This is a genomic window from Motilimonas sp. E26 (assembly GCF_021278025.1).
Lineage (GTDB): Bacteria > Pseudomonadota > Gammaproteobacteria > Enterobacterales > CBDFNC01 > Motilimonas.
Map to the genome: position 1 here is coordinate 1 of NZ_JAIBHJ010000030.1, position 43,816 is coordinate 43,816.

Below are 43,816 nucleotides of genomic sequence, written 5' to 3' on the forward strand. Positions count from 1 at the left end.
CACTGGCGTTTGCTATAATGTGGCTGCCTATGTACTGCTGAACAAAATCTATACAGCAAAGATCAACAGACCCTAGAGCTTTTGGATCCGTAGTTAATAATAAGTATCGAAAATGCTCACGCTCTCGAGAATTGACATTGATAACCGCTCGGTATCGGCGATTCGAGTAGCCAAATTGCTCTGTTCCCACCTGCGCCACAGGCTGATGCTGCTCGTTAAGGAAAAGGGCCATAGGGCTTAAGATACTGTCTATCCCAACAAAAGAATCAATCACTAATTGATAGTCTTGCCCTGACGCCGGTAGCACGATAGGTAAAACAAACGTAGCTCCCCAACTAAATACGCCACACTGACTTTCTTGACTGCCTAGCATAGCCTTCACCTGACCATCTTCATCAAAGTTGATGTAAGAATATTGATCAAATTCATCGACACAGTTAGTCCGCGCAGCTAGCAGCTGACTAAAATTAGGCTGGGTGTTGGCACAACCCGATAAAAGCAGCGTAGCCAATAACAAGCAGCAGGCTAAATTTGTCTTAGTCATATTACTCAACTATCTGCTCGACTTGTGCGTTAGGTTGCTTAGCCAGTTTTTGCGCCACTTTTTCAGCAAACTTTTGAACGCCTTCCTCTAATCCATCAATCGCTTGTTCAGGGCTAGCGGCTAATAGCTCTATGGTGTTATAGGCATATTGCTTGTCGCTTAAGATATGGTCTGCTTCGATATCATATTCTGAAGGCGGGAAACCAAAAAAGAAGCGATTTTGGAATACAACCGCCTTGTTTTGGGTATCAATTAAGCGCACCTGACCGATAAGGTTAGGGATAAAGTCGCTCTCCATCCCAGCGGCCAAGTAAGCTAGGTAGTAATTTAAATCAAGTATTGCGTCGGTATTCTGATCGACTAAATCCTTATAAGAAACTAAATAGCCATTTTCACGCTTTCTATCAGTGATGATCGAACTTACCTGATAGCCTTCTTTCTCTAGGCTAGCCTTAAGAGCGGTTACAATAGCTTGTTGCCAATCCGGCATTGTTTCACCAACTGCTTCATTAAAAGTGCTGGTATCAGATGCCATATCCGCTTCCGCAATTAACGCCCCTAAAAGACCAAAACTTTGACCAGCATGGGTTTGAATTCGCACAGGCACCTCTTCCTGTTGCGCTGGCTCGATAATGGTAATGTGCTTCAAGTGCTGGTTTTTTTCCGGATTAAAATGTTGCGGTTTAGGCATGCCTGCACAACCACCTAGAAACACCACTGCCAATAATACAAATAACTTGCCCACAACAAACACTCCAGCTCAAAAGATATAATTGCGCGGATTTTAGTGAGAACCCAGCTCGGCGCAATCGATAGGTTTCGACCAAACCAGTCGAGCTCACTAATCAGCACCACAAAGACCAAGTAGTGAGCCTTTACATCAATACCACTATCAAAAATCGACCGACAATAAAGATAAAAACATCAATAACTTCAACAACTAATACAAGACTTTTCGCGCATAGCACTCGCTATATTTGATCGTAAAGTTAAGTACGACTAATTGGCGAGCGAGCTGATGAAAAAATGGTTGTAACCAACAGAGACTAGATAGCGGAGTAGTAACATAATTTACCGTAACAGCGGTGCAAAGCCAGCCATGTCAAAACAAAGAAATAATTAGAAGGGTCATCGCTGCATTGATTGGAATGTGTCATATTGACCGATGTTGGGTCGAGAAGCGCGTTTTTGAAACCAAGAAACAGCGTAATAAATCAACAAAAGCATAATACTCCCGACAGCAAGGGCCAAGATGTCGATGAATCAGCGCAACGCTTGGGTGAGTTCTTAGCGGTTCCAATCTGGAAGGCACAATTTTAACATGATGAAAAATACAATTTCAGTTACCTATTTCAAACATCCCTACGCCGAGTTTGTCATCGGCACCTATCAAAACCAGCTGTGTTTATGCGATTTTCGCTACCGTAAAATGCGTACAACGGTCGACAATCGACTGAAAAAGCAGTTAAAGGCTGAATTTATTGAGCAGAGTAATCCACTTATTGAAACAACCATAGTGCAATTAGAAGAATACTTCCTCGGTCAACGCAGTGAGTTTGATTTGCCTTTATTACTGGTCGGCACTGAGTTTCAGCAAGCGGTTTGGCAAGCTCTCACTCAAGTTAATTACGGTGAAACCGCCAGCTATTTAGACTTAGCACAAGCGATTAATAATGAAGGCGCGGTCAGGGCCGTAGGCACAGCCAATGGTGCTAACGCCTTAGCGATCATTATTCCTTGCCATCGCATTATTGGCCGCAATGGTGAATTAGTCGGCTACGGCGGCGGCCTGCCCTTGAAAAAACGTTTGTTAGAGTTAGAGCAAAATCTATTTTTATAATGAGTACAACTTAACAAACCATGTTACACGCCACTTAGGTACGCAAAACCTAGGTGGCTGAAAGCACGGCGATCACATGTCATATCTATACAAATAGCTATAACCTACTGAACAAAAAGACATTTAGTGTCACCAAAAAATAATAATTCGTCACCTTGCTGTCATCCTCCAAATCTAGTCTAGGCAATGTATTAAGTTACATTCCCTATGAATCTAACTATTTCAGTTAAGTTCTTGTCGGTATTCCCTTTTTAACAATGAGCAACGATCACTATGATGACGAGTAAACACTTGTTTATGTGTCTTATACCGAGCTTAGCCCTTACGGCCTGTGGCTCTGACTCTAAGACAGATGAAAAAACCGCACAACCGCCTGTAACAGTGGCGCTAAGAGTGCTTGAAACCACTGATCTTCATACCAACATTATGGATTTCAATTACTACGCTGGTGCCACTGACCCCAAAATCGGTCTGGCGCGTACCGCAAGCCTGATTAAACAAGCCCGCGCGGAAGCAACTAACTCGGTGCTGGTTGATAATGGTGACTTGCTACAAGGTAGCCCGATGGGCGACTACGTGGCAAAAATTGGCTTAAATGAAGGGGATGTTCATCCTGCTTTTAAAGCAATGAATCTGCTCGATTACGATGTTGCCAACATAGGTAACCATGAATTTAACTATGGTTTAGATTTCTTACACACCGCTATCGCTGGCGCTGATTTCCCTTACATTAATGCCAATGTTTATTGTGCCGAAGAAACCTGCTGGAACGGTATTAAAAAAGGTGAGAACTTATTTACCCCCTACTTAATCAAAACCACCCCGGTAATAGACAATAAAGGCAATAAGCATGATCTAAAAATTGGCTATATCGGTTTTGTCCCACCGCAAATAATGCAATGGGACAAACAAAACCTAACGGGCAAAGTTGAAGCCAGAGATATTGTTGCCTCAGCCAAAAAATTTGTACCTGAAATGAAGCAAAAAGGTGCCGATATTATTATTGCTATTCCCCATTCGGGCATTGGTTCTAGTGAAAATCCGGGTAATATGATGGCAGAAAATGCCACTTACGCGCTCACTCGAGTCGATGGCATTAATGCGATTATGTTTGGCCATAGTCACTCTGTATTCCCTCACGAAAATTACGCCGATGTTGCCGAAGTAGATGTTGAAAAAGGGCTGATTAATGGCATCCCTGCCGTCATGCCGGGTCGCTGGGGCGATAACCTTGGCATGGTAGACCTAACCCTTGAATGGAAAAATGATACTTGGCAAGTCGCCAACGGCCAATCAAGTGTGAAGCCTATTTATGATGGCGCTAATAAAACACCAATGGTTGACGCCGACAAAGATATTCAAGATGCAGTTGAAAATGAACATTTAGCGACGATCTCATTTGTCGACCAACCTATTGGGGTTGCGTCTGAGAATATGTATAGCTTTCTTACCTTGGTACAAGATGATCCTACGGTGCAGATCGTGTCAGATGCACAAATTGCTCATGTTAAAGCAAGTTTGACTGATGACCTCAAAGGCCTGCCTGTATTGTCAGCATCCGCTCCTTTTAAAGCCGGTGGTCGCCACAGTACCGAAAGCGATGCGGACCAATACGTACAAGTGGATGCAGGCGAGCTTACCTATAAAAATGCAGCAGATTTATATCTTTACCCTAATACTATGGTGGCGTTAAAAGTGTCAGGTAAGGAGCTTAAAGACTGGCTGGAATGCAGTGCCAACCAATTTAACCAGATCAAGCCGGATGTTACGACGCCACAGTACCTGATTAATTGGCAAGGCCACCCAACTTATAACTTCGACGTTATTGATGGCGTGACTTATCTGATTGATGTTACTCAACCGAGTAAGTTCGACCGCGACTGTAAGGTTATCAATGCAGGGGCCGAGCGTATTGTTGATTTGAAATACACCGACGACAAAGGCCAAGTTTACTCAGGTGAAGAGCTAAACAACATGACGTTTATTGTTGCTTCAAATAACTACCGTGCTTTTGGTGGCAAATTTGCGGGGACAGGTAGCGACTATGTTGCACTGGAGCTTCCTGACACCAATCGCGAAGCGCTGGCTAGCTATATTAAGGCTGAATCGGGTTATGAGGCTGCTACTAACCGTTTTAACTCACAAGTGAATCCATCGGCCGACTATAACTGGGACTTTAAAAGTATCCCTGCAACGGTTGCGCTAGACATCCGCTTTGAGACGCAAAATTCAGCGAAGGCAGATGCCTTTATTACTCAATATGCCCGTCGTAACATGACAAAACTAGCAGACACTGATGCGCTAGGCTTTGCGGTTTATCAGATAGATCTATCTGCCAACCCTTAGTGGTAAATCATTTCTGAGCAAAGTAATGGCTTAGACTGTAGCTCCAGGATGAAAAAAAGGATGCTGAAAAGCATCCTTTTTGTTGCTGTCTCTCATTCGCACCAACAGTATGTTTTCACCGCAAAATTTTGTCTTCAGAGATGAAAGCGCAAAGCTTATAGCGACACATTGACAACGTTGGTTCGGTGAAAAATATACTTTCTGCTTATTGCAGCGTGCGAATTACTATTCCTTTTCGCTTAACTGTGTATCACTTGAGTCAGCTAATTTTGCTTCAAGTGCAGCCAGTTTTTGCTCCATGTCCATTAATTTTTCACGAGTGCGCAGCAATACCTGGGTTTGCACTTCAAATTCTTCACGATTAACCAGATCAAGTTTGTTGAGTTGTGACTGCAATACCTGCTTCACTTTGCGCTCAACTTCTTCACCTATGGTTTTTACACCCGGTGGCAAAGCTTCGGACACTTGCTTGGCAATTTCTTCTAATTTCTTTGGGTTGATCATATTAACTCCTTAAATTCTGCCTTCATTCTAGCCCCTTTACCCGACAAAAACAGCCCCTAAACCTTGCGACTACGTTATGTAATTCAGCCAGCACTGGCGATGGCATCTTGGCAGCGAATACAATTTCGATCGGGGCAGTGAGTGATACTTTGCTGAGCGCTAATGGCGCGTTTACAACGTTTCACTAAAGGCTCAAGGGGATACAAGGTCCACAGGCTAGCGCCAACAGTGTATTCGCGTGCAATAGGTGCAAGTACAGGCGCTAAGTTGTTAAAGCCGTTAGAGCAACTGCCAATGGCAGCAAGTACGGTTTCGACTTGCCCCGTGTGCGGATTAATTTGCTGCGCCCAACGCTGAAAGAGCTCACGGCCACTGAGTTGCTCGCCATAATGGATCGGGGTTACGGATGTTAAATCAACGCCCAACGTTAATACCCAAGCCTGTGGCTGGTTTTCGTATAGGCCATAAACGTTTTGTAAGGTCTGGCGCTGTAATATTTCTGCGGCGTGAGGACCCACACCAACAAAAGAATTAATTGGATGCTGACTACGCTCACGATTGGGATAGTGTAACAACGCCTTCGGCAACGCGCCCATGCTCGGCTCAATATCATTACCTTGCACATCAAAAGGCTCTGGAGTAAAAAAATCCCATTCGCCTCGGTGTCCATTGCCTGCAAACTGCCAACTGGATGGCGGATTAGCCAAAGGTGAATAAGTAAAGCTAGGCATGATCAAGGTGCAGTCAGCGGCAATAAGAGGATCAAATAAACTTGCAGCGCCCCCTTCTAAATGACCAAATGACTTGATTGAACCGTGAATAAATAAGGTTTTTCCTGCGAGCGCCAGATCCGCTATCGCTTGTTGAATATCTTCTATTGTTGTCATTGGCAGGCTCCTATTAAGCATTTACACCATAAGGGTTTTCTGCCTGATACACCATGATTTAGGCCAACTAGAATGGCGATTCTGTGAACTAATTCAACGCCGTTAAAAAAGCACTAATCAGCGGATCGGGTGCGCGCTTTTTCAAACACACCACACCAAGATCAAAGGGCTCTAATAACTTATCGGTTTTGACCACTTGCACTCGGTCGCGCACAGGGCTGTTCTCAACAACCACTTCGGGCACTATACCCACCCCACACCCCAAGGCAACCATGCTGACCAAGGCTTCGTGGCCTGTCACGCTAGCGTAAATATGGGGTTTGCGAATGTGCATTTGCCGAAACCAAGAATTAATACGCCGGCGCGCGGGGCCATGTTCAGGCAAAATATAAGGCAGTTGCTGCCAAGGAATCGGCTTTTGACTCATTTGCTGCTGCACAGAGCAAGCGATCATTGGCGCGATAACCGACAAAGGAATTTCCGCCAAGCTGTAAAACTTTAGCTGGCTCGACAAATTATCTGGGCAAGCAGCGATGGCAACATCCGCTTGCTCATACTGCACTCTCTCTACTGCTTGTGCAGCATCCCCCGTTGCCAGCACGATTTCAACCTGTGGATGAGCAAAGCGAAAACAATCCAAAATAGCCGGTAGGTGACTGTAGGCTGCGGTAACCGAACAATAAATACTCAGCTTTCCTTCTAATTGCGTGTCATGCTCTTGTAAATCAAGCTTTAACATTTGCCAGCTATCTAATTGCTGCTGCGCAAAACCAAGAAATTTTTGCCCTGCGGGTGTCAATGCCACACTTCGGTTATCGCGCTGTAACAAACTGCTGCCAACCTCTTGCTCTAAGCGCTGAATAATACGGCTTAAAGTAGATGGGCTAAGATGCAACGCTTCAGCGGATTTGCCGAAATGATGGCTATTAGCAAGGTGGATAAATGCCTGTAGTGATTTTAAATCCATAAATACCTCCGCTGCGTTAAACTGACGTTGCAATATTTGCAATATAAGTTTGCAAATATATCATTTTAAGCAACGTAGTTCTTGTTATATAGTGCTCTACGTCGAGTGGCATACAGATTAATTATCTGCGCTACCAAAAATTCTAAAAATTTATGCAAAGGGAACATCTCATGGCTAATAACTACTTTAATACGCTTAACTTGCGTCAACAATTAGAGCAACTAGGCAAATGTCGCTTCATGGATCGTAGCGAGTTCGCGAACGGCTGTGAATTCATCAAAGGTTGGAAAATTGTAGTTATCGGTTGTGGTGCTCAAGGCCTAAACCAAGGTCTAAACATGCGTGATTCAGGCCTAGACATTTCTTATGCATTACGTGAAGCGGCGATCAAAGAGCAACGCCAGTCTTACAAAAACGCAAAAGAAAATGGCTTTAACGTAGACACTTACGAAAACCTAATCCCAACTGCAGATCTAGTATTAAACCTAACGCCAGACAAACAGCACACTAGCGTAGTAAACGCAGTAATGCCGTTAATGAAAGAAGGCGCAACACTGGCTTACTCACACGGTTTCAACATCGTAGAAGAAGGCATGCAAATCCGTAAAGACATCACGGTAATCATGGTTGCACCTAAGTGTCCTGGCTCTGAAGTACGTGAAGAATACAAGCGTGGCTTTGGTGTACCAACCCTAATGGCGGTTCACCCTGAGAACGACCCTAAAGGCCAAGGCTTTGAAATTGCTAAAGCATACGCTAGTGCAACGGGTGGCGATCGCGCCGGTGTACTTGAGTCTTCTTTTGTTGCTGAAGTTAAATCTGACCTAATGGGTGAGCAAACTATCCTATGTGGTATGTTGCAAACAGGCGCTATCTTGGCATACGACAAGATGGTTGCTGACGGTATCGATGCGGGCTACGCGGCGAAACTAATCCAATACGGTTGGGAAACAGTAACAGAAGGCCTAAAATACGGCGGCATCACTAACATGATGGATCGTCTATCTAACCCAGCTAAAATCAAAGCATTCGACATGGCTGAAGAATTGAAAGTGACCATGCGTCCACTATTCAACAAGCACATGGACGACATCATCACAGGTCATTTCTCTAAGACCATGATGGAAGACTGGGCTAACGATGACAAAAACCTACTAACATGGCGTGAAGAAACGGCTGAAACTGGCTTTGAAAAAGAAGGTCCTTCAGACGTAGTTATCGATGAGCAAGAGTTCTACGACAACGGCATCCTATTAGTGGCGATGGTTAAAGCCGGTGTTGAGCTAGCGTTTGAAGCAATGACTGCATCAGGTATCATCGAAGAGTCTGCTTACTACGAGTCATTACATGAAACTCCGCTAATCGCGAACACGATTGCACGTAAGAAACTTTACGAAATGAACGTGGTAATTTCTGATACTGCAGAATACGGCTGTTACTTGTTTGCTCACGCAGCTGTACCTATGCTGAAAGATTACGTTAACGGTCTAAGCACTGAAGTGATTGGTAAAGGTCTAAACCTGAAAACTAACTCAGTAGACAACGCTCGCCTAATCGAAGTAAACGAAGCAATTCGTACTCACCCTGTAGAAATCGTAGGTAAGAAGCTACGTGGCTACATGAGCGACATGAAAGCAATCGTTGAAGCGGCTAAATAAGCTAGCAAACAACTTGTTTTAAACAAAAAAACCAAGGCTAATGCCTTGGTTTTTTATTTAATCCGGACCAAGGATAAATAAAATAGTATCTTTTTCTGCAAAAACGCGGTGAATATGTCCCTATAGCTTTGCGTTTTCACCCCTGAAAACGAAGTTTTGCAGTAAACATAGTTTATCTTGCTGCACTAGGTTTAAACAGAGTTAAGGCTATTTAAACTCTTGAATTAAAAACTAATCTTCGTTCATTAAATCTTGCAAACTCGCGCCGTAATAATCCTTATATAGCGTATTAGTAAAGCCATCTTCTTCAAGCGCAAGTAACGCCATGTGAAATTTATAAGCAATACTTTCTTCGTCTAATTTAATCGGGTAGTTATCAACACCTAGGGGTAAAGCAGGATCATAACTAAGATTGCTCACCGCTTTAAAATGAGGTGAATTTTTAGAAAAACCAAGCTTCAACCTAGTGATACCGCCACAGCAATTCATATGTAACATTAAATCAGATTGCCGTGGATGCTGGATCAGGTAGTAATATAAGGTACCAAAGTCATCCATGTAGAAGTCGGCTTGTTTGGCTAAAATCAGATCAATAACACGATCGAATGTGAGTTCAGGTGGACGCTTGAACTGCAGCTTATACATAGTGCTTTGCGGACCTGGTGAACCCAATGCGGCCAAAATGATTTTTTCTTGCAAATCATCGTAGCTCTTTATTTTGGGCTCCCCTTTACGAGTTAGACCAACATCTGCGGCAGGAATGCCATTATCATAGAAAAAGATATCTTTTGAACGTTCTTTGGTAAAAGTAAGACCGGGATAAAAATCAATGCTGCCGTCAGCAATGCCACGTAAAATACGGTTTTTCGGGGAGCGAACCACCTTTAACTCACAACCGATTTTATTTGCCGCAGCAGTATACAAGTCGAAATACAGCCCAGCATTATTTGGCTTAGCATTAATATTTGGCATCCGCGCCGTCGTCCGGTAGCCCATGGTAATTTCACATGCTTGTGCTTGTGTCTGCACTTGCCATAGCAATAAGCTTACTAAAATCAAAAACCATTTCATGAATAAACCACCCTAGTTGAGTTTCTATCAGTATAGATGGTGTCGATTTATTACTCCTCAAATTTCTATCAACGAAAAACCACTATGCTAAGTAACGAGTTAATTTTTATAACAATAGGGGCCTAGCTCTTGTCTGCGTATCATCAGTTTTTCGCTTTATGTTCGACAAGAACTGAAAAGGTCAAGCTGAGCGTCATACACACGGGTTTGGACGTCCATGATGCCCAATAATGAATGGAAAATATAATCGTGTGAAAATAGATCCGTTTGTCGTGCGGATGCCTTTAAGCAATCTTGATTGATATTTTTAGCTTGCGCAAAGCTTGGTGACATCCAAAGCATCAAGGGTACTTTGGTTTGATATTCTGGCGCCAAGCGGTAAGGCATACCATGGAGAAATAAGCCGCCCTCGCCCAGCGATTCACCGTGATCTGAGACATAAATTAATGCCGTGTTATAGCGCGCCTCTAGCACTTTGAGTTTTTTTATTGTTTCGTTCAGTACATGATCTGTGTAGAGAATAGTGTTGTCATAAGTGTTGACAATTTGTGCAACGGAGCAGTTTTCGATATCAGCCCTCTGACAGTCTGGCTTAAATTCACGCTGTTCTTCAGGGTAACGCTGAAAGTAAGTAGGCCCGTGGCTGCCAATTAAATGCATATTAATTAGCATGTTCCCTTTTAATTTAGCGACGTTTTTCTCAAAGTCTTGCAATAGTGCCATGTCATAGCAGGTACTGCCGTTACAAAGGCGATTTTGACGAGCGCGATCAACGGTTAATAGTTCAATATTTTTAGCGACTCCTTTATCGCCCCCATTATTTTCTAGCCAAAGCTGAGATATTTCAGCTCTCTTAAGGATATCCAGTACATTATCTTGGTTATTAGCGACTTGGCGATCGAAGTTAGAGCGAGGCAGATAAGAAAACATACAAGGTAGGGATATGGCTGTCGATGTGCCACAAGCGCTGACATCTTGATATGAAATGACATTGAGGTTTCGGGTGTATTTATTGGTTGGGCGGTCGTACCCATTGAGTTCATAATTTTGCGAGCGCGCTGTTTCACCGACAACCAATACTAACAAGGTGGGTTTTTGTTTGGCCATTTGTAAGGCTTGCTCTGACTGCTTGGCATCTAGGCCAAGTTGGCGATAAGGCTGTGGCGTGGTTAAGTATCTTGTGTTGACTAATTTACTCGCACTGTGAACAAAATAAGTCGGGATCAGCATCTTTTTAAGGTAAGAATTATTACGACCTACAGAGCTATAATCCTGATAGTAGAGTGCGGCAATCAATACAATAACCACTATCGATAACGCCATGCTCAGTAACTTGTTCAACAACATCCGAGTCAGTGCACCCTCTGTTATCGGATTAAGAGCAAAGAGCAAAATAGCGGGAATAATCCCCATCATCAATGTCCAACTTACCGAGTATAAACTTAGATAAGAACTGGCTTCGCTAGGATCGGTTTCAACTATGTTGACCATCATGTCATAGTCAAATAGAGTGCCATAATGAAAGCTTGCATAACTCACCATCGATGACAGAACCAGCAGTAGCGCGAAGAAGGGTTTCCCTAACCAAGGCCAAGTAAACAGGTTAAATAGTAAATTTAACGCAGCGATAAAAAAAATCGGTAGCGAAATAACAAAACCAACTTTGAATTCGCCCTGTTGTATTAAGATACTGTGCAGCTCTTTATAAACAGGAACATTGACGATTAAAGCAAAGTAAAGCGCCAACAAAAAAGTGAAGTAGCTAAAGGAAAGCCTGAATGCAGGTAACTTTATTGGCATCATAGTAAGTCCAGCAAAACAGAAGCCCAAACAAATAGTGCGAGCACCAAAGCAATAAACACCGCAGCAGAAGCTATATCCTTCGCTCTGCCACTCAGTTCATGCCACTCATCACCTATTCGATCCACGACAGCTTCAACTGCGGAGTTCATTAGTTCAACAATAACAATAAGCAGCAGACTCGAAATAAGCAAAATGCGCGCTAAGCTAGACACCGGTAACAGGGTTGCTACCACAGAAAAAATCACCAAGAGGACCACTTCTTGACGGAATGCAGCTTCATTTAACCATGCCGCTTTTAGCCCTTTAATTGAATAGCCTGTCGCATCAATAATGCGCTCAATACCCACCTTCTTCGGTTTCAAGTTAAACTCCATTTTTTCTACAATTGCTCATGTTTTTAATAGGCTATGGATGATAGCCATGATGTGATGATGGCAAGGTACGCGATCCTATTACGTGGTTCTGTAGCAATTTTGTCATGGAGTGTGAGCTTGTGTGAGATTTGGTTTTTTGTGCCTAAAAAAGGGTCATTAACGCCAATAAAACTAAAAAATCGATGCCTAGCGTGTTTGCGCTAGGCCCAAGCAACCTCAAGATGCTTATTCAGCGGGAAGTTATTTGGGTATATAATGCGCCGCGAGTATATAAAGGGGGTTAGATGTCGTCATTTGAGAATCGGTTTGGTGGAATTGCGCGGCTTTATGGCGCGCCAGCTTTGCAAACATTTCAGCAAGCGCACGTGTGTGTAATTGGCATTGGCGGCGTGGGCAGCTGGGTAGCCGAGGCGCTAGCCCGCTCTGGCATCGGCCAGATTAGCTTGATTGATATGGACGATATTTGTACAACTAATACCAATCGTCAGATCCACGCCTTAACCAGCACCATCGGCCAGCAAAAAATTGCGGCGATGGCAGCACGTATTCTCGAAATAAACCCAGAGTGCCAAGTACACTGCATCGACGATTTTATTAGCAAAGAGAATTTGTTTGAGCATATCTCCACCGAGTTTGATTATGTGGTGGATGCCATTGATAGTGTGCGCGCCAAAGCGGCACTCATTGCCCACTGCAAACGTAACAAGGTGCCGATTATTACTATTGGCGGCGCCGGTGGTCAGATTGACCCAACACAAATTCAACTGGGTGATTTAGCCAAAACCATTCAAGACCCGCTAGCCGCTAAAGTGCGCTCGGATTTGCGTCGCTTTTATAACTTCACTAAAAACACCAAGCGCAAGTTTGGCGTCGATTGTGTTTACTCTACCGAGCAATTGATTTACCCCGATTTAGACGGCGGCGTGTGTCATGCTAAAGCGCAAAGTGATGGCAATATGAAGATGGATTGCAGCTCAGGATTTGGTGCCGCCACTCATGTCACCGCCAGCTTTGCTTTTGTTGCGGTGTCACGGGTGCTAAAAAAATTGGCGGATAAAACCTAAACGACCAATCCTTCGCTTGCCGAGACTAATTGGCCTGTATTTAATAAACAAAGCGATGAACTAGTGAGCCTTAAAGCCAGCCTTGATGCACTTAAGATGGCAAAAAAGAACAATAAAATAAAATATGCGGTGGTGCACCAAAGTATCAGTGGCAGCACTGGGCAGGTAAGCGGCGCACCCAAGGTCAACATTTATAGAGAGGCAAGTTAATGACGCTACAACTTCATCATTACATAACAGTACATAATCGGCTTGGTTATGTCATAGATAGCGAAACCAAGAAACGCAATTTCAACGAGAAGATTCAAGATTGGCAAGTAACTTATCAAAGCTATTCCGCCACCGGTAGCTGGTCGACTTACTTTGGAAGAGTGCAATACCTATTGGGCATCGGTCAGCTACTGGATGCGCCGCAGGCCATGCGCCAGCGCACGTTAATCAATCTAGAGCAAATGGCGTATAACCCCATTTACATGGTGGCCCATGTTGGCCAGCCCGTTACCGTGACCCTTGAGCACAGTCAGTTTACCGGCGTAGCGGAAACCGACGATACCTTAATGTTTAATAATTGGTTGAATGCATTTTCACTGGCGCTGATTTTACGTAACACCGAGCATATGCAAGTATTACATGGCCTAGACAAAGGCGTGTTTGCTAAAAATACCGCTGTATTAGGGCCTCTGGATTTTTATTGTGCGTTTATGCGGTTACTCAAAGGGTTGTTTACCCCGGGGGCTGATTTGGCCCGCCTGTTCGGCGATATGATCACCTATTCCGCGCCGAATTACTTTTATGATGAAGACTGTGCCAACGCGGCTTATCACCTTTATTTACCTGTGGTGGAGTTAGTTGGCGTGGTGCTAAGCAGTGAACGTGAAACACGGTATCAAGACGCTTATACCAAGGCGCTGGAAACCCACAGGGCGTGGTTCACGCGCACTGATATGGATCACTTTCGTCCCGAGAGCTTGATCTCACTACCCATTACCGCCATTGCTTCTTATTGTTACCACCAATATGGCCTCTTGCCGGAATTTGAAACTGACTACACCCCACTGTGGATGATCAAAGGGGAATTTATACCCGAGTCGGAGTTACCGCCACTGACGAGTTATCAGTTTTAATCAGGCATAAGACCTGTAGTAGGCGAGCTCGGCGAATACCTCACCGATTCCCTGAGCAAGCTCAGGTCCTACCAAAGCCTAAACCGCGACCCCTTTAATAGCCTGTACCACGGCGTGTAATCCGTTCGCGCGTGACGGGCTAAGTTGCTTGGATAAACCCAGTTGGTCGAAGTAACTTTCAATATCAAAGTCATCAATTTGCTCGGTGGTTTTACCATTATAAGCCGCCAATACTATCGCTAATAAACCATTAACGATGCGGGTGTCACTGGCAACATAAAACTGCCAAACGCCCCCTTGTTCACGACTGACCAGCCAAGCCGCACTTTCACAGCCATCCACTTGATGTTCTTCATTTTTAAAGACTTGTGGTAACTCACTGAGCTGCTTACCGAGTAGGATGATTTGCCGATAGCGCGCTTCCCAACCCGATTGCTGCGCGAATAAATCCAGCACGTCATCACTGCTGATTTCATTACCAAACAGATTAGGCACTAATTGATTGGGCATTATAAAAACTCCAAGGTTTTGTTCAGGGCGATAATGAAACTATCTATATCTTGTTGCTCATTATAACAAGCAATAGACAAGCGCAAAGTGCCGCCCAGCCCTAACGACTCCATTAATGGCATGGCACAGTGATGGCCAGCGCGAATAGCGATGCCTTGTTGATCGAGTAAGGTGGCAATATCACTATGGTGCTCTCCTTTCACCACAAAGCTAATCACCCCTGCTTGTTGTACGGCATTACCGACAAGGGTGATGTCGGGTAATGATAAGAGCTGCGTTTTGGCATACTCAAACAGCTGTTGTTCATATTGTAATAATGCCGCGCGATCTTGCTGTTGCAAAAATTCTACCGCCGCGCCAAGGCCTATCACACCTGAAATATTAGGGGTGCCGGGCTCAAATTTAAACGGCAAGGCATTAAAGGTAGTGCCTGAGAAGCTCACTTTTTTGATCATCTCACCACCGGTTTGCCACACCGGCATGGCATTGAGTAAGTCAGCCTTACCATAAAGTACACCGATCCCTGTAGGGCCATACATTTTATGACCCGAGAACACATAAAAGTCACAATCTAAGGCTTGCACATCAATCGGTAAATGCGCCACCGCTTGTGAGCCGTCCACCAGCACTTTCGCGCCTACTTGATGGCTTAGCGCAACAATCTCAGCGATGGGATTTACCGTGCCCAACACATTAGAGATATGCGTCACCGCTACTAAACGGGTTTTCTCTGTCAGTAATTGCGCAAACGCGGCTAAATCTAATTCACCGATGTCGGTCAGCGGGATCACTTTTAACACTAACTTCAACTGCTGTGCTAATAACTGCCAAGGCACAATGTTAGCGTGATGCTCCATGGTGGAAATGATGATTTCATCTCCCGCCTGTAACAAGGCACCATAACTTTGCGCCACGAGGTTAATGGCCTCGGTTGCCCCCTTAGTCCAAATTACCTCTTCACGCTTAGGGGCATTAATAAAGCTGCGCACTTCATCTCTTACCTGCTCAAAAGCTTGAGTTGCCTTAGCACTTAGACAATGTGCCGCACGATGCACGTTGGCATTGTTGTATTGGTAGTAATTACTCATTGCGTCAATCACTGACTGCGGCTTTTGTGTCGTGGCAGCACTATCGAGATAGACCAGCGCATGACCATTACAGCTTTGTTGCAACACAGGAAACTGCGCCCGTAGCGCGGATACAGAAAATGACTGACTCAAACTAACCACCTTATTAACCAAGAGCCTCTATGATCCACTTTTACAAGGAAGCTGACAAGGTAGGGGTTTATATTGATTGCAGGCTTTGCTATCGGGGCTTATGCTTAAAACCGTTTTTATAATAAAATTTCGATTCACCTTAAGGAGTTACAATATGTTTAATGCGTTAGTGTTACGACAAGAACAAGATAAAACCTTAGCCAAAGTAGAACAAATAGCAGAAACTGAGCTACCAGACGGTGAAGTATTAGTACAAGTTGCGTATTCGACCCTTAATTATAAAGACGGCCTCGCCATCACAGGTAAAGGTAAAATCATCCGCCACTTCCCTATGGTACCGGGTATCGATTTTACCGGTAAGGTGATTTCATCTAATGATTTACGCTACCAAGAAGGCCAGCAAGTGGTATTAACAGGCTGGGGCGTAGGCGAAACCCATTGGGGTGGCTTAGCTGAAAAAGCCCAAGTGAAAGCAGATTGGTTGGTCCCTTTAACTGAAGATTTGACGCCCGAACAATCAATGCAGCTAGGCACTGCAGGACTTACTGCCAGCTTATGTGTACAAGCATTGCAACAGACGAGTATTACACCCGAGCAAGGGGAAATTCTGGTAACGGGTGCCAGCGGCGGGGTTGGCAGCGTTGCGGTAAAACTATTAAGCACCTTAGGCTATCAAGTGGTTGCCGTGACAGGCCGAGCTGAAAACACTCAGTGGTTAACCGAACTCGGTGCCACTCGCGTGATTTCTCGTGAAGAAATGCTAACGCCAAACCGACCATTGGATAAACAACTTTGGGCCGGTGCCATCGATACTGTCGGTAGCCATGTGTTAGCGAAAGTATTAAGCCAAGTAAACTACAATGGCGCAGTCGCCGCTTGTGGCCTCGCCGGTGGCTTTGATTTACCGACCACTGTAATGCCGTTTATTCTACGCGGTGTAAAACTACTTGGGGTCGATTCAGTAAGTTGTCCATTTGAGAAGCGCCAGCAAGCATGGCATTTATTGGCAACCACGCTACCTAAATCTTATTTTTCTGCTGCTTGTAATACTATTTCATTGGCACAAGTGCCAGAATATGCCGAGCAACTTATTGCAGGGCAAGTGACCGGTCGCTTATTGGTTGACCTAACGCGCAAAAATTAATATCGCAGAGTCGCTGGCAGTATAATGATGACTGCCAGCGACTGCCTAACCACAAAAACCAAGTGAGATGGATTTGACTCGACTCCTCCCCTTATTCCTCATGATATTTAGCTTTAGCGCAGTCAGCCTGGCAAAAACCGAGCTATCGACTTACCAACGAACCGACATTAAATTTAACCAAGCAAACATTACTTCTGAATTTGAGTTTGACAATGGCTTACCCATAGTAAACCTTAGCATTCAAGGTAAGCCCTATCGTTTTCTGTTTGATACGGGAGCGGTTTCCACTATTGATTTAAAGCTAGCTCAGCAGCTTAACTTACCCGTTCAAGCCTTACCTCATCTTAAAGCGATGGACGCCAACGGAGCAACAAGCAACATACAAGGTGCTGTGATCCCGTCATTAGATTGGCACGGTTTAACCATAAACAACCTTGGTGTAGCGGTATTTGACCTCAATCCGGCCAATGGCTTATTTTCTTGTATTAAGCTAGATGGCATTCTAGGTTACAACCTGATCTCATTGCTTCCTGGAATAAAGATAGATTATCAACAGCGCCAACTGACACTCAGCTCTCGTCCCCAAACCTTTGCCAAAGATGCAGCTGTAATACCCATAGAGTTAAAAGCGGGTAGTGGCCCCATCTTACGTTTGCATTTTAATCAAGCCGTAAAGAATGTTCCGGTTATTTTAGACACAGGTAAAAATGCAGGCTTAAGCTTACCAATAAGAGTAGGCCAAGAACTTCAGAAGGCGGAACAACTGGTCTACCCCGTTTACCCGGTTTTTAGCCAAGAAAACTCTGCCCTATTTACGCAACAGGCTAATCAAAGCTTTTTGACCCGAATTGACAATGTTTATCTTAGCCACTTCAAAATCGACAATATGGTGGTCGACTTTAACCAAGGTATGCCTTTACTCGGTAATGACTTCTTTCGCCAATATACCGTTTCTATAAATTGGCAGCAGCGCCGCATTGGTTTAATACCGAATGGCGAAGTTCGCCATGCTGAGGATTGGTCTACGTTTGGCCTTTACCCTACTTTTGACGCGGCGCAAGGCGTTGTGGTAGGCCGACTGCTACCCACAGTGAGCAAAGCGATGAAGCAAATTAGGGTGGGCGACAAAATAGTGCAGGTAGAAAATAATGATACCAGCACCAACCCACTGGAAAGCGTGTGTTTTATGTCGCAAAACAAATACAAGGCCAAACAAAATCCAACGATAAATTTAACTTTAGAGAGAAACCATCAACAATATCAGCTAACGTTAGAAAGAAAGTACTTATTCCGTCATCAGGACTAAATTATCTTTACAGTATTTTGCAAAAGCATTTAGTTTGACTTTAGGCACAGGCAGCAATGAGCAAAAAATTATTTCAAAAATCGACCGAGAATTTACGTAAAGCTGTGCCCTTGATGATCAAAAACCAAGTGCCCACCACGCCGACTAACTATGCCTTGTGGTACACCTATGTCGATAATAGCCTGCCACAAATGAACAAAGAGTTAGATCAAGCGATTACCGATTATGGTATGTGTCCACCAGCCACCGGCGAAACCCTCTATCGCACCTATGTCGCCAGTAAAACCGAAACCGACATTCGCCAACTGAGATCAAGCCTTGAACTACTATTAAACGAAGTGTCTCATTCAATGACCGACACTTTATCGGACACACAAGATTTTCAGCAAATGATAGATAAAAACTTTGATTGCCTATCACGGGTTGAAGACGAGGGGCTGTCATTTGAAGAAGTGATGGAGTTGGTTCGAGGGCTCATTTCTGAATCAAAAGAAATCCGCCATTCTACACGTTTTTTGAACAATCAACTCAATACCGCTAGCGCTGAGGTTGCCCGTCTCAAACTACAGCTAGAGCAGGTGCAAAAAGACGCTCTGTATGACGGTTTATCCGGCCTGCTCAATCGCCGCGCATTAGATAATGACTTAGTTAGCCTTTGTGCTCACGAGCAACCATTTAGCTTTATTTTGGTTGATATAGACCATTTCAAAAAATTCAATGATGAATATGGTCATTTGTTTGGTGATTCGGTGATTAAAGCCATTGCCCGCCGTTTACAACTAAGCTGTAGAGATGGCATTACCGCCTATCGCTTTGGCGGTGAAGAGTTTGCCTTAGTCGTCCCCGGAAAAAACCTCAGGGTTGCGCGCCAACTCGCAGAATCAATACGCCGTGCGATTGAAAAAGTATCGGTAAAAGACAAGCGCAGTAGTCGCCAAGTTGACCACATTACTGCCTCTTTTGGTGTAGCCGAATACACCCCTAAAGAAAGTGCCAGTAGCTTGATCGATAAAGCAGACAAACAGCTTTATGAAGCAAAACGCTTAGGTCGTAATCGCGTTTTACCTATGTCGGTTTAGCCAGCGGCTATTCACAAGTCACCCAAATCTTGGATAAATGAAATAGTTTGCTTTCCTGCAAAAACGCGGTGAATACCTCCTCATGCGCTTCGCATTTTCATTCCCGAAAATGAAATTTTGCCGTTAAAGTATTCATTTTCTGGCTGCGATAGGCTTAAACAGCGCAGAGGTTACATGGTAAAAGATTAAGCGATCACTTGACTAAAAACAGGTTGCAACGCTTGCATTAGCCGCATTCTAGCAGGGCGCTTATCTTGCGCTAAATCATGCTGCAACCGCAATAAGTCAGACGCCTTGCTAATGGCATAGGCAGCTTGGGTATCACTAACTTGAAAGCTTGATTGGATGCACCTTAGCTGTAGCTGCTCAGCCACCGCAGCACTGCGCCAATCAATACCGGAAAAACTGGGCCAAGGACGAGTATTTGCTAACAGGCTCAGTCCAGATATCGCGTCATGATTCAATACCACATCGTAGTTTTGTAAAATAAGAATGGCTTTACGGTAGTGATCACCAGACAGGGCTGGTGCATCAGAAAAAATATATATAAATTGCTGCAAGCCCTGTTCGCGTAAGCTCAGATCAAGGTAAGTAAGCGTTTCACTCATAAGGCCTTGCGAATCATGACACTCCACCAGCCAAGGTTGCTTTTGTTGGTGTGTATCAGCGAGATATTCGGCCCATGCCCGATCTTGCTCCGGCACCGCCAATGCAACTCTACCGGGCCAAATACGGGCATCTTCAAGGGCACATTCAATAAACAGCTGGCTCAGTTGCATCGCCCGCTTAGCGCCGAGTGTTTCCGCTAGCCCTAAGTGACATACACCCAAGCGAGGACGAGCCAGCAGTACTACTAATGTAGGAATAAATCGCTTCATCTAATCCTCGCTTCAGCCATCTTTTTGATAACATCAATATATCAAAACAACAGCGCCAATCTAGGACATCATTCGCGATCTGAAACTAGGGTCACTTATTTTTAGATGTTTTCCCTAAAGTAAGTAGCTCAGTAAAAAAATCGCGCTCAAATTGACGAATGGGGTTCAGTCTATTTTTGTATAACCGTGCTTGCTTCGGCGGTAAGTTATATCCCGATACCATATAGGCGAATAACCTTGGCCCTTGCTGCGTGTCAACCACGCCAACCATGTTAACAACACTTTTTAACGAGCCCGTTTTACCTCGAACCTTGCCTTTAAGCTCATCCACTCGCAGCGATGTGCGCCATTTTAGTGTGCCATCGACCCCTGAGACAGCAAGAGAATCTAATAACTTAAGCTTATTATCATTGTTATAAACAAATTGCATCACTTGCAACAGCTGATCAACCGTCACTAAATTATGCCGCGACAAGCCCGAACCATCGGCCATGATGGCATCAGATAAATCTAACTTGGCCTGACTTTTCAATATCGCTTTTACAGCCGCCTCACCACTGCGGAAACTGCCTGCTTGGTTATAGTATTCTGCGCCCAATGTTTTAAACACCACATCAGCAATGAGGTTGTCGGATTTTTTCAGCATTTTTTTCAATAAACTATCTAACGTTGCTGAACGCTGGCGAACCAACACCACACCTTCGGGCTCAAGTGTCGATTCACGGCGAATGACTCCCGTATGAGTAATACCAGCTCCGTTTAAATCAGCCGCTAAAATACTGGCAAAATATGTAACGGGATCATTAACCGAAAATTTCATTGGAATAGGATCTTTGGTCGCGACAAAACAGCCCATTAATTCATAATGATTAGTATCACCTCGATTTAGCTCTAAAGCGCAGTGCGACTGTCGCATTTCCTTCCATGCTTTTAACGCATAAGTGCTGTTATCAACCCGTATCGGTTCATGGGCAGGAATAAACACACGCGTAGCCCCTTCTTTTGTGACCGACAAATTACCTTGCACGCAATTACGGTTGATAATCACCGCACTAGCTGGCGAGGTATAACAAACCCCTAAATCATTCCAAGATTGGCCATTACTCCAGTGATAACCATTAAAACGGCCATCATTAATTAAAATGTCACCGGTTATTTTCTTAACGCCACTTTGCTTTAAGGTTTTCAGCATCTCGCGCAACTGCTTGCGGGTAAAGTCAGGCGCTCCCGATAACCTAAAACGTAAATCTTGGGCTATCGTTCCTTGCTTTAAACTCGCCTCAGTTAAGGTTTCAATTTGAGTATTGAAACGGTAGCTACCACCAAGGTGCAAACGCGCAGCAGTAGCCGTAATCAGCTTTTGAGTACTCGCGGGAGCCAAGTTTAGATGGCGATTTTGCTGATTAATAATCGTGCCATCAGGCTTAGCAACCACATAAGCCAATACCGGCTTAGATGGCATGTCATCAAACTGCGCCCCTGCGAAAGCCATGCTAGAAAAACAGATAAAAGAAAGAAAAAAAACACCGCGTAACATATGTCAAACCCCGAACCAATAAGAACTAATAGCTTAGGACTTCTACCTAAAAAAAGCATCAAATAATCACAATGTTAACCCAATTAACATTAAACGTGGTTTATACCCCTGAATGCTCAATTTATATGCAGAAATATGTCGCAAAACTTGAGCGCAATGCAGGCCTAAGGTATGTTGACCGCATCTAGATTTTGTTGCGCGGAGCACGCTTGACTAAGACCGAATTATTAACCGATGAACAGCTAATGCTGAACTACGGTAAAGGAGATGCTGCGGCATTTGAGCAGCTATATCAAAAACATAAAGGCGGCGTTTATCGTTATTTTTTACGCCATTGTAGCCGCGCGGATGTGGCGGAAGAATTACATCATGATATTTGGATGAAATTAATCAATGCACGAGAAAGCTATCAACCTACAGCGAAGTTTACAACATGGTTATATACCTTAGCGCACAACCACTTAGTCAATTATTACCGTAAAAACAGCAAAGCTCAGACTCTTGATTTTGATGATATTGTGGAACCAGAAGACGAGCTACCGGATCTGTCTGAACAGCTAACCCATAGTCGTCAAGCAGATGAGTTGATCAGTCAGGTAGAGCTGTTACCTGCACAACAAAAAGAAGTGTTTTTATTGCGCCACGAAGCTGGGTTTAGTTTAGAAGAAATAGCAAACCTAACAAAATCAAGTTTTGAAGCAACAAAAAGTCGCTTGCGCTATGCCATGGCCAAGCTTAAACAGGGGGTTTCATATGAGCCATAAATCACCGCTTAATGATGATGCGATTAGCAAAGCGTATCAACAACAAAGCAACGACATGCCTAGCAGTGCGCTCGATGATAAAATTCTAGCCGCCTCACGACGTGCTGTTGCAGCCAAACCTACATCGATTGCGCCGAAACGCTCATGGCGGAATATGCCGTTTTTGCCGGCGATTGCAGCTTCCTTCTTTGTTGCTGCAGTGTTCGTGGCGCAACAAGAAGAGCCTGAGCACATTATACCGCAGGCTGAAGTTGCTCCTATGTCAATCTCAGCCCCTGCGCTAATGAAGAGCGCAGCGCCAGAAATGATGGCAGAAGCGGATGTCACTGAGCCATTACAGTTCCAAGGCAAAATAGAACAACGTGATCAGCAATGGTGGTTAATTACCTCTGAACAAGATGTGTTAATTGAAAGCCCACCTCGCAATATTGCCGATTTTGAGCATCAGCAAGCCTTGGTTCAAGGCCATGCTGGCACCTCAGAGGGTGAGGTTATCAGCATTGTTATTCAAGAAATTAAATTAAACTAGGAGATAATATGGCTTCTCAAGGTTCTACCGGCAATGTGATTGCCGCGGTATGTAGTTTTTTCATTTGCGGTTTAGGCCAATTGGTACAAGGGCGCATTTTGGCTGCCTTGATGTTTTGTCTATTCACCTATGCAGCATACGGCATTGCGGGGTTTACCTTTGGCATCTTTCTAATTATTGCCGTGCCGCTACATATTTGGTGCATTGTTGACGCGGCGCTGTATCGCGGGGACTAATACCGAGCATCAACAATAAAGGCGCTACTCATGCCTTTACCAATTCTAAATAAATGCTGCTGGTATGCTCAATATTAAGCAGCATCACCTGACAAGGGGTGCTATAATCTTGCTCCGGTTGTTCCACGCGCCCGGCAGGATTAAAAATGACGAACCCCTTATTTAAGAAAGACATAGTCTCAATCGCTGATCTCTCTCGTAGCGAACTTGAGCTCATCGTAGCAACAGCAAAGAAACTCAAGCACCAACCCCAACCCGAATTGCTGAAAAACAAAATAGTCGCTAGTTGCTTTTTTGAAGCATCCACTCGTACTCGCCTTTCATTTGAAACAGCGGTACAACGTTTAGGCGGCTCGGTCATCGGCTTTGACAGTGGCGGCAATACCTCGCTAGCCCAAAAAGGGGAAACCCTTACCGACTCAGTGAAAGTGATATCTTCTTATGCCGACGCTTTCTTTATGCGTCATCCACAAGAAGGCGCAGCACGCTTAGCGGCTGAATCTGCTTCTATTCCAGTCATTAATGGTGGCGATGGTTCAAACCAACACCCGACACAAACCTTACTGGATCTGTTCACTATTTATGAAACACAAAGCAGCTTAGAGAACCTCAATATTGCCTTTGTTGGTGATTTGAAATATGGCCGCACCGTGCACTCATTAGCGCAAGCCTTATCATTGTTTAACTGTAACTTTTTCTTTATTGCTCCCCCAGCTTTAGCGATGCCAGACTACATTTTGGAAGAGTTAGACGACGCTGGCATTAACTACTCGATCCATGGCAGCATTGAAGAGGTAATAGGCTCTCTCGATATCTTGTATATGACACGAGTTCAAAAAGAGCGCTTTGACGAAACCGAATACCAACACCTGAAATCAGCCTTTGTACTGACAGGTAGCATGCTAGAAAACGTACGAGAAAACCTAAAAATCCTACATCCGTTACCTCGCATTGACGAAATTACTATCGATGTCGATAACACACCGTACGCTTACTACTTTGAACAAGCCGAAAATGGCGTGTATGCCAGACAAGCCCTGCTAGCCTTGGTGCTGTCCAACTTTTTTCAGGAGCAAGCATGAAGAAGAAGTTAGAAGTTCAAGCCATTGAAAATGGCTCGGTGATTGATCATATTGCGGCTGGTAAAGGGGTTAAAATCCTTAAGTTTTTTCAGCTGACCGATACCAACCAAAAAATCACTATTGGCTTAAACTTACCCACGGGTGGCAACACAACCAAAGACTTAATCAAGATTGAGAACACCCAAATTACCGGTGTGCAAGCCAATCAACTCGCTTTGTTTGCACCAGATGCCACCATCAACTTGATTGACGATTACGATGTAGTAAAGAAGTTTAAGGTTGCCTTGCCGGAAGCCATTAGTGGCGTGTTGGCCTGCCCGAACTCAAACTGCATTAGCCACAATGAGCCGGTTGATAGCTTGTTTTACATTAAACAAAAACAACAAATTAAGCTTAAGTGCCATTATTGTGAAAAAAGTTTTGCGACCTCTTTCTTTAAAGAACTAGACTAACGTCCAAGCAAGCAAACATAAAAAAAGCGATTCATCTGAATCGCTTTTTTTAATCTCTTCATTTTGAACTTGGGTCTCATTCAACTTTGCCGGTAGGCTTGGGTGCGTGGTGATATTACGCCTAAGCGGCTACTCACTTGCGGTAACAAGGTTTTTGCCAGAATACAGGGTAAATATTCTATCTGCTTAGCTGTGCCCTTCACTAAGAAAAATAATAGCTAACAAACCACGCAATAACTTACCTTTTTTATCTACATTTATGATTAGTTGCGCAATACTATTCCAATATATTTAATTTATGCGCAATCAACATGGAAGCCGAATAATGACTAAGCTAGATCGCACCGACAGACACATTTTAACCTTGATGCAAGAGAATGGCCGAATCAGTAATCTGGAACTGGCAGAACAAATTGGCTTGTCTGCATCACCTTGCTCTCGTCGTGTTAAAAGCCTAGAAGAAGCAGGTTATGTCGATAAACACGTTACCTTACTTAACCCACAAAAGCTGGGTTTAAAACTAACCGCGTATATCCACATTAGCATGGATCGACACACACCTGATCGCTTTGAAAACTTTGAAAAAGAAGTAGCGCAATATCCAGAAATTGTTGAATGCTGTTTAATTACAGGAATGGATGCCGATTACCAACTGAAGGTAATGGTGCCAGACATGGAAGCTTACCAAGAATTTTTACTGGGTAAATTAACGCGTATTTCAGGCGTCACCGGCGTACGCTCTAGCTTTATGCTACGCAGTATTTTCCAAAATACTGCGCTGCCGTTAAACCATATTAAGTAACCTGAGTTCTGCCTAAGGCGAACTCAGCTAGATAAAGTATGTTTGACGGCAACATTTCGCTTTCAGGGATAGAAGCGCAATGCGTATGAACTCAAGCCAGCACCAGCTGCAATGCGTCAATCAAGCGTTGGTTATCTTGCTGGCTTTTTACCGCTAAGCGAATGTAGCGCTGATCCAAACCATAAAAATTGCTGGCATCACGAATCACAATACCTTGCTTTAGTAAGCGCTGACGCAAATTAGAGGCGGTTAAACCAGTTGGCAGACGACACAAGACAAAGTTAACTCGGGATGGATAAACATGCCATCCCGCTAACTGATGTAGTTCTGTTAATAAGTATTCGCGCTGTTGTTGTAACCAACGAAGTGAGCCCTGTATATAGGCCTGATCTTGCAACGCACTGATAGCGGCCACTTCGGCAAGGGCATTAACACTCCAAGGCTCACGTTCATGATTGACCTGCTGGGTTAATTCTTGATCGGCATTGATAGCGAAACCCAAACGAATGCCCGGCAACGCAAAAAACTTAGTTAAGGCGCGCACCACAAACACATGAGACAAGCCTAGATCTGCAATACTTGGCGCATGACCATCATCAACAAACTCAATAAACGCTTCATCCACCAGCATGCGGCATTGATGCGCCAAAGCCAACTCAGCTAACCGCTTCATCTGTTCTTGCGCAATAAAGCCACCCGTTGGGTTATTAGGGTTACAAACAACCAATACATCATAATTGTGCTGCGCCAGCGCTAAAGCAATTTGCTCAGTGGATAGTTGAAAATTCAATTCACTGTCTAACACACAATAATCAACTTGCGCACCTGCGCTAGTCGCCGCTCGTTCATATTCAGCAAAAGTTGGCGCAACAATAAGAATTCGGCGAGGCTTAATAGCCCTAAAATACAAATAAATCAGTTCGGTCGCACCATTACCATGAAGAATATGCGAAATGGGCTGATCGCAATAATTCGCCAAAGCTTGCCGTAATTTCACATATTCAGGATCAGGGTAAACCGTTAAACAACTCAGTTGTTCAACCAAGGCCGTCTTTACACTTTCAGGCAAACCAAGCGGATTAATATTAGCGCTAAAATCCCACCACTCTTCAGTGTCAGTATCACGCGCTAGCTTATGTATATTTCCACCATGTAATTCCATTTACATCCCACCTGCTATCATTAACACCAACATTACGCCCCCAAGGCAAAGTAAAGAACAAACGAACATTAAGTTCAGGTTCTTATTGATTAACTCTGTGGTGAACGGTTTATTATTATCTCCGATGGTCGGCTTGTTATAGCGTTGGCCAAAATACGACGTTACACCACCAAACTGCACCCCCAAGGCACCCGCAACGGCGGCTTCAGGATGAGCAGAATTAGGGCTGGCATGGTTTAAACGATCACGCCAAAATATGCGCCAAGCACTGCGCCAATCATAACGAAGCAAACATGCAGATAAGGGTAACAACACCGCCCCCGTTAGACGAGCAGGCAACCAGTTAGCCCAATCATCCAAACGTGCCGAGAACCAACCCAGTTCAAGGTAACGCTCATTTTTATAACCCCACATCGAATCAAAGGTATTAATCGCTTTATAAGTCATGGCAAAAGCCAAACTAGCGCCGGGTAACCAAGGTGACACTAACGCACCTAGACACATGTAGAACAGCGGCGCAGTGATACCATCAACGGTATTTTCTGAGATAGTCTCCATCGCACTGCGGGTAATTTGGGCTTGTTCCATATCTGCCGTGTCTCGACTGACTAAGTAACTAAGTTCTTTGCGTGCCAGCGCCATGTCTCCTTGATCTAAGATACGACAGACCTTTGCCCCTTCGTTATAAAGACTTCTTGTCGCTAGGCAAGTGTATAAAAAATAAAGCTCCACCAACCAATGAAGGTTGGCTAGCAGTAAACTCAGGCAAAAAACAAACACTAAAACAGTCAGATTAGCGCAAACCCCAAACACTTTCTTAGTCAGTGTTACTTTAGCCTGTAAACGTTCAGCGGCATTGATCAGTGCACCAATACCTTGCACAGGATGAGGAATGCGATACGGATCGCCAATAATAAGATCACAAAGATAAGCTAAAGCTATAACAATAGAAGGAAGCATTAAAGGGTCGCTAGTAACAGAAAGCGCTTAAGCTAACAAAACTTAAGCGCAATAGGAAACTCCTATATATCAGAAACTAAGATAACGACATGAGTAAAGCCTTACTCTCGGTTAAGGCTGGGTAATCTTGATGATTACTAATGAGCTTTTCTAACACCACTTTCGCCGCTTCTTTTTTGCCGTTTTTAATCATCGCTTGCGCTAAATGGTATTGGATATCAGGATCGTCAGGCGCAAATTGCGCCGCGCGAGTAAGTAGCCGCTCTGCGGTGATGCCATCTCCTTTTTGCAATAAAATCACCGCTAAGGTGTCCATTACCCCTGCATTATCGGGCGCTAAATCATGGGCCGTTTCGGCATGACCAAGGGCTAAATCTGTTTTCCCTTGCTTTTGATAAAGCCAAGCTAGGTTGTTTTCAACATGCACATCAGGCTTAACTTGGGCACCTAACTTAACTAAATTCTCAATGGCCTCTTGGTCACGACCCGCAACCATCAAATAATCAGCCAATACCCTGCGAGACAAAATATCGCTTTCATATTTATTAAGCCAATCCGTTAATACTTTAATCGCTTGATCCACTTGCCCAGCCGACCAGTGAACATTTGCCAATTGCAGGACCAGATAATTAGTCTCTGATACAGCTAACGCTTGTTGGTATAAATTTATCGACTCTGTGAAATTACCTTGAGCCAATTCAAGGCGAGCCTGCATTTCATCAACCACCACAGTGTTTGGGAATTTCTCACGATAGCCTTGTATGGCACGCCGCGCTGCCACGAACTCTCGCTGGCTTAACAATAAACGAATATCAAGCATAGCAATCGGCGGGTAAAAAGCATTAGCCTGAATCGCCTTATCTAACTCACTTCGTGCGGCAGGTAGCTCATTGCTCATGGCATATACAGTGGCTAAATGGAAATGCCCTAAATAACTGGCTGGATAGCGATCTACAAATGATTCTAAACGAGATTTAGCCTCTTCCCACTGCTTATAGTATTGCAGCACCACACCACTATAGAACAAGATTTTGGCTTGCTCAGGTGTTGGTTGCGGGTGTTTTTCTAACATATTATTGGCCAACACTAAGGCTTGTTGTGGTTGGTTGTTAAAGTAAAAATACTCGATCATGGGAAGATTAGCAGCCATGCTATCGGGGTGATATTGCAGCGCTTGCCTTAAGTAAGCCAGACCTTGCTCTATCTCATTTTTACGCCGTGCGAGTAAATACAGCTGCAATAAACTACTCAAGTCTGTTTTATCTATCGTGAGTGCATCTAAATAATATTGCTTCGCCTGATCATAGTCTTTTTGCTGTAATGCTATTGCCGCTAGGTTCTGTAATGTTCCCAAGTTGGTGGGCTCTATTTCTCGGGCCGCTAAAAATGCCTGTTCAGCCAAATCAAGCTGTTGATTAAGGGCATAGGCTATCCCTTGTAATACCAGCCCCACTCCTTGTTCAGGCAAACGCGTTTGTAGCGCCTTAGCTCGTTGTAATACTTCGTTAAAGTCACCTTTTTTCAAATGACTAACAATCAGCGCAACTTCAATTTCTTCTTGATCTGGGAGCTTTTTCTTTATCTCTTCTAGCAGCTCAATCCCTTTATCAACATTAGGCTGTAAAAAGGCAGTCTGCGCCATCAGTAAATCAATCGACTTATCATCTTGCGCAAGCTGTGCAGCTTGTTCAAATAACTGCTGCGACATTAAGAAATCATCATTTTGTAGTCGTGTTTGTCCTGCCGCTTTCAGTAAGCCGATGTCTTGCTGATTAAAATCAGAGGCGTTTAAAGCACTTAAGGTTTCGGTCGCCGCTAACTCATCGCCTAATTTGAACTGAATCGCCGCCTTTAATTTTAGCCCTTCGGCATAACTAGGATAAGCGTAAGTCACCTTCGAAACATGGGAAAACGCTTTCTCATATTGTTTAAGCGAGTAAGCACTTGCAGCTGAAATAAAATGAGCTGCAATATGGTCATTGTCGATTTTAAGCACTTTATCAGCTGAAGCGAGTGCTTGCTCATAGTCCTTAGCTTGTAATTGTAGGTATGCTCTAAAGTAATTAGCTTCTATATGGTTAGGGATAATTTTAATTAACTTATCTAACTGCTGGTGTGCCAATTCGACTTGATTGGTCTGCACATAGAGACGCACAGGGTAGATTAATAATTCAGGGTTAGCATATTGCAGGGTTGCAGCATGATTAAACAAGGCTAGAGCAGCTTCAAACTCTTGTTTATCCATTAATAACTGCCCTTTCAATATTTGGGCTTTAACTAATTCGGGCTCTTTTCCCAAAGCCAAGTTGACGTTTGCTAGCGCTTCTTCTTGATCATCGAATGAGAGTGCTTGTAGCGCACTCGCAAATAATAACTCAGCCGTTACCACATCAAGGTCTTTAGCTTGTTTCAGTGTTGCTAAAGCAAGCTCAGGCCGATTAGCAAGTAGGTCTGCCTGAGCGGTCACTGCCAAAGCGTCAACCTCAAGTTCAACGGGCCAATCTTCTCGTTCGGCCAATACCTTCTTTAAGCGCGGCTCATTATTAAGCATTAATAAAACCTTGGCCAATTTGAGTTTAACTTCAGGCGAATCTTGTTGCGCAAGCGCTTTAGTTAGCTCTTTTTCGGCAAAAGGGTACATACCGATATAGATGTAGGAATCAGCCAGTTGTCTTTTGGCGTCGTTTCGCTCTGGGTTCACTTTAATGACATTTTTAAATTCGATAATCGCACTGCTATGCTCATTAGCTTGCTGAAACGCTATCGCCTTTTCATAAGCCTCTTGTTCATTGATGCTGCTTTCTCCACAACCGACTAACAGTGTCAAACTAAGATATAAAATACTGACAATATAAGGTTTTACTCTCAAGCTAATCATATTAGTGTCCTTTAAAATTTAGTCCTTTTCTTGATAGCGGCCAGGTGACAGTATCAAGTTAGGGTCTAAGACGCGTTTAATATCATTAACAACCTTGATATACGCAGGCGCTGCAGCAGGTAGCATTTCCATTGCGCGCGTTGATAAGCGGTAAGGGAAGTAGCCTTCGCTGGTTAATGCGCTAAACAAAGCATCGTGACAAGCCAAAGCTTGTTGCTCTTCCTCTGGATTGTCTCTGTCATAAGTAATGCAAATAACGCAATCAATGCATCGTTCGGTTAATAAGGTCATTGAAATGGCAGGTTCAAAACCATATTCCAAAAGATATTTATAAACGAGATGCTCCAAGCGCGTTGCATGCTTTCCTGTCATCGGGGCAACAGGGGCCAGCCAGAGTAAGCCACATTTATCTCGATCGGGATGTGCTTGATCCATCTCTGGCGGCGGCGTTTTTTTCCGCCAATAGGTACTTGGGATAAAGGCGTTAGTCGGAACGCCCTGTTTTAGTAAATAAACAGGTATGCTTTTATCAAGGGCGCCTTTTAAGTCAAAGCCTGTGATCATCTGATAAGGTTTTTGCACAAAACGCGCTAGCTTTAACAGATTGTCATCAAGAAACTTGATCTTGCGAGAAGGAATATTGGCCAACGCTTTTTTTATCTTGCGACGAGCAATAGCGACTTCAAGCCAAGTGCCATATAACGCCCCCGAAGCATTCCACTCCTTCGCATCAAGTTGCTTTAAACGTTGCGCCAGCCACTCTCTGGAAAGAGGCGACTCTCCTTTCATTTCTTGCCAAGGGTATTGATCAAAAGCAGAAACAACCTTGTCGCCATTCACTAAATGCATGGCACTTTTTAGCGTGCCATCAAGTCGTAATGGTCGCAAAGCATCGACCATAGGGCCAAAGTCTTCTTTATCCACACTACAAAAAAAAGCCTGAAAATAAGCTGGTTTAGGCATTAACCACACCGTCATTTGCGTTACAACTGCAAATGACGATTGGCTAAACAAACCATCTAAGTATGGGCCGACGCCCCAGTGATAGACCTCCGCCGCTTGCGCTTGTGGAAACCGACCAAAGCCGGTTTTAAAACGCTCACCACTGGCTAACACTACCTCAAGACCACTAACGCTACCAAAATGATCACCATACGGGGTATGACCAAAACCGCGCTCCATGGTGTTGCCAATAATGCTGCAATCTTGTGAGGAACCGGTGGCATCCATCCACAAATGACCACCTTGCTGTTGTAGAAAATCGTATAGCTGTTTTTGCGTCACACCAGGCTCTAAGGTGACATAAGCCAAATCAGGGTCAAATTTAACTATTTTTGTCATCCGGCTTAAATCGAGAATAGTGCAACCATCGGCGGTAGGGACCGCAGAGCCATAACCCCAGTTTTTACCCGAGCTGATCGGATATAGTGGCTCTAGATGCTCGTTAGCCAACTTAACTAATGCTTGTACTTGTTCGGTTGAATTGGGTAGCAACACCGCCTTCACCTTGTTCGATGTTTCGTAAGTTGCGGTCTCGTAAGGGAGTAGCTGCTCGGGCGAGGCTAACACATGAGTTTCTCCGACAATCGCGGCATACTTATCTAGCAGTGTGTCTTCCATATTACTCCCCCAATCCAGAATCGGTATTGTTGAGTGTAGTTAAGTTCTCCAATTAACGCCCCGTTAAAGACATGAAAAGCCATGGGCTGAATTACTCTAAATGGCGAACATCTTTCGCCAACCCTTTTTCCAAGTTCAGATGCAACACTTTGAAGCCAGGTGACAAATTACGCAAAAATAAAATAGGGTTAATGTAATAAGGCGCTCGCTTACCATGGTACTCAACGGTAGGGCCAATTTGTTTAAATTTAATCCCAACAAAGCGCATACTCCGTGCCAATCTAGGCTCCATCATCACAAAGCAATGCTCGATATCGCGATTAATCACAATTGAAGCCGCGCTTAAATAAAGGCCAATGGCAATAAAAGGAAAGCAACGAAGTTCTTTTTCTGAATAGGTTTCTTCATTCACCGCGCCAGTTTCAGCCCCAGCAAATTTATCAGCATTACGCCGACGAAACTCAGCAGGCACAGCCAGACGAGATATTTCACAAATTTTGTTGCGATCAAAGTTAGCAGGGTTTAAGTGAGGATCAGTGATGGCACCTTGACAATATTTTTCTAAAGGTAGCTGCTGATCCGGCGTTTGTGGCGTTACGACACGGACACACCCGGCATAGTGATGGCTTGCCTTGTGCTCTATCACACAGAAGATAGAAAAAGGATCAAAATCATCCTGCTCCATACCATCTGGTCGAGATGGTTCAAAAGCAAGCTCTTCACAATAGACATGATGGCGGATTTTGTGTACTTCATCGCGAAGATGCTGTTCATGGGCAATAAGTGGTTTTAAGTATTCGTCAAAGTGATGAGCGATTTCGTTAGCTTCACGGCTTGCTTTGTATGATACAACCTTACGTATCAAATAATTGATACCGGGTAAGTGAATAATTTTTCGCTTAAGTTTGCCCATATACCACTTCCATGACTGCATAATACGGAACCACTCAACCAGCCTAAAAGCTAACACAAATAAATAATCCACTATTTAATATGATACGACTGTCAGTATTTTTTACACTAGGCTAATTAATTGAATAGAAATAAGAAAGCACCTAGACAACTAGGTGCTTGTGATTTTCTTAAGCTTGTTTCTTACGACGAATTTGCGAAAGTCCCAAAAGACCTAACCCAAACAATGCAATGGATGCTGGCTCAGGAACTTTAAGGGAGGCAGTTACCGTAGTCCCTGTTGTTGCTTGAAAGCTATACTCTCTACCATTAACAAGCAAGTCAGTTGAAGTTAATGTTAATGGGCCCGCGAAGCTGGCTGTACGCGAACCTGGAGCACCGTCCGTTCTAGAGCGAGAACGATTCAAATCTAAGCTAGCCCACTCTAGAATAATATCCCCCGTTAATTCATCAACTAACTCAAATGTTTGACTGTATTCTGCTACTGCATTCGCACTTTCTGGGGCTGAAGGAAGCTCATCAACAAACGCTTCGGCAAATGCAGAAGCGTCGAATGAGATATTGAAGTGTGTGTCACCGCCAGTCCAAACAAAGGACACTGAAGAAGTTAACTGAGTATCCACGTCAGCAAACCCTAAGCCATCCGCCATCAATTCCACAGTGCTCTCAGCACCGACATGCGTACCTGTAGAAAGGTAGTCAAACACTTCTACATCAGGTGTAAGAGGATCTAAGTCATGATCAATAAATACCCCTGCACCATTAATAACACCATCCTGATTTAGGTCATAATCAATAGCGGTGCCACGTAGTAAGGAATCGGAGTACGAACGGTTGACCAAGTCCAGTGAACTGCTACTCATGATATTAGTGTTAAAGTCATTATTAATTAAGGTACAACCTGCACCAACACAATAGTCATTTGAATCAAGATCAATTTCCAATGATGCTATAGACCCCCCAGAAGCAATGACATCAAATGGCAATACGGCGATGCCACCCTCTTCTTTAGTGACGCCATCTAAGGTCGCAGATAGACCCGTGCTGTTAGTACCAGAGGGCAAAGCACCTGAGGTTGAAGTTGGTCCAAAATTAAGATTCGAAAAATTCGTTCCACCATCATCATGAAAGCGGAGATTTTTCAATTCAATCGTGGCTGTAGCCAACACCCCAGTCGCCTGTGCGGGAAGTGCAAAACCTGCTAATACTGCTCCCGCTAGGGCAATATTAAGTGCTGTTTTCTTAAACTTATCCATGGTGTACACCTCGTATGTTAGATGATTCTAAGGCGGTACAGCTGCCTCTGAAATCAGTATTTGCATACTTGGTGCCAGTTATTTTTAGGCTTATATTTTCAATGTGTTGGAGCTATTTCTATTACTAAGCAAGGGTCGATCTATAACACAGTGTAAAAGATCCTGACAGCGTGATGTTTATGAAGTGGTTCGCAGATTAGCATCTATCATTGCTCGTAAAGCTTGAACTTCTATCCGCATAGAAGCTTCCATTTCGGTTAACGACAATTCATCTAGCACTCGCTTAGCCTTACCATAATCATTGTTACCATAATATGCTTGGGCCAAATGTAATAACATGCTTTTCTCCCTTGATGCCTCAGGAATACTTTCTAATAACACAATCGCTTCAGGGTAACGGGATTGCGCGACCAGCAGTGCGCTATAAGTATCCAGCACTTTGTGATGATTTGGGTGATGCTGATAAGCAGTTTCAATCAAGCTTAAGCCTTCAGCTATCTTGCCATTTTGATAGCTCAGCCAAGCAAGATTATTCAACGCGATGACATCGTTTGGTTGTAAAGTAATAATATAACGCCAAGTTGACTGTGCTTGTTTAATCTTGCCTAAATGCCACAGTAACTGGGCCTGTGTTTGTAGTAACACCAAGTCTTTCGGAAATTGCTTTAAACCCAACTCTAGTGTTAACAAGGCTTTGTCCGGTTGGCGATTGCGATAAATATGCACTAAGTCGAGCACTTCTTGCCGCTCAAACTGTTGCTGCATTCGCTGCTCTAGTAGCTGCTCCGCTGTTTGACTTTCTCCCCTCGCTAATGTGAGCTGTAGCAGTAAATGATTAAACGTGGCGGCTTGATTTGGAAAGTTCATTTTAGCGTGTCTTAACGCAATCTTAGCCTGAGACCAACGCTGTTGCTGAATCAACAATCGAACATATAGAGCCTGATAGGCGGAGCTGTCCAGCAAAGGGTATTGCTCTAAAACAGCTAATAGCTCGGCATATTGATTTTGCATTAACATGACTTGTGCCAAAGGAAGTAATGTTGCCTCTGTTAGCCCTTGCGCGCTTAGCAAATTCATTAAGCTTTGCTCGGCCTGCGACCAATGCTGCAAATGCTGATGGCTCATGGCGACCAAAAATTGCCATGTTTGACTTAGTTTCTCTTGGTTTGGCATCTCCATTAATAAAGTTAATGCAGCATCAGGTTGCTGATGGAGAAGATATAAACGCGCTAACAATAACCGATTAGCAACTGACAGCGACACTGGTGATTGTTGTGACAGCCGCTCTATCGCAAGGTCGATTTGATGATTTTTTAGATCGATTAACGTCGCCAACTTTAGCCCTTGCTGAGAATCAGGCTGCAGCTGGAGTAATTGCTCGATGGTGGCTCGAGCGGCCATGATATTGCCTTGAAAAAACTGCGTGCGAGCCGAAAGGTATAATAAGCCTGTGGCGTTAGGCCGCTCTGATAAGGCACGCTGTAGCAATTGTAATGCGGAATCCCATTGCTGCTGCTTAAGTAATAGGACAGTTTGCATTTGATAGCTTAACTCTCTAGTTTCTGGGGTATTAAATAGGCTCAAAGCAAGCCGTTCTGCTTGAAGCCATTTTTCCGCTGTGAGGTAAGCATTAAATAGCAACACTTGGCCGCTGCTAGCCTCGCTGTCATTAGCATCATTTAGCGCCACTTCAAGAGAAGCAATACCAGCCTCAAGATCACCGGACAATAACTGAATAATACCGGTATTTAATTCACCTGAGCCACCAGCCTCAACCATACGTTGCGCTTTGTGTAATAGACGCTGACTCATTTCAACTTGCCCATGCTGCTGTAGGCCAGAAGAGAGCGAAAGGAGTAAAGGCAATTGATTAACATCATGCCAGTTAGCAGCATTAGCAACCTCAGCGGATTGCTCAACTTGCCCTAATTTTAATAAAACATCAGCCATCAATTGTTGCACTATATGCTCGCTCGGTAGCTGCGCCGCCGTGCGAGCAAACTGGCTGTACGCTTGCTCCCAATTAGACAAATAATAATGACTAATGCCACTAATCAATCTTGCACCATAATGTTCCTGAATTAGAAGCAGCTTATCTGTTAGCGCAATCGCTTGAGTAAAGTTTTTATGCTGCAAGGCTAAATATGCCTGATTAAAGATATGCTGTGGTTGCTTGTTATCTAAGTCTTCAACTTGATTAATATAGTGCTCAGCTAACTCGAGATCCCCCATAGCAAAGGCAACATCAACGGCTAGCAGATAGTAACTAACACGAGTTGGAGAAAGAGCTAGCAAGCTCACTAGAGTCTTAGCGCTGTCATCATATTGCTTTAATGAATAGAGGGTTTTAGCCTGCAACCATAAACTTCGTTGATCGATTGGGTTTAACGCTAACGCTTTTTCTAGCCAGGGTTGTGCCTGCTCTAATTTGCGCTGGGCCAACCAATAATAAGCTTGCGCTAAGCAAAATTCACGCGAGCTAGGCGCGATCTGAGATAAGGTTTCAAGATACCTTTCAACATCAGCTAGTGGGTCTAACACCAAAGCCGCTTCTATTTTTAACATAAGCAGCTCTGCTTGCTCCTTATAAGGCGCTTGGGCGTTAACTGGAAGATGTAAAATATCGGCGTACTTTCCTTGCCAGCTATATGCTTGTGCGAGCGGGGGGAGTGCTGCAGTGAGGCCCAGGGCTTTCGCCATACGCAGCTCTTTTATTGCATTATCAAGTTGAAATTGCCGTAAGTATAATTTTCCCAATTGCAGCCGAACAGATCCTTGCTTACCATCTTGCTGAATACTTTGCTTTAAATGATAAGCCGCAGCAGTCCAATCTTGTTGTTGCAAATACTGTTCAGCGAGAGCCTTATGTTCCGCTGTGGATGGCCCGCCGCAAGCACTAAGCAATAGCGCGCCGAGGCACAGGGAACAATGAAAAAAGACAATGCTTGCTACTTTTAATAAATAGCGCACGCTCTTTACCTTATCGGCTGCATATCAAAGCTGGCCTTATCTGCACCACAATCAGGGCAGGTCCAGTCTTCAGGAACGTCAGACCACAAAGTTTCTGCAGGGATCCCTTCTTCTGGTAATCCCTTTAGTTCGTCATAAATAAATCCACAAATCTGACAACGCCATCGCCGCATTCTTTTCTCCATAATGACTGGTATCGTCTCTACCGTTTTAGAAAGGATACGCTAAGCATAGCTGGCAAATTTACAGATATAAAAAAAGCCGCATAATGCGGCTTAAAAAATGATATCAACTTGATTTAGTCATACTTATGCATCAGGGTTATAGCCCAAATTAGGCCCTAACCAGCGCTCAGCTTCAACCAGTGTCATGCCTTTGCGCTTGGCATAGTCTTCAACTTGATCTTGCTGAATTTGCGCCACCGCAAAATACTTACTCTCTGGGTGCGAGAAATACCAACCCGACACGGCAGCCCCCGGCCACATAGCATAGCTTTCTGTCAGCTTCATACCGATCTCTGCTTCAACATTAAGCAGCTTCCAAATCTCGCCCTTTTCGGTATGCTCAGGGCAAGCAGGATAGCCCGGCGCAGGACGGATACCTTGATATTTTTCACGAATTAAATCGTCGTTATCTAAGTTTTCATCCGGAGCATAAGCCCAAATTTCTTTACGCACCTTTTTATGCAGTAGCTCAGCAAAGCCTTCAGCTAAACGATCGCATACCGCCGACATCATAATGGCGTTGTAGTCGTCGTGATTGGCTTTATATGCCTCGATTAAGTCAGATTCACCAATACCACCGGTTACTGCAAAGGCGCCAATGTAATCGGCTTTACCTGAAGTTTTCGGCGCAACAAAATCGGACAAACAGTTGTTGGCGTAACCTTTGCCTTTCTGTGTTTGCTGACGTAAGCCGCGTAAATGCGTTAGCACTTCTGAACGCGATTCATCGGTGTACACTTCTAAATCATCGCCAACGCGGTTAGCTGGGAAGATGCCAATAATCCCCGCAGCTTGCACTTTGCCTGAGGCTTCAAGCTCATCAAGCATGTCATTAGCGTCTTTGAACAGACGTTTAGCCTCTTCACCAACAATTTCGTCGTTGAGAATACGTGGATATTTCCCCGCAAGAGACCAAGTCAGGAAGAACGGCGTCCAGTCGATATATTCGCGAATCTCTTTAATTGAGTAATTCTCAAACTTATGTACGCCCGGCTTTAATGGCGCTGGGGGTGTGTAATTTTCCCAATCGAGTTGTAAGCCATTGGCGCGTGCAGCTTCTAACGTCACTGGTGGTGTACGCGGCTTTTTACGGGCGTGTTGTTCACGCACTGTTTCATAGTCTTTATTCAAACGCTCAATAAAGGCAGGTTTGCCATCTTCACTAAGTAAGGTTTGACACACACCGACAGCACGTGAAGCGTTTGACACATAAACTACTGGCTGGTCGTAATTTTGTTCAATTTTTACTGCAGTATGCGCCTTTGATGTAGTGGCACCGCCGATCAACAATGGAATAGTAAAGCCTTGACGTTGCATTTCTTTAGCCACGTAGACCATTTCATCAAGCGATGGCGTGATCAGGCCAGATAGGCCTATTAAGTCGGCGTTTTCTTCTTTGGCCACCTTTAAGATTTTATCGCACGACACCATCACACCCAGATCGATAATTTCGTAGTTGTTACATTGCAGTACCACACCAACGATATTTTTACCTATGTCGTGAACGTCACCTTTTACCGTCGCCATGACCACTTTACCAGCGGTTTGCGTCCCTTCGCCTTTTTCGGCTTCAATGTAAGGCTGTAAATAAGCTACAGCGCGTTTCATTACCCGCGCCGATTTAACCACTTGTGGTAAGAACATTTTACCGGCGCCAAACAAGTCACCCACCACGTTCATGCCATCCATTAATGGCCCTTCAATCACGTGAAGTGGACGTGCTGCTGCCGCACGCGCCTCTTCGGTGTCGTCTTCAATAAATTCCGTGATACCTTTGACTAACGCATGTTCTAAACGTTTATTTACCGGCCAGCTGCGCCACTCGGCAACTTTTGGGTCTTCTGCTTCGGCATCGGTACCGGCATATTTTGCCGCAATATCCAATAGCTCTTCCGTAGCACCTGGGTGAGTGTTCAGTACTACGGCTTCTACTTTCTCTTTTAGCTCTGCAGGGATGTCATCGTAAATAGCCAGTTGGCCCGCATTAACGATCCCCATGTCCATGCCATTTTTAATACAGTAGTATAAAAACACGGCATGAATAGCTTCACGCACCGGGTTGTTGCCACGGAACGAGAAAGATACGTTAGACACGCCACCCGAAATCATCGCATGGGGTAGGTTTTCTTTAATGTCTTTAACCGCGTTAATAAAATCAACGGCGTAGTTATTATGTTCTTCAATACCGGTGGCAACAGCAAAAATGTTGGGGTCGAAAATAATGTCTTCAGGTGGAAAGCCGACTTCATCAACCAAAATTCGATATGATTTTTCACAAATTTCAAATTTACGCTCACGAGTATCAGCTTGGCCTAATTCATCAAATGCCATTACGATCACGGCGGCACCATAACGGCGGATCAACTTAGCTTGGTTGATAAAGTTTTCTTTACCTTCCTTCATGCTGATGGAGTTAACGATACCTTTACCTTGCACACATTTCAGGCCTGCTTCTAAGATCTCCCATTTCGATGAGTCAATCATGATTGGTACTTTAGAAATGTCTGGCTCGGTAGCACAAAGGTGGAGGAATTTTTCCATGCAGTGCAGCGAATCCAACATGCCTTCATCCATGTTGATATCGATGATCTGTGCGCCAGCCTCTACCTGTTGCTGTGCAACCTCTAATGCAACGTCGTATTGTTCTTCTTTAATTAGACGCTTAAAACGGGCGGAGCCGGTCACGTTGGTACGCTCACCAACGTTCTGAAATAAAGTATCTGCGTTGATGTTAAGTGGCTCAAGACCACTTAAGCGACATGCCACTTCAATAGTAGGCAGTACGCGCGGCTTGACACCTTCCACAGCATCAGCCATGGCTTTAATATGCGCCGGAGTAGTACCACAACAGCCACCTACTAAGTTTAAGAAACCTTGTTCCGCCCATTCTTTAATGTGCTCTGCCATTTCCTGAGCATCTAGGTCATATTCACCAAAGGCATTGGGCAAGCCTGCATTCGGATGAGCAGAAACATAGGTTTCACAAATGCGTGATAGCTCTTGTACATAGGTGCGCAGTTCATCTGGGCCCAGTGCACAGTTCAAGCCAAAGGAAAGTGGTTTTACATGACGCATGGAGTTGTAGAACGCTTCGGTGGTTTGACCCGATAAGGTACGGCCAGAGGCGTCGGTGATAGTGCCCGAAATCATCACGGGTAAAATGATGCCCATTTCTTCAAATACTGTTTCTACAGCAAAAGAAGCGGCTTTAGCATTCAAGGTATCGAAGATGGTTTCAATCAAGATGATGTCAGCACCACCCTCAATTAACGCCTTGGTTGATTCTCTATAGGCTTCAACTAGCTGGTCAAATGTGACGTTGCGGAAACTGGGATCATTTACATCGGGTGAAATAGAAGCGGTACGGTTAGTTGGACCTAATACACCAGCAACAAAGCGTGGGTTAGTCGGATCTTCTGCCGTTTTTTCATCTGCGACACGACGCGCAATTTTCGCTGCTTCGAAGTTGATTTCAGCAGACAAAGATTCCATTTCGTAATCCGCCATCGCAATCGTAGTGGCGTTGAATGTATTCGTTTCAAGAATGTGCGCACCGGCATCCAAATAAGCCTTGTGAATATCAGCAATCATTTGTGGCTGGCTTAGTACAAGTAAATCATTGTTACCTTTGACATCACAATGCCAATCGGCAAAGCGCTCACCACGATAATCGGCTTCTTCCAGCTTATATGACTGGATTTCCGTGCCCATACCGCCATCAATTAACAAGATGCGTTTTGCTAATTGAGCTTCCAATAACTGCTTTTTGTTTTCCATTGCTTCTACTGCCTGTAACGCGCACAAAATTTACGCGAGTTTATCATATTTTGGACTGAGATAGACGTTACGATAACCTTAGTTATAACGATTAAATCAGTAGCTTTATTCTATTTGCTACGCTGGCAACTATTATTCTGTACGGCCAAGCTGATCTAAATCATACGGCGTTTGTTGATAGACGCAGTAATTTAACCAGTTGCTGTACAAAAGGTTGCCGTGGCTACGCCAACTGGCTCTGGGCACTTGGGTTTGATCATTATTCGGGTAATAGTTAATCGGGATTTGCGGCGCTAATCCTTCATTCTGATCACGAATGTATTCTTGGTGCAAAGTGTCATAGTCATACTCGGGATGGCCGGTAATATAGACTTGTCGACAATCAGTGGTGGCGGCCAGATAAACGCCCGCTTCTGCGGAGTTGGCAAAAACATTCAAATCAGTTTGCGCCATTATTTCTTCTGGACAGAACTTGGCATAGCGCGATAAAGGCGCCTGAAAGAAGTCATCAAAACCTCGCACCAGTGGATGCTGCTGATTAAAAGTTTGGTGCTCAAAAACACCGGAATGCTTTTGCTCATGACTTTGTTTTTTCAGCCCATATATCACATTTAGCGCAGCTTGTGCTGCCCAACATAGGAATAGTGTAGAAGTGACGTTATGCTTAGACCACTCCACTATTTCTACAAATTTATCCCAGTAATAGACATCTTCAAACGGTACCGTACCTAACGGCGCCCCCGTAATGATAAAGCCATCCCATTTTTGCGATTTAACTCGATCAAAGTCTTGGTAGAACTCATCTAAATGCTCTTTAGGGGTATTTTTTGAAGCTCGCGCATCGACTCGGACTAATTCGATATCTACCTGCAATGGTGTATTTGACAGCAACCGCATTAGTTGTGTTTCGGTCTCAATCTTTTTCGGCATCAAGTTTAAGATCAATACCTTAAGGGGCCTTATATCTTGATGCATCGCTTTTGATTCAGGCATCACAAAGATATTTTCAGATCTTAACACGTCAACAGCTGGCAAGGCGTCAGGAATACGGATGGGCATGATTATCTCCAAAAATGTCTAGACTTCCAGAAGTCTACATAAAAGAAGTTAGCTTGTCAGCTAGGACTTGCGATATGCTAAAGTTATAAGACTCTCTTTAATGCCAAGGATGATATGGCCGAACTAAAAATATCGGTGAATCGATTACAACTCGGTAATTATGTGAAGTTACCTGTTAACTGGGGTAATCACCCATTTTTATTCAGTAGTTTTAAGATTAAGTCGCAAGATCAAATTGATGTGATCCGCAACTTAGGGCTTAAGCATGTCACTATCGTGCCCGAAAAATCAGATAACCTACCCTTAGCAGCCAACACACCTATTGTGACCCTGTCTCATGAAGAAGAAGATGCGGTACTCGCGTTGCAAAAGCAACTGTGGCAAGACAAGCAAGAACGCATTGAAGAACTGAAAAACTATCGTCGGCAATTACAAAAATGCGAAAAAGAGTTTACTCAGAGTATGTCTCAAGTCAGATCTGTGATGGGGAAGATACTTAGCCGACCACTCAATGCAATTAGTGATGCGGTAGAATTAATTGATACAATGGCAGAATCCTTGATGAAAGCGGAAAATACCGTATTACATTTAATGGGAGAATCCAAAGAAACAGAGGCGCTCTATTACCATTCTTTAAATGTGAGTGTGCTTAGCATGATGCTCGGCAAAGCCTCAGGTTGCACCTTAGAAGAAATAAAAATGCTTGGCTTAGGCTCTTTGTTTCATGATATCGGCACCATTAAACTACCATCGAAAATCGTTCGCAGAGCGTCGCCACTAAGTAACGCGGAAGAAAACCTTTATAAAATGCATTGTAAATACGCAATTGATTTACTGCAGCTCATTGAGGAGTTTCCCGAACAGGCTAAAACTATCATATTACAGCATCATGAATGTGCCGACGGCAGTGGCTATCCTGCAGGACTAAAGCTTAATGAAATTGATCAGTTGGCTCAAATTGTAGCAGTAGTAAATCGCTATGATAATATCTGCCACCCTACCAATATTAAACATGCCAAAATCCCCTACCAAGCGCTCTCTATTCTCTTTAAGCAACAAGCAAAACAGTTTAACAAAGACTATTTGGGTCGATTAATTAAACTATTAGGTATTTATCCGCCAGGCAGTGTAGTACAACTATCTAGCGAGCAAATAGGCATGGTGATGTCAGTTGCATCTGACCGTTTATTATTTCCTAAAGTGTTGGTATTTGATCCCGCAGTGCCAAGAACAGAAGCACCAATTATCGACCTCGAAGAAGCAGGGCTGACCATCGA

37 protein-coding genes are annotated in these 43,816 nt (G+C 44.0%); 15 read left to right on the plus strand and 22 right to left on the minus strand.

Annotated elements, in window-relative coordinates:
• Both K1M91_RS18225 and K1M91_RS18230 read right to left on the minus strand, forming a co-directional pair.
• A partial coding sequence (locus tag K1M91_RS18225) for a MalM family protein (protein WP_232803692.1) occupies nt 1–544 on the minus strand: 544 nt, incomplete at its 3' end.
• Nucleotide 545: 1 nt separating this feature from the next.
• Entirely contained in the window at nt 546–1,289 is a 744-nt protein-coding gene (locus tag K1M91_RS18230; protein WP_232803693.1) for a hypothetical protein, read from the minus strand.
• Nucleotides 1,290–1,865: 576 nt separating this feature from the next.
• Between K1M91_RS18230 and K1M91_RS18235 the strand changes: the two genes are divergently transcribed.
• On the plus strand, nt 1,866–2,384 hold the full coding sequence (locus K1M91_RS18235; protein WP_232803694.1) for a methylated-DNA--[protein]-cysteine S-methyltransferase: 519 nt from the start codon (nt 1,866–1,868) through the stop codon (nt 2,382–2,384).
• A gap of 273 nt (nt 2,385–2,657) precedes the next feature.
• Entirely contained in the window at nt 2,658–4,730 is a 2,073-nt protein-coding gene (locus tag K1M91_RS18240) for a bifunctional 2',3'-cyclic-nucleotide 2'-phosphodiesterase/3'-nucleotidase (protein ID WP_232803695.1), read from the plus strand.
• A gap of 225 nt (nt 4,731–4,955) precedes the next feature.
• Here the strand turns inward: K1M91_RS18240 and K1M91_RS18245 are convergent, their stop codons facing one another.
• The 3 genes from K1M91_RS18245 to ilvY form a co-directional block, all read right to left on the minus strand.
• On the minus strand, nt 4,956–5,234 hold the full coding sequence (locus K1M91_RS18245; RefSeq protein WP_232803696.1) for an accessory factor UbiK family protein: 279 nt from the start codon (nt 5,232–5,234) through the stop codon (nt 4,956–4,958).
• A gap of 83 nt (nt 5,235–5,317) precedes the next feature.
• Nucleotides 5,318–6,121, minus strand: a complete 804-nt coding sequence (locus K1M91_RS18250; RefSeq protein WP_232803697.1) for an AAC(3) family N-acetyltransferase — start codon at nt 6,119–6,121, stop codon at nt 5,318–5,320.
• An 88-nt stretch (nt 6,122–6,209) separates the two neighbouring features.
• Nucleotides 6,210–7,088, minus strand: a complete 879-nt coding sequence (gene ilvY, locus K1M91_RS18255; protein WP_232803698.1) for an HTH-type transcriptional activator IlvY — start codon at nt 7,086–7,088, stop codon at nt 6,210–6,212.
• A 170-nt stretch (nt 7,089–7,258) separates the two neighbouring features.
• On the opposite strand from ilvY, the gene ilvC reads away from it, so the two are divergent.
• The gene (gene ilvC / locus K1M91_RS18260) at nt 7,259–8,746 is read left to right on the plus strand and encodes a ketol-acid reductoisomerase (RefSeq protein WP_232803699.1); all 1,488 of its coding nucleotides are present in this window, start codon (nt 7,259–7,261) and stop codon (nt 8,744–8,746) included.
• A gap of 231 nt (nt 8,747–8,977) precedes the next feature.
• On the opposite strand, the gene K1M91_RS18265 is transcribed toward ilvC, so the two are convergent.
• The 3 genes from K1M91_RS18265 to K1M91_RS18275 form a co-directional block, all read right to left on the minus strand.
• Complete coding sequence (locus K1M91_RS18265; protein ID WP_232803700.1) at nt 8,978–9,817, minus strand: transporter substrate-binding domain-containing protein; 840 nt, start codon at nt 9,815–9,817, stop codon at nt 8,978–8,980.
• Between the two features lie 156 nt (nt 9,818–9,973).
• A complete protein-coding gene (locus K1M91_RS18270) occupies nt 9,974–11,620 on the minus strand; it encodes a phosphoethanolamine--lipid A transferase (protein WP_232803701.1) in 1,647 nt (548 codons plus the stop codon).
• Nucleotides 11,617–11,982 carry a diacylglycerol kinase gene (locus tag K1M91_RS18275; RefSeq protein WP_232803702.1) on the minus strand — a complete coding sequence of 122 codons (366 nt, stop codon included), beginning with the start codon at nt 11,980–11,982 and terminating at the stop codon, nt 11,617–11,619. The genes K1M91_RS18270 and K1M91_RS18275 overlap by 4 nt, the downstream gene beginning before the upstream one ends.
• 296 nt (nt 11,983–12,278) lie before the next feature.
• On the opposite strand from K1M91_RS18275, the gene tcdA reads away from it, so the two are divergent.
• Together tcdA and K1M91_RS18285 are read left to right on the plus strand one after the other, a co-directional pair.
• Entirely contained in the window at nt 12,279–13,058 is a 780-nt protein-coding gene (gene tcdA / locus K1M91_RS18280; RefSeq protein ID WP_232803703.1) for a tRNA cyclic N6-threonylcarbamoyladenosine(37) synthase TcdA, read from the plus strand.
• Between the two features lie 209 nt (nt 13,059–13,267).
• Nucleotides 13,268–14,182 (plus strand): immunity 49 family protein, encoded by a 915-nt coding sequence (locus K1M91_RS18285; RefSeq protein WP_232803704.1) that lies wholly within the window; start codon nt 13,268–13,270, stop codon nt 14,180–14,182.
• Between the two features lie 78 nt (nt 14,183–14,260).
• Here K1M91_RS18285 and csdE read toward each other — a convergent pair whose 3' ends face one another.
• Nucleotides 14,261–14,692 (minus strand): cysteine desulfurase sulfur acceptor subunit CsdE, encoded by a 432-nt coding sequence (gene csdE, locus K1M91_RS18290; RefSeq protein ID WP_232803705.1) that lies wholly within the window; start codon nt 14,690–14,692, stop codon nt 14,261–14,263.
• A complete protein-coding gene (locus tag K1M91_RS18295; RefSeq protein ID WP_232803706.1) occupies nt 14,692–15,912 on the minus strand; it encodes a cysteine desulfurase in 1,221 nt (406 codons plus the stop codon). Before K1M91_RS18295 ends, csdE begins: the two co-directional genes overlap by 1 nt.
• A 154-nt stretch (nt 15,913–16,066) precedes the next feature.
• Between K1M91_RS18295 and K1M91_RS18300 the strand changes: the two genes are divergently transcribed.
• The 3 genes from K1M91_RS18300 (at nt 16,067) to K1M91_RS18310 (ending at nt 19,441) form a co-directional block, all read left to right on the plus strand.
• A complete protein-coding gene (locus tag K1M91_RS18300) occupies nt 16,067–17,056 on the plus strand; it encodes an MDR family oxidoreductase (protein WP_232803707.1) in 990 nt (329 codons plus the stop codon).
• A gap of 73 nt (nt 17,057–17,129) precedes the next feature.
• Nucleotides 17,130–18,362 carry a retropepsin-like aspartic protease gene (locus tag K1M91_RS18305; protein ID WP_232803708.1) on the plus strand — a complete coding sequence of 411 codons (1,233 nt, stop codon included), beginning with the start codon at nt 17,130–17,132 and terminating at the stop codon, nt 18,360–18,362.
• Nucleotides 18,363–18,418: 56 nt separating this feature from the next.
• Nucleotides 18,419–19,441, plus strand: coding sequence for a GGDEF domain-containing protein (locus tag K1M91_RS18310; RefSeq protein WP_232803709.1), 1,023 nt, complete (start codon nt 18,419–18,421; stop codon nt 19,439–19,441).
• A gap of 185 nt (nt 19,442–19,626) precedes the next feature.
• On the opposite strand, the gene K1M91_RS18315 is transcribed toward K1M91_RS18310, so the two are convergent.
• Both K1M91_RS18315 and dacB read right to left on the minus strand, forming a co-directional pair.
• The gene (locus tag K1M91_RS18315; RefSeq protein ID WP_232803710.1) at nt 19,627–20,319 is read right to left on the minus strand and encodes a hypothetical protein; all 693 of its coding nucleotides are present in this window, start codon (nt 20,317–20,319) and stop codon (nt 19,627–19,629) included.
• Nucleotides 20,320–20,410: 91 nt separating this feature from the next.
• Nucleotides 20,411–21,856: a D-alanyl-D-alanine carboxypeptidase/D-alanyl-D-alanine-endopeptidase gene (dacB, locus tag K1M91_RS18320; RefSeq protein WP_232803711.1), complete on the minus strand. Its 1,446-nt coding sequence runs from the start codon at nt 21,854–21,856 to the stop codon at nt 20,411–20,413.
• Nucleotides 21,857–22,065: 209 nt separating this feature from the next.
• On the opposite strand from dacB, the gene K1M91_RS18325 reads away from it, so the two are divergent.
• From K1M91_RS18325 to K1M91_RS18350, 6 genes are all read left to right on the plus strand, one after another.
• The gene (locus tag K1M91_RS18325) at nt 22,066–22,620 is read left to right on the plus strand and encodes a sigma-70 family RNA polymerase sigma factor (protein ID WP_232803712.1); all 555 of its coding nucleotides are present in this window, start codon (nt 22,066–22,068) and stop codon (nt 22,618–22,620) included.
• Entirely contained in the window at nt 22,610–23,149 is a 540-nt protein-coding gene (locus K1M91_RS18330; protein WP_232803713.1) for a hypothetical protein, read from the plus strand. The genes K1M91_RS18325 and K1M91_RS18330 overlap by 11 nt, the downstream gene beginning before the upstream one ends.
• A gap of 8 nt (nt 23,150–23,157) precedes the next feature.
• Nucleotides 23,158–23,385 (plus strand): hypothetical protein, encoded by a 228-nt coding sequence (locus K1M91_RS18335; protein ID WP_232803714.1) that lies wholly within the window; start codon nt 23,158–23,160, stop codon nt 23,383–23,385.
• A 146-nt stretch (nt 23,386–23,531) separates the two neighbouring features.
• Nucleotides 23,532–24,467, plus strand: a complete 936-nt coding sequence (gene pyrB, locus K1M91_RS18340) for an aspartate carbamoyltransferase (RefSeq protein ID WP_232803715.1) — start codon at nt 23,532–23,534, stop codon at nt 24,465–24,467.
• Nucleotides 24,464–24,919: an aspartate carbamoyltransferase regulatory subunit gene (gene pyrI / locus K1M91_RS18345; protein WP_232803716.1), complete on the plus strand. Its 456-nt coding sequence runs from the start codon at nt 24,464–24,466 to the stop codon at nt 24,917–24,919. The genes pyrB and pyrI overlap by 4 nt, the downstream gene beginning before the upstream one ends.
• A 325-nt stretch (nt 24,920–25,244) precedes the next feature.
• The gene (locus K1M91_RS18350; protein WP_232803717.1) at nt 25,245–25,721 is read left to right on the plus strand and encodes an Lrp/AsnC family transcriptional regulator; all 477 of its coding nucleotides are present in this window, start codon (nt 25,245–25,247) and stop codon (nt 25,719–25,721) included.
• Nucleotides 25,722–25,812: 91 nt separating this feature from the next.
• On the opposite strand, the gene cobD is transcribed toward K1M91_RS18350, so the two are convergent.
• From cobD to metA, 10 genes are all read right to left on the minus strand, one after another.
• Nucleotides 25,813–26,883 carry a threonine-phosphate decarboxylase CobD gene (cobD, locus tag K1M91_RS18355; RefSeq protein ID WP_232803718.1) on the minus strand — a complete coding sequence of 357 codons (1,071 nt, stop codon included), beginning with the start codon at nt 26,881–26,883 and terminating at the stop codon, nt 25,813–25,815.
• Complete coding sequence (gene cbiB / locus K1M91_RS18360) at nt 26,884–27,843, minus strand: adenosylcobinamide-phosphate synthase CbiB (RefSeq protein WP_232803719.1); 960 nt, start codon at nt 27,841–27,843, stop codon at nt 26,884–26,886.
• Between the two features lie 76 nt (nt 27,844–27,919).
• Nucleotides 27,920–30,721: an XrtA/PEP-CTERM system TPR-repeat protein PrsT gene (gene prsT, locus K1M91_RS18365; RefSeq protein WP_232803720.1), complete on the minus strand. Its 2,802-nt coding sequence runs from the start codon at nt 30,719–30,721 to the stop codon at nt 27,920–27,922.
• Nucleotides 30,722–30,739: 18 nt separating this feature from the next.
• Nucleotides 30,740–32,341, minus strand: coding sequence for an FAD-binding oxidoreductase (locus K1M91_RS18370; RefSeq protein WP_232803721.1), 1,602 nt, complete (start codon nt 32,339–32,341; stop codon nt 30,740–30,742).
• A 91-nt stretch (nt 32,342–32,432) separates the two neighbouring features.
• The gene (locus K1M91_RS18375) at nt 32,433–33,254 is read right to left on the minus strand and encodes a PEP-CTERM/exosortase system-associated acyltransferase (protein WP_232803722.1); all 822 of its coding nucleotides are present in this window, start codon (nt 33,252–33,254) and stop codon (nt 32,433–32,435) included.
• A gap of 169 nt (nt 33,255–33,423) precedes the next feature.
• Entirely contained in the window at nt 33,424–34,509 is a 1,086-nt protein-coding gene (locus tag K1M91_RS18380; protein ID WP_232803723.1) for an EDSAP-1 family PEP-CTERM protein, read from the minus strand.
• A 177-nt stretch (nt 34,510–34,686) separates the two neighbouring features.
• Nucleotides 34,687–37,479 carry an XrtA/PEP-CTERM system TPR-repeat protein PrsT gene (gene prsT / locus K1M91_RS18385; RefSeq protein ID WP_232803724.1) on the minus strand — a complete coding sequence of 931 codons (2,793 nt, stop codon included), beginning with the start codon at nt 37,477–37,479 and terminating at the stop codon, nt 34,687–34,689.
• Between the two features lie 5 nt (nt 37,480–37,484).
• Nucleotides 37,485–37,652: a rubredoxin gene (locus K1M91_RS18390; RefSeq protein WP_232803725.1), complete on the minus strand. Its 168-nt coding sequence runs from the start codon at nt 37,650–37,652 to the stop codon at nt 37,485–37,487.
• 135 nt (nt 37,653–37,787) lie between these two features.
• Nucleotides 37,788–41,480: a methionine synthase gene (gene metH / locus K1M91_RS18395; protein WP_232803726.1), complete on the minus strand. Its 3,693-nt coding sequence runs from the start codon at nt 41,478–41,480 to the stop codon at nt 37,788–37,790.
• Nucleotides 41,481–41,612: 132 nt separating this feature from the next.
• Nucleotides 41,613–42,539 (minus strand): homoserine O-succinyltransferase, encoded by a 927-nt coding sequence (gene metA, locus K1M91_RS18400; RefSeq protein WP_232803727.1) that lies wholly within the window; start codon nt 42,537–42,539, stop codon nt 41,613–41,615.
• Between the two features lie 114 nt (nt 42,540–42,653).
• Between metA and K1M91_RS18405 the strand changes: the two genes are divergently transcribed.
• A partial coding sequence (locus tag K1M91_RS18405; RefSeq protein WP_232803728.1) for an HD-GYP domain-containing protein occupies nt 42,654–43,816 on the plus strand: 1,163 nt, incomplete at its 3' end.

Coding starts and splice junctions, on each gene's coding strand:
- K1M91_RS18235 (WP_232803694.1), top strand. CDS start 1,866: ATGATGAAAAATACAATTTCAGTTACCTATTTCAAACATCCCTACGCC.
- K1M91_RS18240 (WP_232803695.1), top strand. CDS start 2,658: ATGATGACGAGTAAACACTTGTTTATGTGTCTTATACCGAGCTTAGCC.
- K1M91_RS18245 (WP_232803696.1), bottom strand. CDS start 5,234: ATGATCAACCCAAAGAAATTAGAAGAAATTGCCAAGCAAGTGTCCGAA.
- K1M91_RS18250 (WP_232803697.1), bottom strand. CDS start 6,121: ATGACAACAATAGAAGATATTCAACAAGCGATAGCGGATCTGGCGCTC.
- ilvY (WP_232803698.1), bottom strand. CDS start 7,088: ATGGATTTAAAATCACTACAGGCATTTATCCACCTTGCTAATAGCCAT.
- ilvC (WP_232803699.1), top strand. CDS start 7,259: ATGGCTAATAACTACTTTAATACGCTTAACTTGCGTCAACAATTAGAG.
- K1M91_RS18265 (WP_232803700.1), bottom strand. CDS start 9,817: ATGAAATGGTTTTTGATTTTAGTAAGCTTATTGCTATGGCAAGTGCAG.
- K1M91_RS18270 (WP_232803701.1), bottom strand. CDS start 11,620: ATGATGCCAATAAAGTTACCTGCATTCAGGCTTTCCTTTAGCTACTTC.
- tcdA (WP_232803703.1), top strand. CDS start 12,279: ATGTCGTCATTTGAGAATCGGTTTGGTGGAATTGCGCGGCTTTATGGC.
- K1M91_RS18285 (WP_232803704.1), top strand. CDS start 13,268: ATGACGCTACAACTTCATCATTACATAACAGTACATAATCGGCTTGGT.
- csdE (WP_232803705.1), bottom strand. CDS start 14,692: ATGCCCAATCAATTAGTGCCTAATCTGTTTGGTAATGAAATCAGCAGT.
- K1M91_RS18300 (WP_232803707.1), top strand. CDS start 16,067: ATGTTTAATGCGTTAGTGTTACGACAAGAACAAGATAAAACCTTAGCC.
- K1M91_RS18310 (WP_232803709.1), top strand. CDS start 18,419: ATGAGCAAAAAATTATTTCAAAAATCGACCGAGAATTTACGTAAAGCT.
- K1M91_RS18315 (WP_232803710.1), bottom strand. CDS start 20,319: ATGAAGCGATTTATTCCTACATTAGTAGTACTGCTGGCTCGTCCTCGC.
- dacB (WP_232803711.1), bottom strand. CDS start 21,856: ATGTTACGCGGTGTTTTTTTTCTTTCTTTTATCTGTTTTTCTAGCATG.
- K1M91_RS18330 (WP_232803713.1), top strand. CDS start 22,610: ATGAGCCATAAATCACCGCTTAATGATGATGCGATTAGCAAAGCGTAT.
- K1M91_RS18335 (WP_232803714.1), top strand. CDS start 23,158: ATGGCTTCTCAAGGTTCTACCGGCAATGTGATTGCCGCGGTATGTAGT.
- pyrB (WP_232803715.1), top strand. CDS start 23,532: ATGACGAACCCCTTATTTAAGAAAGACATAGTCTCAATCGCTGATCTC.
- pyrI (WP_232803716.1), top strand. CDS start 24,464: ATGAAGAAGAAGTTAGAAGTTCAAGCCATTGAAAATGGCTCGGTGATT.
- K1M91_RS18350 (WP_232803717.1), top strand. CDS start 25,245: ATGACTAAGCTAGATCGCACCGACAGACACATTTTAACCTTGATGCAA.
- cobD (WP_232803718.1), bottom strand. CDS start 26,883: ATGGAATTACATGGTGGAAATATACATAAGCTAGCGCGTGATACTGAC.
- cbiB (WP_232803719.1), bottom strand. CDS start 27,843: ATGCTTCCTTCTATTGTTATAGCTTTAGCTTATCTTTGTGATCTTATT.
- prsT (WP_232803720.1), bottom strand. CDS start 30,721: ATGATTAGCTTGAGAGTAAAACCTTATATTGTCAGTATTTTATATCTT.
- K1M91_RS18370 (WP_232803721.1), bottom strand. CDS start 32,341: ATGGAAGACACACTGCTAGATAAGTATGCCGCGATTGTCGGAGAAACT.
- K1M91_RS18375 (WP_232803722.1), bottom strand. CDS start 33,254: ATGGGCAAACTTAAGCGAAAAATTATTCACTTACCCGGTATCAATTAT.
- K1M91_RS18380 (WP_232803723.1), bottom strand. CDS start 34,509: ATGGATAAGTTTAAGAAAACAGCACTTAATATTGCCCTAGCGGGAGCA.
- K1M91_RS18390 (WP_232803725.1), bottom strand. CDS start 37,652: ATGCGGCGATGGCGTTGTCAGATTTGTGGATTTATTTATGACGAACTA.
- metH (WP_232803726.1), bottom strand. CDS start 41,480: ATGGAAAACAAAAAGCAGTTATTGGAAGCTCAATTAGCAAAACGCATC.
- metA (WP_232803727.1), bottom strand. CDS start 42,539: ATGCCCATCCGTATTCCTGACGCCTTGCCAGCTGTTGACGTGTTAAGA.